The organism is Methylobacterium sp. 17Sr1-1 (assembly GCF_003173775.1).
In the GTDB taxonomy this organism is placed as follows: Bacteria; Pseudomonadota; Alphaproteobacteria; order Rhizobiales; family Beijerinckiaceae; genus Methylobacterium.
Genome location: NZ_CP029552.1, coordinates 1,220,001 through 1,274,303, shown reverse-complemented (window position 1 = coordinate 1,274,303; position 54,303 = coordinate 1,220,001). Strand labels below are relative to the sequence as shown.

General features: G+C 72.1%; 59 protein-coding genes, 1 tRNA gene and 1 pseudogene (2 of these 61 running past the window's edge). 31 read left to right on the top strand and 30 right to left on the bottom strand.

Annotated elements, in window-relative coordinates:
• From DK412_RS05740 to DK412_RS05695, 10 genes are all read right to left on the bottom strand, one after another.
• On the bottom strand, nt 1-289 hold the 5' portion of the coding sequence (locus DK412_RS05740; protein ID WP_109971168.1) for a hydantoinase/oxoprolinase family protein. Its footprint begins 1,778 nt before the window's first position; 289 of the gene's 2,067 nt are visible here — the first part of the coding sequence; it begins with the start codon at nt 287-289; its stop codon lies off the left edge, out of view.
• Nucleotides 286-1,980, bottom strand: coding sequence for a hydantoinase B/oxoprolinase family protein (locus tag DK412_RS05735; protein ID WP_109971167.1), 1,695 nt, complete (start codon nt 1,978-1,980; stop codon nt 286-288). The genes DK412_RS05740 and DK412_RS05735 overlap by 4 nt, the downstream gene beginning before the upstream one ends.
• On the bottom strand, nt 1,977-2,843 hold the full coding sequence (locus DK412_RS05730; protein ID WP_109971166.1) for an isocitrate lyase/PEP mutase family protein: 867 nt from the start codon (nt 2,841-2,843) through the stop codon (nt 1,977-1,979). The genes DK412_RS05735 and DK412_RS05730 overlap by 4 nt, the downstream gene beginning before the upstream one ends.
• Before the next feature lie 363 nt (nt 2,844-3,206).
• A complete protein-coding gene (locus tag DK412_RS05725) occupies nt 3,207-4,601 on the bottom strand; it encodes an MmgE/PrpD family protein (protein WP_109971165.1) in 1,395 nt (464 codons plus the stop codon).
• A 4-nt stretch (nt 4,602-4,605) separates the two neighbouring features.
• Nucleotides 4,606-5,307, bottom strand: coding sequence for an ABC transporter ATP-binding protein (locus DK412_RS05720; RefSeq protein WP_109971164.1), 702 nt, complete (start codon nt 5,305-5,307; stop codon nt 4,606-4,608).
• Nucleotides 5,300-6,061 carry an ABC transporter ATP-binding protein gene (locus tag DK412_RS05715; protein ID WP_109971163.1) on the bottom strand — a complete coding sequence of 254 codons (762 nt, stop codon included), beginning with the start codon at nt 6,059-6,061 and terminating at the stop codon, nt 5,300-5,302. The genes DK412_RS05720 and DK412_RS05715 overlap by 8 nt, the downstream gene beginning before the upstream one ends.
• Before the next feature lie 4 nt (nt 6,062-6,065).
• On the bottom strand, nt 6,066-7,037 hold the full coding sequence (locus DK412_RS05710) for a branched-chain amino acid ABC transporter permease (protein ID WP_109971162.1): 972 nt from the start codon (nt 7,035-7,037) through the stop codon (nt 6,066-6,068).
• Nucleotides 7,034-7,906, bottom strand: coding sequence for a branched-chain amino acid ABC transporter permease (locus DK412_RS05705; protein WP_109971161.1), 873 nt, complete (start codon nt 7,904-7,906; stop codon nt 7,034-7,036). The genes DK412_RS05710 and DK412_RS05705 overlap by 4 nt, the downstream gene beginning before the upstream one ends.
• 2 nt (nt 7,907-7,908) lie before the next feature.
• Nucleotides 7,909-9,117, bottom strand: a complete 1,209-nt coding sequence (locus DK412_RS05700; RefSeq protein WP_245447709.1) for an ABC transporter substrate-binding protein — start codon at nt 9,115-9,117, stop codon at nt 7,909-7,911.
• Between the two features lie 5 nt (nt 9,118-9,122).
• Nucleotides 9,123-9,941, bottom strand: a complete 819-nt coding sequence (locus DK412_RS05695) for a GntR family transcriptional regulator (RefSeq protein ID WP_109971160.1) — start codon at nt 9,939-9,941, stop codon at nt 9,123-9,125.
• Between the two features lie 256 nt (nt 9,942-10,197).
• On the opposite strand from DK412_RS05695, the gene DK412_RS05690 reads away from it, so the two are divergent.
• Both DK412_RS05690 and DK412_RS05685 read left to right on the top strand, forming a co-directional pair.
• Nucleotides 10,198-11,298 (top strand): COX15/CtaA family protein, encoded by a 1,101-nt coding sequence (locus DK412_RS05690; RefSeq protein WP_109971159.1) that lies wholly within the window; start codon nt 10,198-10,200, stop codon nt 11,296-11,298.
• A gap of 91 nt (nt 11,299-11,389) precedes the next feature.
• Nucleotides 11,390-12,112: a hemolysin III family protein gene (locus tag DK412_RS05685; protein ID WP_109971158.1), complete on the top strand. Its 723-nt coding sequence runs from the start codon at nt 11,390-11,392 to the stop codon at nt 12,110-12,112.
• A 245-nt stretch (nt 12,113-12,357) separates the two neighbouring features.
• Here the strand turns inward: DK412_RS05685 and DK412_RS05680 are convergent, their stop codons facing one another.
• The gene (locus DK412_RS05680) at nt 12,358-12,606 is read right to left on the bottom strand and encodes a hypothetical protein (protein WP_109971157.1); all 249 of its coding nucleotides are present in this window, start codon (nt 12,604-12,606) and stop codon (nt 12,358-12,360) included.
• 216 nt (nt 12,607-12,822) lie between these two features.
• Here DK412_RS05680 and DK412_RS05675 point away from each other — a divergent pair, with 216 nt between their 5' ends.
• Complete coding sequence (locus DK412_RS05675; protein WP_109971156.1) at nt 12,823-13,038, top strand: hypothetical protein; 216 nt, start codon at nt 12,823-12,825, stop codon at nt 13,036-13,038.
• A 129-nt stretch (nt 13,039-13,167) separates the two neighbouring features.
• Here DK412_RS05675 and DK412_RS05670 read toward each other — a convergent pair whose 3' ends face one another.
• A complete protein-coding gene (locus DK412_RS05670) occupies nt 13,168-13,662 on the bottom strand; it encodes a DUF192 domain-containing protein (protein ID WP_109971155.1) in 495 nt (164 codons plus the stop codon).
• Between the two features lie 92 nt (nt 13,663-13,754).
• Entirely contained in the window at nt 13,755-14,393 is a 639-nt protein-coding gene (locus tag DK412_RS05665) for a cold-shock protein (protein WP_109971154.1), read from the bottom strand.
• Nucleotides 14,394-14,689: 296 nt separating this feature from the next.
• Here DK412_RS05665 and DK412_RS05660 point away from each other — a divergent pair, with 296 nt between their 5' ends.
• A complete protein-coding gene (locus DK412_RS05660; RefSeq protein WP_280953987.1) occupies nt 14,690-15,673 on the top strand; it encodes a heparan-alpha-glucosaminide N-acetyltransferase in 984 nt (327 codons plus the stop codon).
• A gap of 16 nt (nt 15,674-15,689) precedes the next feature.
• Here the strand turns inward: DK412_RS05660 and efp are convergent, their stop codons facing one another.
• Nucleotides 15,690-16,259: an elongation factor P gene (gene efp, locus DK412_RS05655; RefSeq protein ID WP_048427843.1), complete on the bottom strand. Its 570-nt coding sequence runs from the start codon at nt 16,257-16,259 to the stop codon at nt 15,690-15,692.
• 154 nt (nt 16,260-16,413) lie between these two features.
• Between efp and epmA the strand changes: the two genes are divergently transcribed.
• From epmA to DK412_RS05620, 7 genes are all read left to right on the top strand, one after another.
• Nucleotides 16,414-17,466: an EF-P lysine aminoacylase EpmA gene (epmA, locus tag DK412_RS05650; RefSeq protein ID WP_109971152.1), complete on the top strand. Its 1,053-nt coding sequence runs from the start codon at nt 16,414-16,416 to the stop codon at nt 17,464-17,466.
• A complete protein-coding gene (locus DK412_RS05645) occupies nt 17,463-18,533 on the top strand; it encodes a lysine-2,3-aminomutase-like protein (protein WP_109971151.1) in 1,071 nt (356 codons plus the stop codon). Before epmA ends, DK412_RS05645 begins: the two co-directional genes overlap by 4 nt.
• Nucleotides 18,509-19,126, top strand: a complete 618-nt coding sequence (locus DK412_RS05640; RefSeq protein ID WP_109971150.1) for a glutathione S-transferase family protein — start codon at nt 18,509-18,511, stop codon at nt 19,124-19,126. Before DK412_RS05645 ends, DK412_RS05640 begins: the two co-directional genes overlap by 25 nt.
• 106 nt (nt 19,127-19,232) lie before the next feature.
• Nucleotides 19,233-19,937, top strand: coding sequence for a ribonuclease activity regulator RraA (locus DK412_RS05635; protein ID WP_093566379.1), 705 nt, complete (start codon nt 19,233-19,235; stop codon nt 19,935-19,937).
• Between the two features lie 28 nt (nt 19,938-19,965).
• Entirely contained in the window at nt 19,966-20,754 is a 789-nt protein-coding gene (locus DK412_RS05630) for a YdcF family protein (protein WP_109971149.1), read from the top strand.
• Nucleotides 20,755-20,817: 63 nt separating this feature from the next.
• Entirely contained in the window at nt 20,818-21,114 is a 297-nt protein-coding gene (locus DK412_RS05625; protein WP_109971148.1) for a DUF1778 domain-containing protein, read from the top strand.
• A 20-nt stretch (nt 21,115-21,134) separates the two neighbouring features.
• Nucleotides 21,135-21,614 (top strand): GNAT family N-acetyltransferase, encoded by a 480-nt coding sequence (locus tag DK412_RS05620; RefSeq protein ID WP_245447444.1) that lies wholly within the window; start codon nt 21,135-21,137, stop codon nt 21,612-21,614.
• A gap of 4 nt (nt 21,615-21,618) precedes the next feature.
• Here the strand turns inward: DK412_RS05620 and DK412_RS05615 are convergent, their stop codons facing one another.
• The 4 genes from DK412_RS05615 to DK412_RS05600 form a co-directional block, all read right to left on the bottom strand.
• Entirely contained in the window at nt 21,619-21,882 is a 264-nt protein-coding gene (locus DK412_RS05615; protein ID WP_109971146.1) for a DUF3253 domain-containing protein, read from the bottom strand.
• Nucleotides 21,872-22,576 (bottom strand): DUF599 domain-containing protein, encoded by a 705-nt coding sequence (locus DK412_RS05610; protein WP_109971145.1) that lies wholly within the window; start codon nt 22,574-22,576, stop codon nt 21,872-21,874. Before DK412_RS05610 ends, DK412_RS05615 begins: the two co-directional genes overlap by 11 nt.
• A gap of 10 nt (nt 22,577-22,586) precedes the next feature.
• The gene (locus DK412_RS05605) at nt 22,587-22,898 is read right to left on the bottom strand and encodes an acylphosphatase (RefSeq protein WP_109971144.1); all 312 of its coding nucleotides are present in this window, start codon (nt 22,896-22,898) and stop codon (nt 22,587-22,589) included.
• Nucleotides 22,899-22,988: 90 nt separating this feature from the next.
• Nucleotides 22,989-23,393, bottom strand: a complete 405-nt coding sequence (locus tag DK412_RS05600; protein WP_109971143.1) for a hypothetical protein — start codon at nt 23,391-23,393, stop codon at nt 22,989-22,991.
• Nucleotides 23,394-23,580: 187 nt separating this feature from the next.
• Between DK412_RS05600 and DK412_RS05595 the strand changes: the two genes are divergently transcribed.
• From DK412_RS05595 to DK412_RS05585, 3 genes are read left to right on the top strand one after another with little or no spacing between them, the layout of a single operon-like run.
• On the top strand, nt 23,581-23,940 hold the full coding sequence (locus DK412_RS05595) for a hypothetical protein (RefSeq protein ID WP_245447443.1): 360 nt from the start codon (nt 23,581-23,583) through the stop codon (nt 23,938-23,940).
• Nucleotides 23,941-23,963: 23 nt separating this feature from the next.
• Nucleotides 23,964-25,904 (top strand): ATP-binding protein, encoded by a 1,941-nt coding sequence (locus DK412_RS05590; RefSeq protein WP_109971142.1) that lies wholly within the window; start codon nt 23,964-23,966, stop codon nt 25,902-25,904.
• Entirely contained in the window at nt 25,901-26,902 is a 1,002-nt protein-coding gene (locus tag DK412_RS05585; protein WP_109971141.1) for a hypothetical protein, read from the top strand. The genes DK412_RS05590 and DK412_RS05585 overlap by 4 nt, the downstream gene beginning before the upstream one ends.
• A gap of 662 nt (nt 26,903-27,564) precedes the next feature.
• Here the strand turns inward: DK412_RS05585 and DK412_RS31515 are convergent.
• Nucleotides 27,565-27,720: pseudogene (locus tag DK412_RS31515) on the bottom strand (glyoxalase superfamily protein); the annotation flags it as partial.
• 196 nt (nt 27,721-27,916) lie between these two features.
• On the bottom strand, nt 27,917-28,597 hold the full coding sequence (locus DK412_RS05575; RefSeq protein ID WP_109971139.1) for a hypothetical protein: 681 nt from the start codon (nt 28,595-28,597) through the stop codon (nt 27,917-27,919).
• 338 nt (nt 28,598-28,935) lie between these two features.
• Between DK412_RS05575 and DK412_RS05570 the strand changes: the two genes are divergently transcribed.
• From DK412_RS05570 to DK412_RS05560, 3 genes are all read left to right on the top strand, one after another.
• A complete protein-coding gene (locus tag DK412_RS05570) occupies nt 28,936-29,703 on the top strand; it encodes a trna delta -isopentenylpyrophosphate transferase (protein ID WP_109971138.1) in 768 nt (255 codons plus the stop codon).
• Between the two features lie 182 nt (nt 29,704-29,885).
• Complete coding sequence (locus DK412_RS05565) at nt 29,886-30,776, top strand: dienelactone hydrolase family protein (protein WP_109971137.1); 891 nt, start codon at nt 29,886-29,888, stop codon at nt 30,774-30,776.
• 111 nt (nt 30,777-30,887) lie between these two features.
• The gene (locus DK412_RS05560; protein WP_109971136.1) at nt 30,888-31,298 is read left to right on the top strand and encodes a response regulator; all 411 of its coding nucleotides are present in this window, start codon (nt 30,888-30,890) and stop codon (nt 31,296-31,298) included.
• A 7-nt stretch (nt 31,299-31,305) separates the two neighbouring features.
• On the opposite strand, the gene DK412_RS05555 is transcribed toward DK412_RS05560, so the two are convergent.
• The 3 genes from DK412_RS05555 to DK412_RS05545 form a co-directional block, all read right to left on the bottom strand.
• Nucleotides 31,306-31,782 (bottom strand): RidA family protein, encoded by a 477-nt coding sequence (locus tag DK412_RS05555; RefSeq protein ID WP_109971135.1) that lies wholly within the window; start codon nt 31,780-31,782, stop codon nt 31,306-31,308.
• Nucleotides 31,783-32,042: 260 nt separating this feature from the next.
• A complete protein-coding gene (locus tag DK412_RS05550; RefSeq protein ID WP_162596126.1) occupies nt 32,043-32,441 on the bottom strand; it encodes a hypothetical protein in 399 nt (132 codons plus the stop codon).
• A gap of 41 nt (nt 32,442-32,482) precedes the next feature.
• Entirely contained in the window at nt 32,483-33,610 is a 1,128-nt protein-coding gene (locus tag DK412_RS05545) for an AI-2E family transporter (protein WP_109971133.1), read from the bottom strand.
• 257 nt (nt 33,611-33,867) lie between these two features.
• Here DK412_RS05545 and DK412_RS05540 point away from each other — a divergent pair, with 257 nt between their 5' ends.
• The 11 genes from DK412_RS05540 (at nt 33,868) to DK412_RS05490 (ending at nt 43,787) form a co-directional block, all read left to right on the top strand.
• Nucleotides 33,868-34,155, top strand: coding sequence for an acyl carrier protein (locus DK412_RS05540; protein WP_048443797.1), 288 nt, complete (start codon nt 33,868-33,870; stop codon nt 34,153-34,155).
• 23 nt (nt 34,156-34,178) lie between these two features.
• Complete coding sequence (locus DK412_RS05535; protein WP_109971132.1) at nt 34,179-34,637, top strand: 3-hydroxyacyl-ACP dehydratase FabZ family protein; 459 nt, start codon at nt 34,179-34,181, stop codon at nt 34,635-34,637.
• Between the two features lie 3 nt (nt 34,638-34,640).
• Complete coding sequence (locus tag DK412_RS05530; RefSeq protein ID WP_109971131.1) at nt 34,641-35,780, top strand: beta-ketoacyl-ACP synthase; 1,140 nt, start codon at nt 34,641-34,643, stop codon at nt 35,778-35,780.
• Nucleotides 35,777-37,063, top strand: a complete 1,287-nt coding sequence (locus tag DK412_RS05525; RefSeq protein ID WP_109971130.1) for a beta-ketoacyl-ACP synthase — start codon at nt 35,777-35,779, stop codon at nt 37,061-37,063. The genes DK412_RS05530 and DK412_RS05525 overlap by 4 nt, the downstream gene beginning before the upstream one ends.
• Complete coding sequence (locus DK412_RS05520; RefSeq protein WP_109971129.1) at nt 37,060-37,827, top strand: SDR family oxidoreductase; 768 nt, start codon at nt 37,060-37,062, stop codon at nt 37,825-37,827. Before DK412_RS05525 ends, DK412_RS05520 begins: the two co-directional genes overlap by 4 nt.
• 11 nt (nt 37,828-37,838) lie before the next feature.
• Nucleotides 37,839-38,141, top strand: a complete 303-nt coding sequence (locus tag DK412_RS05515; protein ID WP_109971128.1) for an SH3 domain-containing protein — start codon at nt 37,839-37,841, stop codon at nt 38,139-38,141.
• 28 nt (nt 38,142-38,169) lie between these two features.
• Complete coding sequence (locus tag DK412_RS05510; RefSeq protein WP_109971127.1) at nt 38,170-39,192, top strand: zinc-binding dehydrogenase; 1,023 nt, start codon at nt 38,170-38,172, stop codon at nt 39,190-39,192.
• A gap of 154 nt (nt 39,193-39,346) precedes the next feature.
• Entirely contained in the window at nt 39,347-40,330 is a 984-nt protein-coding gene (locus tag DK412_RS05505) for a lipid A biosynthesis lauroyl acyltransferase (RefSeq protein WP_109971126.1), read from the top strand.
• A 41-nt stretch (nt 40,331-40,371) separates the two neighbouring features.
• Nucleotides 40,372-41,118 carry a DUF1223 domain-containing protein gene (locus tag DK412_RS05500; RefSeq protein ID WP_109971125.1) on the top strand — a complete coding sequence of 249 codons (747 nt, stop codon included), beginning with the start codon at nt 40,372-40,374 and terminating at the stop codon, nt 41,116-41,118.
• A gap of 108 nt (nt 41,119-41,226) precedes the next feature.
• A complete protein-coding gene (locus tag DK412_RS05495) occupies nt 41,227-42,264 on the top strand; it encodes an NADP-dependent oxidoreductase (RefSeq protein WP_204165504.1) in 1,038 nt (345 codons plus the stop codon).
• 500 nt (nt 42,265-42,764) lie between these two features.
• The gene (locus tag DK412_RS05490) at nt 42,765-43,787 is read left to right on the top strand and encodes a PAS domain-containing protein (RefSeq protein WP_162596125.1); all 1,023 of its coding nucleotides are present in this window, start codon (nt 42,765-42,767) and stop codon (nt 43,785-43,787) included.
• A gap of 41 nt (nt 43,788-43,828) precedes the next feature.
• On the opposite strand, the gene DK412_RS05485 is transcribed toward DK412_RS05490, so the two are convergent.
• The 3 genes from DK412_RS05485 to DK412_RS05475 all read right to left on the bottom strand — a co-directional run bounded on the left by DK412_RS05485 (nt 43,829) and on the right by DK412_RS05475 (nt 47,964).
• Nucleotides 43,829-45,073, bottom strand: coding sequence for an aminopeptidase (locus DK412_RS05485; protein ID WP_109971123.1), 1,245 nt, complete (start codon nt 45,071-45,073; stop codon nt 43,829-43,831).
• Nucleotides 45,074-45,298: 225 nt separating this feature from the next.
• Nucleotides 45,299-45,610: a DUF2218 domain-containing protein gene (locus DK412_RS05480; RefSeq protein WP_109971122.1), complete on the bottom strand. Its 312-nt coding sequence runs from the start codon at nt 45,608-45,610 to the stop codon at nt 45,299-45,301.
• Entirely contained in the window at nt 45,607-47,964 is a 2,358-nt protein-coding gene (locus tag DK412_RS05475) for a xanthine dehydrogenase family protein molybdopterin-binding subunit (RefSeq protein ID WP_109971121.1), read from the bottom strand. The genes DK412_RS05480 and DK412_RS05475 overlap by 4 nt, the downstream gene beginning before the upstream one ends.
• A gap of 197 nt (nt 47,965-48,161) precedes the next feature.
• Here DK412_RS05475 and DK412_RS05470 point away from each other — a divergent pair, with 197 nt between their 5' ends.
• From DK412_RS05470 to DK412_RS05460, 3 genes are read left to right on the top strand one after another with little or no spacing between them, the layout of a single operon-like run.
• The gene (locus DK412_RS05470; protein WP_109971120.1) at nt 48,162-48,785 is read left to right on the top strand and encodes a LysE family translocator; all 624 of its coding nucleotides are present in this window, start codon (nt 48,162-48,164) and stop codon (nt 48,783-48,785) included.
• Nucleotides 48,782-49,024 carry an acyl carrier protein gene (locus DK412_RS05465; protein WP_109971119.1) on the top strand — a complete coding sequence of 81 codons (243 nt, stop codon included), beginning with the start codon at nt 48,782-48,784 and terminating at the stop codon, nt 49,022-49,024. The genes DK412_RS05470 and DK412_RS05465 overlap by 4 nt, the downstream gene beginning before the upstream one ends.
• Nucleotides 49,021-50,910 (top strand): HAD-IIIC family phosphatase, encoded by a 1,890-nt coding sequence (locus DK412_RS05460; protein WP_109971118.1) that lies wholly within the window; start codon nt 49,021-49,023, stop codon nt 50,908-50,910. The genes DK412_RS05465 and DK412_RS05460 overlap by 4 nt, the downstream gene beginning before the upstream one ends.
• A gap of 6 nt (nt 50,911-50,916) precedes the next feature.
• Here the strand turns inward: DK412_RS05460 and DK412_RS05455 are convergent, their stop codons facing one another.
• The 4 genes from DK412_RS05455 to DK412_RS05440 all read right to left on the bottom strand — a co-directional run.
• Nucleotides 50,917-52,275, bottom strand: coding sequence for a pentapeptide repeat-containing protein (locus tag DK412_RS05455; protein WP_109971117.1), 1,359 nt, complete (start codon nt 52,273-52,275; stop codon nt 50,917-50,919).
• 195 nt (nt 52,276-52,470) lie between these two features.
• Entirely contained in the window at nt 52,471-53,361 is an 891-nt protein-coding gene (locus tag DK412_RS05450) for a dihydrodipicolinate synthase family protein (protein ID WP_109971116.1), read from the bottom strand.
• Between the two features lie 25 nt (nt 53,362-53,386).
• Nucleotides 53,387-54,034 (bottom strand): LysE family translocator, encoded by a 648-nt coding sequence (locus DK412_RS05445; RefSeq protein ID WP_109971115.1) that lies wholly within the window; start codon nt 54,032-54,034, stop codon nt 53,387-53,389.
• Between the two features lie 218 nt (nt 54,035-54,252).
• Nucleotides 54,253-54,303 (bottom strand) — tRNA-Met (locus tag DK412_RS05440); it runs 26 nt beyond the window's last position.

Here is a 54,303-nt window from a genome sequence, read left to right as displayed (position 1 = left end):
CGCGCCGGCGCATCTCCAGCACGTCGCGGAATCCGCGTGTGGTGATGAGGCCGATCCGGGCCCCTTTCCGCTCCAGCAGCGCGTTGGTGCCCACGGTCGTGCCGTGGACGATCGAGGCGAGGGTCGCGACCGGGCCGAACCCCTTGAGGCCGGCGAGGAAGCCCACCGCCTCGTCGCCGCGGTTCGACGGGACCTTGCCGGTCTGGAAGCGGCCGGCGGCCTCGTCGTAGTAGAAGAGGTCGGTGAAGGTGCCGCCGACATCGACGCCGACGATGGCGCGGGGGGTCATCGGGTCTCTCCCAAACCGGTCTCTTGCAGATCGTAGTCGCGGGCGGCGGCCTCCGGCGTCACGTAGCCGAGGCGCAGGTCGCGGTTGAGGGCGTCGCGGTTGCGCTCGGCCGGGTGGCCGAAGCCGCCGCCGCCGGGGGTCTCGAGCCGGACCCGCTCGCCGGCCCTGATCCGCACATCGGTGACCTTCGACACCATCGGCGGGCTCGCCCAGCCCTCCGGCGTTTGCCAGGCGAAGCGGTTGAGCGCCGCCGGCTGCCCGCCCTCGACGCCGAACGGCGCCACCTTGCCGCGCTCGCCGAGGAGGAACACGTCGGCGTCGGTCAGGGTCTCGATCTCGTAGACGGCGCCCAAACCGCCGCGATGCGCGCCGGCCCCGGCGCTGTCGGGCCTCAGGGACCACTGGGTGAAGACGACCGGGTAGGCGGCCTCCAGAATCTCCACCGGCGGGATCGTCGCGGTCGAGATCGGGTTGTTGGCGTGGCTGAGGCCGTCGGTCTCGGGGTTGCCGCCGAGGCCGCCGCCGAAGAACGAGAACATCACCCAGCGCGAGCCGTCCGGCCGGTGGCCGGCGAGCGAGAGCGCGTTGATGGTGCCGAAGGGCGCGGCGGTCGCCCGCTCCGGGTCGGCCTCGGCCAGGGCGCCCAGCACCACGCCGATCAGCCGCAGGATCGTCTCGGTGTAGCCCGCCATGGGTTTGGGTGCGCCGGCGCCGAGCAACGTCGTCTCCGGCACCGTGAAGGTGATCGGCCGCAGGCAGCCGGCATTGGCCGGGACCTCGGTGAAGACGTGCTTCAGGGCGACGTAGCAGGCGGCCACGGTGGTGGCGTGCGAGATGTTGATCGGCCCCTGTGCCGGCGCCGAGGAGCGCGAGAAGTCGAGGACCATCCGATCGCCGTCGATCGTCAGGTCGAGGGCGATGGTCAGCGGCTCGTCGGTGATGCCGTCATTGTCGAGCACGTCCGAGAAGCTGTAGCGGCCGTCCGGCAGGGCGCGGATCGCGGCGCGCATCAGCGCCTCGGCCCGGTCGGAGAAGGCCGCGAAGGCGGCATCCACGGTGCGGTCGCCGTACTCGTCGAGGAGCGCGGTGAAGCGGCGCTCGCCGAGGTCGAGGGCGTTGAGCTGGCCGTTGAGGTCGCCCCAGTTCGAGGTCGGCACGCGGGTGTTGGCAGCCAGGATGTCGACGATGTCCTGGTTCAGGCGCCCGGCGGAGAAGAGCTTCACCGGCGGGAAGCGCACGCCCTCCTGGAAGCTCTCGGTCGCCTTCGGGTTGTAGCCGCCCGGCACATTGCCGCCGATGTCGAGCCAGTGGCCGACCGAGGCGAGCCAGCAGAACAGCCTTCCGTCGCGAAAGACCGGGCGGACCAGCCGGAAATCGTTGAGGTGGGTGCCGCCGCTATAGGGATCGTTGAACAGGAACGTGTCGCCGGGCTCCAGGCTCCCCTCGCGCTCGACCTTGGCGATCACCGCCTTCACCGCGAAGGCCATGGCGCCGACGAAGATCGGCAGGCCCTTGGTGCCCTGGACCAGGGTGTCGCCGGTGGTGGCGTGGTAGAGGCCGTGGCAGGCGTCGCGGGCCTCGGCGATGATCGGGTTGAAGGCCGAGCGGTAGAGCGTCGCGTCCATCTCGTCGGCGATCTGCTCCAGGCGGCCCTTCAGCACCGCCAGGGTGACGGGATCGATCGCGGTCATCGGGCGCTCCCCTCGTAGGCCCGGCCGCGGGCCAGCATCTCGGGGGTGCCGATCAGGGCGTTCAGCTCGCCGAAATCGAACATCCGCTCGGAGAAGGGGGCGTTGGTGCCGGCCTTGGCGAGCGAGCCGTAATACTCCTTCGCGGTGCGGGCGAGCGCCCGCACGATGCCGCCGGGGAAGATCACCAGGCGAAAGCCCAGAGCGCCGAGATCGGCCGCCGAGGCGAGCGGGGTGTCGCCGCCCTCGACCATGTTGGCGACGAGCGGGCGCTGCGTGCCGAGCGCCTTCGTCACCGCGGCGAGCTGGTTGGCCGAGCGCGGCGCCTCGACGAACAGCACGTCGGCGCCGGCCTCCGCATAGGCCTGGGCCCGCTCGATCGCCCGCTCGAAGCCCTCGACCGCCACCGCGTCGGTGCGGGCGACGATCAGGGTCTCGGCGTTCGCCCGTGCATCGAGCGCGGCGCGGATCTTGCCGACCATGTCGGTCTGGCCGATCAGCGTCTTGTCCTGGAGGTGGCCGCAGCGCTTCGGGTAGCTCTGGTCCTCGAGCTGGATCGCGCTGGCGCCGGCGCGCTCGAACAGCCGCACGGTGCGCTCGACGTTCAGCGCGTTGCCGTAGCCGTTATCGGCATCGACCACGAGGGGCGTCGCCACCCGGTCGCGCACCAGCGCCACGGTCTCGGCGACCTCGCTCATCGAGACGAGGCCGATATCCGGCCGGCCCAGGCGCGTATAGGCGATCGCCGCGCCGGAGAGGTACAGGGCCTCGAAGCCCGCATCCGTGGCGATCGAGGCCGTGAGGGCGTCGTAGACGCCCGGAGCGACGAGGACGCGGTCCTCGGCGAGACGGGACTTCAGGGACATGACGCGGGGTGTTCCTCGTTCGGTTTCATCGCATTGGCTTTGGTGCGCATCTCTCCTCTCCTCGCGGGCGGGGAGAGGGCTGTGTCCCCGTTCAGGGGACGCAGCGAGGCGGCAGCCGAGGGTGAGGGGTGGTGCCGGAAGAGTCTCACTCGTCGAGACCCCCTCACCCTCGCTCCGGCTGCGCCTGCGCTTGTCACGACCCCGACAAGGGGATCGTGACCCTCTCCCCGCCCACGGGGGAGAGGAGGAATCCTGTGCCTTTTTATTGAATGCCTGAGCTCGATCTTCGTGTTGACGGACTCTGCTCTAAGCGTCCGATCTTGCATCATCAGCGTTCATCGGAAGATGTCGTCGGGGCAGATCTCACGATACGAGAGCCAGTAACGCCCCAACCCCCTCCGCCTGATCGATCCCCGCCACCGCCGCGACGATCGCCTCGCTCCGCTCCGCCCCCCAGACCGGCCCGGCGAGCGCCCGGAACTTCTCCCGTACGTCGTCGGCCGAGTACGGGTCCTCGGTGTCGCCGCGGTTGGTGAGCGCCTGGGCGGAGAGCTTGCGGCCGTCGGCCAGCGTCAGCGTGACCTTCGCGGGCCGCAGACCCGGCAGCTGCGCGGTCATGGCGGGATCCTCCTGCACCATCACCCGGCGGGCGAGGGACAGGATGCGGCGGTCGGCCCGCGCCTCGTCGCGGAACGCGTCGGTGTTCGCCTCGCCCCGTACGAGCGCCGCCGCGAGGGCGAAGGGCAGGGAGAACTTCGCCGCCAGCATCGTCTCGGGCGCCGGATGGTCGAGCTGCGCCGCCCAGACATAGGTCGCGACCTCGACCGAGCGCACCGAATCGGGGTCGAGCGGGCCGGCCTCACGGCGGATCTGCGCCAGGGCGTCGAGGGCGCCGTGGGTGTAGCGGCAGGCGGCGTGGCGCTTGAAGTAGTTGCGGGCGATCTCCCAGCGGGTGCCTAAGTCCTCGACCATCGCTTCGGCTGAAAAATCGTCGGCCAGGATGCCGCCATAGACCACGCCGATCCCGTCGCGCTCCGGCAGGAAGCCGCTCGCAGCGAGGTCCCAGGCGGTCAGCCCGAGCTGGTTGGAGAGGCCCGCATAGGTGTTGCGGACCGTCGCCCCCTCCAGCATCGTGCGCCGGCTGGTGCTCAGGCCGAAGGACGAGGCGAGACCGATCGCCCGGCCGATCATCCCGGCGTCGGCGCCGTGGAGCCTGGCGACGGCGAGCGCCGCCCCGACCGTGCCCCAGGTGCCGTGCGGGTGCATCGTCACCCGCAGTTTCGAGGCGATGCCGATGCGCGCGCCGATCTCGTAGCCGAGGACCAGCGCCGCGATCAGGTCGGCGCCGGAGGCGCCCGTCTCCTGCGCGACGGCCAGGATCGCGGGGACGACGTGGATCGCCGGATGGCCGCGGGCGTATTGGTTGCCCTCGTCGAGCTCCAGCGTCGTGCCGGCCGCGCCGTTGACGAGGGCGGCGTCGCGGGGATCGAGCGACAGGCCGCTGCCGATCGCCGGCGCCTCGCCCCGGCGGCGGGCGGCGAGGCGTTCCGCCAGCGCCCGGCATTCCGGCTCGCGCATCCCGGCGGCGATGACCCCGAGGGAATCGAGCAGGACGAGGCGGGCGCGGTCGATCGCCGCCTCGGGCAGGTCGGAGAACGACAGCTCCGCCGCGAAGGCGGTCCAGCGGTCGAGCCAGGCGGGAACGGGCTCGGCGAGGAGCGTGGTCGCCGGGACGATGCCGGGGGTGACGATGCCCATCGCCCTACAGCCCCAGATAGGCCCGGCGCAGGGCCGGGTCGGCGGCGAGGGTCGCGGCGTCGCCCGACAGCGCGACGGTGCCGTTCTCCAGGATGTAGGCGCGGGTCGCGAGATCCAGCGACTGCACCACGTTCTGCTCCACCAGCATGATCGGCAGTCCTTCGCTATTGAGGTTGCGCACGAGGGCGAACATCTCCTCGACGAGGAGCGGCGAGAGCCCGAGCGAGGGTTCGTCGAGGATCAGCAGGCGCGGCTCGGCCATCAGGCCGCGGCCGATGGCGAGCATCTGCTGCTCGCCGCCGGACAAGGTGCCGGCGGCCTGCCCCGCCCGCTCGCGCAGGCGCGGGAAGGTCGAGAAGACCCGCTCGATGTTGTCGGATCGCCGCGCCCGGCCGCGGCGGTAGCTGCCGAGCACCAGGTTCTCGCGCACGCTCAGGTTCGGGAAGATCTTGCGGCCTTCCGGCACGTGGATCAGCCCGGCCTCGACGATTGCGGAGGCCGAGGCCGCGGTGATGGACTTCCCGTCGAAGCGGATCGTGCCGGCGCGCGCCGAGACGACGCCGGACAGGACCTTGTTCAGCGTCGTCTTGCCGACGCCGTTGGCGCCGAGCACCGCGACGATCTCGCCCGGTTGCACCGAGAGATCGAGGCCGCGCAGGACCTCGGTGGCGCCGTAGCCGGCGCGAAGGCTTTCGACCTCAAGCATCGACCGCCTCACCGTTGAGGGATTCCTGGGCCTTCATGCGGGCGGCCGCGCCCTTGCCGAGATAGGCCTCGATCACCCCCGGATCGGCGCAGACCTGGCGGGGCGGACCGGACGCGATCATCTTCCCCTGCGCCAGGACGAACACCTCCTCGCACAGCGTCATCACCGCCTGCATGATGTGCTCGATCATCAGGATGGTGACGCCGCCGTCGCGGATCGACCGTACCACCGGCAGGATGTCGCGGATCTCGGAGGGGTTGAGGCCCGCCAGCACCTCGTCGAGGAGGAGGAGCCGCGGCTCGGTGGCGAGCGCGCGGGCCACCTCCAGGCGCTTGCGCCCGGCCACGGTGAGGTCGGCGGCCGGCTTGTCGAGCTGGTCGCCGAGACCGACCCGGGTCCCGACCTCGCGGGCCTTCGCCACCGCATCAGCCCGGCGCGGATGGCGCAGGTAGGCGCCGACCGCGATGTTCTCGGCGACGGTGAGCCCGGCGAAGGGCTGGACGATCTGGAAGGTGCGGGCGATGCCGCGGCGCGCCCGCAGGTGCGGCGCCTCGGCGGTCACGTCCGTGCCGTCGAAAAGCACCTTCCCCTCGCTGGGGGGAAGGAAGCCCGAGATCATCCCGAACAGCGTGGTCTTGCCGGCGCCGTTCGGGCCGATGAGCCCGGTGATCGAGCCCGCCGGCACGCTGAGCGATGCGTGGTCGACCGCGACGAGGCCCTGGAAGCGCTTGGTGAGGGAAGCGACGGCGAGCATCGGATCAGGCCCCCACCGTGACCGCGCGCTCGGCACGAGCCCGGCGGCGGCGCAGGCCGAGCAGCCCTTGCGGCGCGAAGGCGATGACGGCGATCAGGCAGGCGCCGAACACCACGAGGTCGACCCCCGGGATGCCGCCGGCGAGGTGCTTGGTGACCTCGCCGAGGCCCTGGAGCGCGAGCGCTCCGACGAGCGGCCCGAAGGCGGTGCCGATGCCGCCGACGATCGGCGCGAGCAGCGCTTCGACCGAGATCCAGGTGCCGTAGGCGACGCCGGCATCGAGATAGAGGAAGGACTGCACGTAGAGCCCGCCGGCCGCCGCGGTGATCGCCGCCGAGAGGGCGATGGCGCGCAGCTTCACCGCGAGGGCGTCGACCCCGAGCGCGCGGGCCGCCTCCTCGTTCTCGCGCACGGCGATCAGGTGGGCACCGAAGCGCGAGCGCTCGAGCCAGCGCGACGCCAGCAGCGCCAGGCCGACGAAGGCGAGGACGAGGAGATAGAAGAAGCGGCGATCGGCGAATTGCAGGGTCGCGAGGCCCGGCCGCAGCGGCAGCAGCAGGCCGGCGGCGCCGCCGGTGAAGTCGGCGGAATTCGCCAGGATGCGGAAGACCTCGGCGAAGGCGAGCGTCACCAGGGCGAAGTAGGAGCCGCGCAGGCCCGCCCGGAAGCTCAGGTAGCCGATGGCGAGGCCGGTCAGCGCCCCAAGCCCGATCCCGGCGCCGAGCGCGGCCCAGGCGTTGAAGCCGAGCTTCATCTGGAGGATCGCGGTGGCGTAGGCGCCGGTGCCGAAGAAGGCGGCGTGGCCGAAGGAGTACTGGCCGCCGAAGCCGCCGAGCACGTTCCAGCCGAGGCCCGCGAGCGCGATGATGAGCGTGGTGACCAGGAAGTTGAGCACGCTGCCCGACAGGCCGAGGAAGGGCAGGGCGGCCAGGACCGCGAGGGCGAGGATCACGGGCAGGAGGTCGCGGGCGCTCATGCGCGGGCTCCGAACAGGCCGGTCGGGCGCACCAGCAGCACCAGGATGAAGATCAGGAAGATGCCGATCTGCCCGAGGCTGTCGCCGAGCAGCAGACCGGAAAAGCTCTCGACCACGCCGATGATCAGGCCGCCGACGAGGGCCCCGGCGATCGACCCCATGCCGCCGAGCACCACGATGGTGAAGGCGACGAGCACGAAGGCGGCGCCCGAGCGCGGGTTGACGTAGTAGGTCGGCATCAGGAGGCAGGCGGCGACGGCGAGGCAGGCGCAGCCGATCCCGAAGGTGACGGCGTAGACATGGTCGACCTCGATGCCGACGAGGCGGGCCCCCAGCTTCTCCCGCGCCACCGCCCGAATGGCCCGGCCGGTGTCGGTGCGGTTGAGGACGAGCCAGAGCAGGCCGGTGACGGCGAGCGAGGCGGCGAAGCCGATCAGTCGCGGCGTCGAGAGGAGGAGGGGCCCGAGCTCGATCACCTGGAGCGCGGCGTCGGAATCGAGTGCCCGGGTGTCCGAGCGGAAGAGCGCGAGCAGCGCGTTCTCCAGCACGATCGACAGCCCGAGGGTGACGAGCAGCACGTTGTTGTCGCTGCCGTGGCTTGCCGGGCCGATGACGAAGCGCTGCAAGCCATAGCCGAGCCCGAACATCAGCGGCACGATCCCGATCATCGCGAGATACGGATCGAGGTGGAACAGCGCGAAGGCGCCCCACACCGCGAACATCGCGACCGTGAGGAGCGCGCCATGCGCGAAGTTGATGATGTGCAGCACCCCGTAGACCAGGGTCAGCCCGAGGGCGATGAGGGCGTAGACCGCCCCCGTCATCAGGCCGTTGAGGGCCGCCTCGATCAGGATCTGGGGCGCGTACATCGTCACGCCTTGAGCGGGAAGTTGGCCTTCGCCTCGGCGAAGGCGTCGGGCGCGATCACCTTGACGTCGCCGCCCTGGACCTGGGTGTTGAGCGGGAGCGCGCCGGTGTTCTGGCCGTTCGCGAATTTCGACTGGCCGTAGGGCATCACGCCGCTGGAAAAACTCTGGGTCGACAGGGCCTCGATGATCTTGAGCCGGTCGGGCGCGCCGGCCTTCTCGATCGCCTCGGCCATCAGCCGCACGGCGGAGTAGTTCATCGGCACGTTGTAGGCGAAGGCGCGGCCCGCGGCCTCGGTGCGCTTGCGCAGCTCCGCCGTCAGCGGATTCTTCGGATCGGGCCAGTGGTTGCAATCCATCACGCCCTCGGCCGCCTGCGGGAATTCCTTCACGAAGCGCAACGAGGAGGCGCCGCCGCCGAGGATCGCGTAGATGCCCTTCGGACGGACGCGCTGCTGCTGCATCGTGCGGGCCAGCAGCACGAACTCACCATAGTAGTTCGACGGGATGACGAGGTCCGGCTGGAGCGAGCGGATGCGCAGCACCACGTTCGCCATGTCGCGGGCCGGGCTCGGATGCGACACGGTCTCGAGGATCTGGAAGCCGAGCTTCGGCAGTTCCGCCTGAAGGAGCTTCGCGAGGCCGGAGCCGAACAGCCCGTCCTCGTGCACGATCACCACCGTGCGGGCCGGCTTGCCGGCGGCGTCGTTGAGCGCGACGAGGCGCTCCAGCGCGCTCTTCGTCACCATGCCGAAGCTCGGCGAGAACCGGAAGGTGTTCTTCAGCCCGCGCTGGGTCAGCTGGTCGGCGACGCCGACATCGATCAGGTAGGGCAGGTCGTAGCGCGAGGCGGCCTGGCTCGCGGTCGCGCAGAGCCCGCTGCCGAAGCCGCCGACGATCGCCGCGACGCCCTCGCCGTTCAGGCGCTCGGTCTCCTGGGCCGCCGTCTCGGGGTTCGAGCGGCTGTCGGCGAAGACGATCTCGAGCTTGGCGCCGCCGAGTGCTTTCAGGCCGCCGGCGGCGTTGATGTCCTGCACCGCGAGTTCGGCGCCGAGCTTGCCGAGGTCGCCGTCATTGGCGAGCGCACCGGTCACCGGCTGGATGATACCGAGCTTCACGGACGACCCTTGCGCCCGCAGGATCGCCGGCATCGCCATGAGCGAGGTCGCCGCGAGGCCGGTGCGCAGGACAGCGCGGCGGGACGGAACGAAGATCGAGGTCACGGGGCGGGCCTCCTGTGGGCGGGGCGGGGACGGGTCTCGGGCTTGACCGGACGCGGCGCGGCGGGTGTCCAGCGGCGCTCGCCGGCATCACCCGTGCGCAGGAGGTCCATCTGGAAGGCGTAGCGGTCCGGCCGGTAGAGCGCGTGGAGGTGCTCGACGCCGCGGCCGGAGGGGTCGAACACCACCCGGGTCAGGTCGATCAGCGCCGAGCCGACCTCGAGGTCGAGGGCCTGCGCCACCTCCGGGCCGGCGAGCGTCGCGCCGATCGCCTGCGTCGCCCGGTCGGCGGTGACGCCGGAGCGCTCCATCAGTTCGAGGAGCGGCGTCGCCGCGAGGTCGGCCTCCGAGTAGGACAGGCCGACCCGCTCGGGGACGTGGGTGGTGAGGTAGGAGAAGGGCTGGCCGTCGATCAGCCGCACGCGCACCGAGCGCTGCACCCGCTCGCCGGGTTCCAGCAGCAGCGCCTCGGCGATGGCGGCGGGCGCCGCGACGTACTCGAAGGACAGGAGGCGCACGCCGGTGGCGCGCCCCATGGCGATCAGGCCGGAGAGCAGGTTCGGCAGGTCGCCGACCACCGGCCGGGGGCCCTCGGGCCCCTGCACGAAGGTCCCGGACCCGGGCCTGCGCCGCACCAGCCCCTCGCCGGCGAGGAGATCGAGGGCGCGCCGGACGGTCACCCGGGCCAGGCCATGCTCGGCGGCGAGCGCCGGCTCGCCGGGCAGCCGCGCCCCGGGGGGCAGACGGCCGCTGGTGATCTGGTCGCGCAGCAGCAGGTAGAGCCGGCGCGCCTTGTGCGGTTCGATCGCGGAGGTCACGGGGCCAGCCCTGGCTCGTGGCTTGCTAGGCGTAGGGCCGACGGCGACCCCCGAGGAGTCTGTCAGCGCTTACCTGTCCGATTATGAAGACAGGTAGCTGTCTGTCAATTGGGACAGGTGGTGTGCCGGTACAGGAATTTTTGCGTCCCCGGCGGAGAGGGGACCGGGCCGTGCCGGCGCTTGTAGGATTCCCAAGGCCCGGTGCGGCACCGCAGGACGTTGCGCGGGAGCGCCGGTGCCCGTTAATCGGGCGCGTATGAGCAGCACCTCCTCGATCAGCCTCGCCCCGTCCGCGGCACCCGTCGCCGCGGCGCCCCGGTCCCGCCGCGCCGTGCGGACCTGGCTCTTCGTCATGGCCGCCCTGGTGGTGGCGATGGTGGCGGTCGGGGGCGCGACGCGGCTCACCGGCTCCGGCCTGTCGATCACCGAGTGGAAGCCGGTCACCGGCGCCATCCCGCCGCTCTCGGCCGAGGCCTGGGCCCAGGAATTCGCCAAGTACCAGGCGACGCCGCAATACAAGCTGCTGAACCAGGGCATGAGCCTGTCCGAGTTCCAGTTCATCTATGGTTGGGAATGGGGCCACCGGCTGCTCGGCCGCGTCATCGGCCTCGCCTTCTTCCTGCCGCTGCTCGTCTTCTGGTGGCGCGGGCAGATCGACCGGCGCTTGGGCGCCAGCCTCCTCGGCCTCGGCGTGTTCGGCGGGCTGCAGGGGGCGGTGGGCTGGATCATGGTCGCGTCGGGTCTCCAGCCGGGCATGACGGCCGTGGCGCCGGTCAAGCTCGCCCTGCACCTGACGCTGGCGAGCGCGATCTATGCCGGCCTCGTCTGGATCGCCTCCGGTCTCGACCGCCGCCGCGACGAGGCGGTGCCGGCCCGGCTCTCCCGCACCGCGCTCGCGTTGATGATCCTAGTGCTGGTGCAGATCGCGCTCGGCGGCCTCGTCGCCGGCTCGAAGGCGGGGCTGACCTACAACACCTGGCCGCTGATGGATGGCGGGCTCACCCCCGGGGGTCTGTTTGCCGGCACGCCCTGGATCGAGAATTTCGTGGATAACGTCGCGCTGGTGCAGTTCAACCACCGGTTGACCGCCTACGCGTTGCTGATCCTCGCCTTGCTCCATGCCCTCGACGCGCGGCGCCTGATGCCCGGCACCGGCGCGGCGCGGCGGGCGACGGCCCTCGCCGGCCTCGTCGCCGCGCAGGCGACGCTCGGCATCGTCACGCTGCTCCTGGTGGTGCCGCTCTGGGCGGCGCTCGCCCACCAGGTCGCCGCCATGCTGGTGCTGGGGATGGCGAGCGCGCATGCCCGGCTCTGCCGCGCGCCTGCGCCCGCTCCCGCCGTCGCGCGCGCGGTCTGAGTGTCGCGGGAACGTTCGTCCCACGTTCATGCTTCCGCTTTAACCTCGATCAACCGGGGGCTCTCTCCCGGACCCGAGGCACGGAGGCCCGATGTCTGTGCAGGAGTCTTCACTGGACGCTTCCTCAAGCACCGCCCGCTTCGCCCCGGACGGCCGGCCGTTGAGTCTTGTCTGGACCTACACGCCGCGGGAATTGCTGGCGGACGGCGTGGTCCACGTGGTCGGGGTGAGCCTCGGCGTGATCGGCGCCCTGGCGCTGACCATCAGCGCCGCGCTCACGAGCCTCGCGCCCTCCGAGAAGGTCGCGGTCGCGGTCTACGCCGCCGGCCTCGTGGCGATGCTCGGCACCTCGGCCGCCTACAACATGTGCCCGGTCGGCCGGCTGAAATGGCGCCTGCGCCGGGCCGACCATGCCACCATCTTCCTGATGATCGCCGGCACCTACACGCCGCTCGTGACGCTCGTCGGCACGGACGGCTTCGCCTTCGGGCTGCTCGCCGGGATCTGGCTCGTGGCGGCGGCGGGCGCCGTGGTGAAGCTGACCCTGCCCGGCCGCTTCGACCGCCTGGCGATCGCCCTCTACCTGGCGCTCGGCTGGAGCGGGCTGATGGCGTACGAATCGGTCATCGCCGCCCTGTCTCCGGGCGCCCTGTGGCTGCTCGCCGCCGGCGGCCTGCTCTACTCGCTCGGGGTGATCTTCCACGTCTGGCGGCAATTGCCGTTCCAGAACGCGATCTGGCACGGCTTCGTGCTGGCGGCGGCGGCCTGCCATTACGGCGCGGTGTTCCGCAGCGTGCTCGACGTGGGGGCGTAGGAGCCGTCACGTCGAGCAGGCTACGTCTGATCCGAGCCGCACACGCCAATAGCGCCCTCCGCGTCATCCCGGGGCCGCGCCGCGGAACCCGGGATCCATGACCGCTGACCGTTCAGGATGAAGCGGAGCGATGACCGCCTCTCCCTTCAACGTCAGCGGTTATGGATCCCGGGTTCTCGGCAAGCCTCGCCCCGGGACGACGAAGAGGGTGTACAACGGTCTGTCGATGACGAGGGAAAATCCCTTCAGAACGGCACGTAATCCCCGCCATCCGTGATCGTGTCGAGCGCCCGCTCGATCGACGTGACGGCGTCCAGCACCATCTGCACCGTGCGCTCGGCTTCACCGCGCGGCCGGCCGAGGGCGGCGGCGCGGGCGCCGATATCGTGCAGCTGCTCGGCGATCGTCACCAGGTCGGAGACGACCGACGCGGTGGCGCGGGCGGCGGCATCGGGCGCCGGGCGCGGGCGCAGCAGGGGAACGACGTTGCTCATCGGCCCGGACTCTCGCGCAAAGCCCGGGACTCCGCCAGCCGGAGAATCGCAGCCCTCCACACATTCCGCGGAGCGCGGCCCGGGGGGCACAGGCGAGGGGGTTTGCCGCCGCGGGGACCGTCGGCGCCTTGACGGGCGGGCGGGAGCCGGGCACCCCGGCGGGACGTGAGTGCCGAGAATCCCCCGATTCGAGCGGCCCGGACATCAGGACCCCTCATGCGTCTCCTTCGCGTCGCCGCTTCGCTCGCCCTCGTCGGCCTCGCCGCCGCCTGCACCAGCGCCGGCGATTCGCGCGGCACCGGCCTGTCCGAGAGCTTCGACAGCAAGAACTACGTGCGCTCGAACGACACCAACGGGACCCAGCGCCGGCCCGACGTGAACCGCATGTTCACCCAGCCGTCGATCCCCAGCATCTCGAACCGCGGCTTCTAAGCGACCTCCGGCGGCGCGCCGCCGGATCCGTTCAGAGCGCCATCCGATCGCGTTGCAATCGAATGGTGCTCCAAGATTTTTTGGCGCATTTTCTTCGACGAACCGGTGTCCACTTCGTCGGAAAATGCTCTAGCGCCCGCGGAACAGCGGGTGCTCGACCCTGTCGCCCGGGTGAAGGCCGAGGCGCGCGGCGGTGCCGGCATTGAGCTCGAGCACGCCGAGCACCGGCTCGCCGGACGGGATGGTGCGGGTCGAGAGCGGCTCGGTGTCGGCGGCGATGCGCGCCACCGTGCCGTCGGCGCGGATGAACAGCATGTCGAGCGGCAGGTAGGTGTTCTTCATCCACATCGCGACCGGCTCGGTGCGCTCGAAATCGAACAGCATGCCGCGATCCGGCGCCATGGCGCGGCGGAACATCAGCCCCTGAGCCCGCCCGGCATCGTCGCGCATCACCTCGACCTGGAAGGTGTGGCGACCGGAGCGCGAGGCGATGGTCAGCGGCTCGAACGGGCCGTCGGCGAGGACCGCCGTGGGCAGGAGCAGGAAGACGAGCGCGGCGAGGAGCCGGCGCGGCGGGATGGCCAGGAGACGGGCGGCTCTGGGCCGTGCGAAGCGGAGCGACATGAGGCTGAGCTAGCGTAGTCTGCGGCAAAGGGGATGGGTCGTCGCCGCCGGAAACGCGGGCGAATCGAAAATCTGCGGCGCGCCCGCTCGCCTCAGTGGGAGGAGGGCGGTCCCGATCCCGCGCTCGCCTCGGACAGGAGGCGCACCTCGGCGGCCATCAAACCCTTCGAGCCGTCGCCGTAGCGGACCATGACGTGCTCGCCGGGCTTGAGCTCGGCGATGCCGTAGCGCCGCAGGGTCTCCATGTGGACGAAGATGTCCGGCGTGCCGTCGCCGCGGCTGAGGAAGCCGAAGCCGCGCAGGCGGTTGAACCACTTCACCACCGCGGTCTCGAGCCCGCTGGTCGGCACCACCGTGACGTGGGTGCGCGGCATCGGCAGCTCGGCCGGGTGGGTCGCGGTCGACTGGTCGAGGGACACCACCCGGAAGGCCTGCCAGCCGCGCGGGCGCTCCACCGCCTCGACCACGATCCGGGCGCCCTCGCTGGCGCTCTGGTGGCCGTCGCGGCGCAGGCAGGTGACGTGGAGCAGCACGTCGGGCGCGCCGCTATCCGGCACGATGAAGCCGAAGCCCTTCGCGACGTCGAACCACTTGATGCGGCCGCTGACCTCGACGAGTTCGGTCGGCCGTTCCACCGCCGCGTCGAGCCCAGGCCGGGTGTCGCGCGCGCCCTCTCCGAACGCGCCCACCGGCCGTTCCCAGGCGGGGCCTGAACCGAACTCGTCCGACATCGTAAGCAACCCACTCGAATCGCGTCGCGCGCTTCACCGGCAGATTAACAAAGTCATGACTTCGGGGAAGCCCAAATCGGCCGAGTTGAGACGCCGGAGGGGTGATGTCCTCGCCGGATTCGCCTCGGGCGTGTCCATTCTGCAATCCCGGGAGGCAGGCATCCGGGGACGCGCGCGCGGATTGCGTCTCGAAAGACGGCGCCGTCCCAGATCCTGCGCGTTTTGGCCGCAGGGACGGGCAGGAGCGTCGGGCTCGGCTATGAGGGCATCCGTCCGCCGCCCCGGAGATCGCCGCGATTCAGACCCCACCTCCTTCCGCCGCGCCGCCCCGGCGCCTCGCCGTCATCGATCTCGCCCGCGGCACCGCGCTCCTGGCGATGGCGCTCTACCACCTGACCTGGGACCTCGGCTTCCTGCGGCTGACGCCCGAGAACGCCGCCCTGTCGCCGCCCGGGCGGGCGGCGGCGCACGGCATCGCCGGCAGCTTCCTGGTCCTCGTCGGGGTGAGCCTCGTCCTGGCGCGGGGCCGAAAGGCAGGCTGGTGGCGTCCCTACCTGGCGCGGCTCGGGCGCATCGCCCTGGCGGCGGCCGCGATCTCGCTCGCCACCTTCGTCCTGTTTCCCGGGGCGTGGATCTTCTTCGGCATCCTGCACTGCATCGCCCTGTCGAGCGTGCTGGCGCTGCCGGCGCTGCGCGCGCCGCTGCCCGTCGTCGGGCTCGCCGCCGCCCTCGTCGTCGCCGGACCCGCGCTGGCGGCGCTCGCGGGGTCTCCGCCGCCCCTCGACGCGCCAGCGCTTTATTTTCTCGGGCTCGGCGACACCGTGCCGACGACGAACGACTACGTGCCGTTGTTTCCGTGGTTCGGCTTCGTGCTGGCGGGCGTCGGGCTCGGCCGTCTGGTCCTGCCGCGCCTTGCTGCCTCGCGCATCGGCGCTTGCGAACCGCGGGGCCGGGTCGGGCGGCTCGCCGCCTTCGCCGGGCGGCACAGCCTCGCCGTCTACCTCGTGCACCAGCCCGTGCTGCTCGGGCTGCTCTACGGGGTCGCGGCGCTGACCGGGCCGCATCCGCGGGCGGGAGAGGCGCAGTTCCTGCGCGAGTACCGGGCGAACTGCGCCGAGGCCGGCGGCAGCGGGGCGTCCTGTCGGGTGGCGGCGCGCTGCGTGCTGGTGCGCCTGCGGGCTGAGGGCCTGTGGCGGGCCGGCGGCGAGTACACGGGCGAGGAGCAGGCCCGGGCGATCGCGGTGTCGCGGGCCTGCTTCCGGGAGGCGGGCGGGGGTTGAGCCCCCGCCGCGTCCATCAGTCCTTGGCGCGCTCGACGTAGGAGCCGTCGGCCGTCATGACGACGATGCGGGTGCCGGTGCCGATATGCGGCGGCACCAGGGTGCGCACGCCGTTCGAGAGCGTGGCGGGCTTGTAGGACGAGGAGGCGGTCTGGCCCTTGGTCACCGGCTCGGTATCCGTCACCTCGAGGGTGACGCGCTGGGGCAGCTCGAGCGCCAGCGGCACGCCGTTATGGGTCGAGAGCATCACCGCCATGCCCTCCTGCAGATAGGGGGCCATGTCGCCGATCACGTCCTCCGGCACGGCGAGCTGCTCGTAGGATTCCGGGTTCATGAAGTGGAACCCCTCGCCGTCGCTGTACAGGAAGGTGTGCTCCCGGTCCTCGACATAGGCGCGCTCGACCTGCTCGGTGGTGCGGTAGCGCTCCGAGACCTTCACGCCGTCGGTGATCCGGCGCATGTCGAGCTGGGTGACCGGGGTGCCCTTGCCGGGATGGATGTTCTCGGCGGAGAGAATCACGTAGAGCCGGCCGTCCTTGTCGACGACGTTGCCTTTGCGGAGAGAGCTGGCGATGACCTTCGGCACGGGGCGAATCCTGGACTGGAAGCGTTGACAGAGAGCGGCGGCGTCCGCCAAGCCGCGGGCGTCGCGCGCCGCGCCGGCAGAGGATGCCTTCGGCCCGCCCTATCGCATCTCAGGCGCGACCGCCAGTCGCCCGCCACCCGATGATACCGACCCGATGACCTCCGCCTCGCCCTGGTGGGCCCCCCACGTCCATGCCGACCGCCGGCCGCGGCTCCTCGCCCGCAACCGCATCGCCGCGTCCTTGCGGGCGTGGTTCTCGGCCCGGGACTTCGTCGAGGTCGACGCCGCGATCCTCCAGGTCTCGCCCGGCAACGAGGCGCATCTCTCGGCCTTCGCCACCACGGCGATCGGGCCGGACGGGGCGACGCACCCGCTCTATCTCCACACCTCGCCGGAATTCGCCTGCAAGAAGCTGCTGGCGGCGGGCGAGGCGCGGCTGTTCAGCCTGGGGCCCGTCTACCGCAACCGCGAGCGCGGCGCGCTGCACCACCCGGAATTCACCATGCTCGAATGGTACCGGGCCGGGGAGACCTACGACAGCCTGATGCGCGACTGCGCCGCCGCCCTGAGCCTCGCCGCCGAGACGGCCGGGGCAAACGTCTTCACGTGGCGCGGGATCGAGGCCGACCCGTTCGCCGAGCCGGAGCGGCTCACCGTGGCGGAGGCCTTCCGGCGCTTTGCCGGCATCGACCTCCTGGCGACGGTGGCCCCGGATGCGGGCACCGACCGGGCCGGGTTCGCCGCCGCCCTGGCCGGGGCCGGCATCCGCACCGCGCCCGACGACACCTGGGCCGACCTGTTCAGCCGGGTCATGGTCGAGCGGGTCGAGCCGGCCCTCGGCCGCGGCCGGGCGACGATCCTGTGCGAATACCCGATCCCCGAGGCGGCCCTCGCCCGGCCGAGCCCCGCCGATCCGCGGGTGGCGGAGCGGTTCGAGCTCTATTGCTGCGGCGTCGAGCTCGCCAACGCCTTCGGCGAGTTGACGGACGCCGACGAGCAGCGCCGGCGCTTCGCCGCCGAGATGGACGAGAAGGAGCGCGTCTACGGCGAGCGCTATCCCCTCGACGAGGACTTCTTGAGCGCCCTCGCGCAGATGCCGGAGGCGAGCGGCATCGCGCTCGGCTTCGACCGGCTCGTCATGCTGGCGACCGGGGCGCGGCGGATCGAGGATGTGCTCTGGACTCCCGTTGCCGAGTATTCCCGGTGAGCCGGCCGATCCGCACCGCGGGCGATCTCGTAAGCCGCGGCCTGGTGCCGGCGCAGCGGCTGCCGGTCCTCGAACGGGTGGCGGCGCGCTACGCGGTCTCGATCACCCCGGAGGTGGCCGAGCTGATCGCCGACGCGGAGGACGGCATCGGCCGCCAGTTCGTCCCGCGGGAGGAGGAGCTGGTCACCGCTCCCGAGGAGCGGGCGGACCCGATCGGCGACGAGGCCCATGCGCCCGTCCCCGGCATCGTCCACCGCTATCCCGACCGGGTGCTCCTGAAGCCGCTCCATGTCTGCCCGGTCTATTGCCGCTTCTGCTTCCGCCGCGAGGTGGTGGGACCGGAAGGGCAGGGCAGCCTCACGGAATCCGAGCTCGACGCCGCTCTGGCCTACATCGCCGGCCACCCGGAGATCTGGGAGGTGGTGGTCACCGGGGGCGATCCGCTGGTGCTCTCGCCCCGGCGTCTCGGCCGCATCGCCGCCGCCTTGCAGAAAATCCCGCACGTGCGGGTGCTGCGCCTGCACACCCGCGTGCCGGTGGTCGATCCGGCCAGGGTCGACGCGGATCTGGTCGCGGCGCTGAAGCGCTTCGAGGGCGCGGTGTTCGTGGCGCTCCACGCCAACCACCCGCGCGAATTCTCCGAGGCCGCCCGGGCCGCCATCGCGCGGCTCGTCGATGCCGGGATCCCGATGGTGAGCCAGTCGGTGCTGCTGGCCGGGATCAACGACGACCCCGAGACGCTGGCGGCCTTGATGCGGGCCTTCGTCGAGAACCGGATCAAGCCCTACTACCTGCATCACGGCGACCTCGCCCCGGGCACCGGCCACCTGCGCACCACCCTCGATCACGGCCAGGACCTGATGCGCTCGTTGCGCGGCCGGGTCTCGGGGCTGGCGCAGCCGACCTACGTCCTCGACATCCCGGGCGGATACGGCAAGGTGCCGGTGGGCCCGGGCTACCTGGCGGGGGGACCCGCGGGCTGGACCGTCACGGACCCGGAGGGCGGAACACACGCCTACCCACCCAAGGAGGAGGACACGCCATGCGCAGGCTCTGGGGACGGTTGAGCTCCGTCAACGTGCAGAAGGCGGTGTGGGGACTGGAGGAGCTGGGGCTCCCCTACGAGCGGGTCGAGGCCGGCGGCGCCTTCGGGCGGGTGCGCGAGCCGGACTATCTGGCGCTCAACCCCAACGGCCTCGTGCCGGTGATGGAGGAGGACGGCTTCGTCCTGTGGGAATCGAACGCGATCCTGCGCTATCTCGCCAGCACGCAGGGTCTCGGCACCCTGTGGCCGGAGGATCCGCGGGCGGCCGCCCTCGCCGACCAATGGCTCGACTGGCAGGCGACGCGCTTCACGCCCTCGACCCGGGACGCGTTCTGGCAGACCGTGCGCACCCCGCCGGAGCAGCGCGACCAGTCGGTCATCGACCGCTCGGTCGCGGCCTCCGAGGAATGCGCGGCGATCCTCGACGCGCACCTGATGGGCCGTCCTTACGCGGTCGGGGACCGGTTCACCGCGGCCGACATCGCGCTCGGCGCAGCCACCCATCGCTGGCTCCATCTCGACGTGCCGCGCGTCGAGCGGCCGGCGCTGCGGTCCTGGTACGAGCGCATCCGCGTCCGGCCCGCCGCGGCGGCGGCGCTGCCGCCGTTGAGCTGAGCCGGTAAGCTTGGCGCAGTTCGGGCCATGCGCTGACGGCGTGGCCGCCTCGCCCCGGATCGGCTAGGTCTCGATCCGTCCGACACTTCACGCTCCCGAAGGCCCGATGCCGCTCGACAAGACGCTCCTCGACGCCCTGCAGGCCGTCACCACCGCCACCCTCACCACGGTGCTCCTGAAGAAGGGCATCCGCCGCTGCTACATGCGCGGACCGATGCCGCGCTTCGCCGCCGGGCAGCGGGTGGTCGGCCCGGCCTTCACGCTCCGCTTCGTGCCGGCCCGCGAGGACCTGGCGACCCCCGAATCCTGGTCTAGCCCGACCTCGACCCGCGCGGCGATCGAGGCGATGCCCGAGGGCTGCATCGCGGTGGTCGACGCGATGGGGGTGCAGGATGCCGGCATCTTCGGCGACATCCTGTGCGCCCGGATGAAGAAGCGCGGCGTCGCGGCGCTGATCACCGACGGCGTCGTGCGCGACGGCGAGGGCGTCGAGGGCACCGGCCTGCCGGTCTGGTGCTCCGGCGTCGCGGCCCCGGCCTCGGTGGCCGGCCTGACCTTCGTCGGCTGGGGCGAGCCGGTCGGCTGCGGCGGTGTCGCGGTCTATCCCGACGATATCGTGGTGGCGGACGGCGACGGCGCGGTGCTGATCCCGGCGGCGCTCGCCGAGGAGGTGGCGCTCGCCGCCGTCGAGCAGGAGCGCCTCGAGCTCTGGATCATGCGCGAGGTCGACAAGGGCCTGGCCCTGCCGGGCCTCTACCCGCCGAACGCCGAGACCAAGGCCCGCTACGAGGCGGAGACCGGCAAGGCCTGATCCCGACACAGACGACCGGATCTCGCCGGTGTTCTTCGTGCTCTCGAAGGTGCTGTGGTTCCTCACGGCGCCTTCGAACCTGCTCCTGCTCCTGGTTCTGGCCGGGGCAGGCTTGGCCCTGCGCTGGCGGCGCCTCGGCCTTTGCCTCGTGGCCGCCGCCGGCCTCGCCCTCCTGGTCGGCGGCCTCTCCCCGCTGGGCTCCTTCGCCTTCCGGCCGCTCGAGGAGCGGTTCCCGGCGTTCCGCGACGACGGCGCGCCGGTCGCCGGCATCGTGGTGCTCGGCGGCGGCATCGAGACCGGGCTGTCGGCGACCCGCGGCCAGATGCTGCTCAACGAGGCCGGCGAGCGCCTGGTCGCGCTCGGCGACCTCGCCCGGCGCTACCCGCAGGCCACGCTCGTCTTCGCCGGCGGGTCCGGCCGCCTCACCGGCGACGGCGGCGTGTCCGAATCGCGGATCCTGCGCCGTCACGCCGCCTCCCTCGGCGTGGCGCCGGAGCGGATCACCTACGACGAGAAGTCCCGCAACACCCACGAGAACGCCGTTTTCAGCGCCGAACTGGCGAAGCCCAAGCCCGGCGAGCGCTGGCTCCTCGTCACCTCGGCCTGGCACATGCCGCGGGCGATGGGCTGCTTCCGCCGCGCCGGCTACACGGTCACGGCCTATCCGGTCGATTATCGGACCGCACCCCGAAGGAACTCGATCCACGCCACGGCGGGGGACGGCCTGTTCGAGGTCGACATCGCGGTGCGCGAGTGGCTCGGCCTCGTGGCGTACTGGGCGTCCGGGTATACGGAGGCGGTGTTCCCGGCGCCGTGACGCTCGTAAGATTGTCGTGACAATGTCGGGCATCGCGCGATATCCTTGAATCAGGAGTGCGCGATGGCCCAAAGAGCTGCTCAGAGTGAGAAGCTTGACCTTCGTCTGACGTCGGCCGCGAAGCGGACGCTTCAGGCCGCGGCCGAGGCTGCACATAAAAGCGTGAGCGAGTTCGTTCTAGACTCGGCTTTGCGGGAGGCAGAGGAGCGTTTGGCCGATCGCCGCGTTTTCACGCTCGAAGACGCGGATTGGCACCGTTTCGTGGAAGCTCTCGATGCGCCGCCCCGCACGCTCGAACGGCTTCAGCGCCTGTTTCGCGAGCCCACGATGTTCGATCGCGGCACTGACGACGAACCGTGACGGGCTTCCGGATAGAACCGTTGCGACGTGACCACATCGTCGACGGCTTCACCTGCGGTCATCCAGCCCTGGACCGTTTCCTGATACGGCATGCTCTTCAAGCGCAGGCGGCGAACTCCGCGCGGACCTATGTCGCGCTGGAGAGTGCGGAGGTGGTCGGCTTCCACACACTGATCGCCGGCGAGGTTCAGCACGCGAACGCGCCGGACCGTATCGTGAAAGGCATGCCGCGGCATCCGATCCCGCTGCTGATCCTGGCCCGGTTGGCCGTTCATACCCGGCTGCAAGGCAAGGGGCTCGGCGCGAGCTTGCTGCGAGATGCTCTCGACCGCGCTCTACAGGCTATCGACCTGATTGGTGCCCGGGCATTGGCCGTTCACGCGAAGGACGAAGCGGCGGCATCCTTCTATCGACATTTCGGCTTCGTGCCGTCGCCGACGGATCCGCGGCACCTCTTCCTGCTGGTCAAGGATATTCGCGGAGCCCGCAGCCACCGTTGATCCGCTACCGCGGCAGCGACAACCGGTAGATCCCGCGAAAATGGTCCGGATCCGCCACCACCTTGCCCTTGCGCAGGATGGCGATCCGCCCCGCCTTCATCAGCCGCACCGCCTGGCGGCGGACCGGCTGCATCAGGGGGCCCCAGCCGTCCGGGTGGGGCCCGCCGAGCGCGCGGGCGACCTCGGAGGGGCAGACGGTCTTGTCGGCCCCGCGATCGGTGACGAGGCGCACCAGGGTGAGTTCGATCTCGTAATCGTCAGGGATCATCGTATTCCTGCAAGGCCCGACGGGCGTCGGAGGCGAACTGGCGCTGCCACATCACGGTGAGCACCATCGCGGTGGTGGCGAACAGCACGTAAGCGCTGACGAACCATCCGAGATAGGCCAGCGCGAAGAAGAACGCACGCTGCCCGCGGTTGAAGTGGCCGCCCGCCACCACGTTCATGGCGGCGGCCCGCCGCGCCGCCCGCTCGATCAGGGCCCGGTCGCCGTCGCGCGGCGGCACGGCGCCGATGAGGATCGCGCCGTAATTGAACAGCCGGTAGGCCCAGGCGAACTTGAAGAAGGCGTAGACGAAGATCAGCGCGAGGCCCGCCACCTTGATCTCCCATACCGCCCGGGTCATCGGCGCGCCGAAGGGCAGGGTGGAGAACAGCGTCAGGGCGTCGTCGGACGAGCGCGACAGGGTGAGCGCGCTCCCGAGCGCGATCAGCGCCGTCGAGGCGAAGAAGGCGGTGCCGTTCTGCAGCGAGGCGTTGATGGTGGTGTCGACCACCCGGTTCTCGCGCACGATCTGCTGGTCGGCCCAGGCGTGGCGGTAGCGGTTCATCATGCCGTTGAGGCTGCGCTTGCCCCCGGACAGGTGCTCGACCGCGTAGGAATAGCCCCACCACGCCGTGAGGAAGCAGAGGAGGGCCGCGAGGTCGAGGAGCGAGAAGCTGCTCCCGAGATCCGGATTCATGCCGGCCCCGTCAGGCGGTCGGCAGGATCTGCACGCCGCGCGGGGCGGCCTGCGTCTCGCTCCCGGCGAGGTCCTCGATCGAGAGATCGGTGACGGAGAGGTCCTGGACCCGCGCCCCGGGCGGGCCCTGGCGGCAGGCCTCGATCATCGCCGCGACGGCCTCCGCCGGCCCGGCGAGGCGGGCCTCGACGCTGCCGTCGTGCCGGTTGCGCACGGTGCCGGCGAGGCCGCGCGCCTCCGCGACGCCCTTGGTCCAGGCCCGGTAGCCGACGCCCTGGACACGGCCCCGGACGATGATCTCCACGCTGCGGTGCCCGCTCACGCCCGCCCACTCCCCGCACGTTGTCGCTGCGGTGGGCTCTAGAGCATTTCCCGGCGCCGGGGGAGGGTGTTCGGGTGCAAAGGAGAGCGCTCAGGCGCTCGCGGCCACCAGCGGGCGGGCCGTCACGCGCGGCGCCGGCGCCCGCATGCGCACCAGATCGGCGAGGGGCACGAAGGCGTCCGGCGCGGCCCCTCCGACCCGGGTGCCGAAGCCGAGCGCGAAGGACAAAGTGAGCTTGCGGTCGGGCGCGATGCCGAAGGCGTCGAGGGCGGCGGTGAAGGCCTCGCGGAAGCTGCGCACGCCGCACCAGCTCTTCTCCGAGAGATGCAGCGGCCATTCCCAGTGGCCGTCCGGCCGTTTGGCGCCCACCGTGTCGCGGTCGATGAAGTAGCCGGTATCCCGGTGCTCCAGCCCGTCCGCGTGGAGGCGCCAGTCCCGGTTCTCGAACAGCGGGGCAGCCTCGGCCGCTTCGTCGTCCAGGCGGGTGGTCTCCATGCGGGTCTCCCAAGCTTCCACTGCGGAGGTTCCGCCGCGACGCCGCGCCGCCTCCCGGACCGGCTCGTCGTGTGGAACATTTCCGGAACACTGGGCTGATTTGCACAGGTCGTCAACAGGGATCGACGGACATTTCTCGAGGGCCGGCGCCGTTGCCAAAGCCCGGCCCGGATGCCACCTCCTGCCGATGAACACGAGGAGCCAGATGGAGCGCAGCCGCAAGGGCCACGAATCCGGTATGCGAGAGCCGGGTGGGCGGGAACCGGGTCCCGACGTCGAGGCCCTGCGTCGCCTCGAGGCGCTGCAGCCGGCCTACGAGCGCCTGCGCGCCGACCGGATCCGGGCGGAGAGCGACGTCGAGCGCCTGACCGCCGAGCTCGCCGCAGCCCGGACCCAGGCCCGCGAGGAGCTGGGCACCGACGACGAGGCCGAGATCCGCCGCATGATCGAGGAGGCCAGGGCCGAGAATGCCCGCCGGGTCGAGGCCTTCGCCCAGTCCCTGCGCGCGGTCCAGGACCGCCTCGACGCCCTCGACCAGGGCCGCTGAGGCGCCCGCGACGTGAGACACCCGTGACGCCTGCCGACATCCAGGACGCGCTGACCCGCGCCGGCCGCCTGCTCGCCCGCCTGGAGGCGGCCCGCGACGGCGACCAGAAAACCCTCGCCGAGCGCACGCGGCTCGTCGCCGCCGCCAAAGGCCGGCTGGCGCAGCGCGACGCCGTCGACACCTACCTGCGCGAGCTGCAGCAGGACGCCAACCGGCGCAGCGTCGCGACCTTCGAGACCCTGCTCACCGCGCTCGTCCAGGAGGTCCTGCCCGGCGAGAAGCCGGTGCGCCTGGACCTGACCACCGAGCGCGGCCTGCCTGCCCTCGATATCGGGGTCGAGCGCCCGGATGGCGGGCGCGAGGACGTGCTGGAGGACAATGGCGGCGCGATGACCAACGTCGTCGGCATGGCGCTGCGCCTGATCGCGGTGGTCAAGGCCGGCGTCGGCCGCTTCCTCGCCCTCGACGAGGCCGATTGCTGGATCGCGCCCGAGCGGGTGCCGGCCTTCTACCGCGTGCTCGACGACGGCGCCGCCCGGCTCGGGGTGCAATGCCTGGCGATCTCGCACCACGACGTCGCGGGGTTCGAGGCCGGCCTCACCGTCAGCCGCATCGCCGGGCGGCCCGAGACCGGGGTCGCGATCGAAGGCCCGGCCGGTCTTTGCGCGGCGCAATGGACGCCCGACAGGCCGGGCTTCCGGTTCATCCGCCTGATCGACGTCCAGGGCTTCTGCGATGCGACCCTGCCGCTCTCGCCCGGCGTCAACGCCCTCGTCGGGCCCAACAACCACGGCAAGTCGACGGTGATCCGGGCCCTGCGGGCAGTGTTCTACGGCGAGGTGCGCGACAGCCTGGTGCGGGCCGGCCGCAGCGCGGCGTGGGTCGAGATCGGCGTCGCCGGGGGCCGCGTGCTCCGCTACGTCCGCCAGCCGAAGCGCACCCCGGTCAACCTGTGGTCGCTGCACGAGGCCGACGGATCGCTGGTGCAGGAGGCCGGCACCACCTTCGAGACCGGCGGGCGCGACGTGCCCCCTTGGGTCGAGCGGCTCTACGGCATCACCCGGGTCGAGGAGCTCGACGTGCACGTCGCGCACCAGAAATTCCCGGTCTTCCTGCTCGGCGAGAAGCCGGCCCGGCGCTCGGCGGTGCTGTCGATCGGTCGCGAGGCCGGGCTGATCCGCGACATGCAGGCGCTCCAGCGCGAGCGCGTCACCGAGGACCAGCGCACGATCCGCGAGGGCGAGCGCGAGATCACCCGCCTGCACGAGCGCCTCGCGGCCCTCGACGGGCTCGACGCCCTGGCGGAGACGCTGCACGGGCTGCACGACGACGCCGGCGCCCTGGCGGCAGCCGCCGCGCGCCTGCGCGCCCGCGCGGACCTGGCCGAGCGCCTCGCCCGCGCCGAGCGCCTGGCGACGGGCGCCGCCGCCCGGGCGCGGGCGCTCGCCGGCCTGCCGGGTCCGGAGGTCGGGGCGGAACTCGGCCGGGCGCTGGCCGAGGCGCGCAACCGCGAGGCGCTCGGCCGCCGCGTCCTCGCCGCCGCCGCCGATCTCGCGGGGGCGCAGGGCAGGGTCGCGGCCCTGGCGGACCTGCCGCCGGAGGCGCCGCTGCCGCGCGACACCGCCCAGGCCGCGGCGCACGCCGCCCGGCTGCGCCGGCTGCGGGCGGGCCTCGCCGACGCGGAAGCGCGGGTTCGGGCTCTGCACGATCTTCCGGCGCCGCCCGTGCCGGTGCTCCGGCCGGACGCCGCGGCGACCGCCCGGCGCCTCGCCGAGATCGGCCGCCGCCTCGCCGAGGCGCAGGGCCGGGAGGCGGCCTCCCGCGACGGGCTCGCGGCGGCGGAGGCCGAGATGGCGGAGGTTCTGGCCTCGACCGGCGGGCGCTGCCCGGCCTGCGGCACGCCGGCCGCGCCCGCGTCTCTCCTCGCCGGCCACCGCCACGCCCCGGCGGGGGAGGCGGCATGATCCTCGGCCGCGAGCGGCTCGACGCCGCGCCGGTCGCGTGCGCCGGCCTCCTCGTCGTCGGCGACCCGCACGTCTCGTCGCGCCGGCCGGGCCGGCGCAAGGATCCGGACTGGCCGGCGCCGGTCCTGGCCAAGCTCGAGCATTGCGTGGCGCTCGCCAACGACCGCGACCTCGCGCCCGTGCTCCTCGGCGACCTGTTCGAGCGGCCGGTCGAGCCGGACGAGAGCCTGAAGTCGCGCCTGATCCGGGTCCTCAAGGGGTTCCGCCATCGCCCGCTCGCCAATGTCGGCAACCACGACATCCGCCACACCCGCCTGTCGGACGGCGACAGCCTGGCGATGCTGGCGGTGAGCGACGTCCTCGACGCGGTGCCGGAATCCGGTCCGGCGGCGCAGTACCGGGTGGGGGAACGCCTGATCGGCCTCGGCGCCACGCCCTTCGGGCAGGCGATCCCGTCGGACGCGCGCGGGCTCTTCCCAGGGGCCGACGCGGTCGTCTGGCTCACCCATCACGACCTCGCCTTCGGGGCGGGCTATCCGGGTGCGGTGCCGCCGGAGGCGATCCGGGGCTGTGCGCTGGCGCTCAACGGCCACGTCCACAAGCGCCACGCCCCGGTGCGGATCGGCGACACGCTGTGGTTCAACCCGGGCAACATCACCCGCGGCTCGATCGACCTGATCGCCCACGTCCCGGCCGTCTTCGTGCTCTCGGGCGACCTGTCGCTCCGCGAGGAGCGGCTGCCCTTCGCGGCGGACGTGTTCGACCTCACCGGCCGCCAGGTCGCGGCCGACGCCTCGCCGGAGGCGATCGGCCGGGTCGAGAGCGCGTTCGTCTCCCTCCTCCAGGCCGAGACCACCACCGACCTCGCGCGCAGCGACGACGGCGCCCTGATCCGCGAGGAGATCGAGGCGAAATTCTCTCGCGATGAGACCCCGGAGCCGGTGCGGGCGGCGATCCGCTCGCTGGTCGAGGCGGCGGTGGCGAAGCGGGGCACTTGAGAGCGTGGGCAGGCCCGGCCGACTTCGGCGACCGGGCCTGCCTTCCAGATGACGAATGGAGAGGAACCGGTTCAGCCCGCCATCGCCTACGCCGGCATGGCGAAATCGAGGTTGGTCGGCTCCGGACGGACGCGGGCGAGCAGCGTGGCCTCATCCTCCGGAGAAGCCTCGCGGAGCGCGAAGCCGCCGGCCCAGGCCCGGCCGCTGCCCCGGAGGTAGAAGCCGAAATGCAGGGTCTCGGCCTCCTCCGGCACGTCGAGCACGATGCGCCGGGCGGTCCAGCCCTGCGTGCCGGCGAGCGGCCCGTTGACCGCCCGCTCCTCCATGTTGTCGAAGGCGACGCTGCGGCCGATGGCGGCGTCGGCCCGCAGCCACAGGGTGGCGGCGCCGACGACGTCCTGCACCCGCAACTCGGCGCTGAGGCAGACCCGGCGGCCGCGGAACGGCGCGGCGGCGACGCTCTGCATCAGCGTGGCGAACCCCTTCTCCATCGCCGCGTAGGCGGGATCGTCCTCGGCGTAGCGGCAGCGGATCAGGGCCGCCCGGCCGTCGCCGTAGGACGTGGTGGGATCGACGCCGACCTCGTAGAGATGCGGCTTCGACCCGGAGACGAGCCAGCCCACCGGCGGCACCAGAGCGGCCTCCCGTGCCGCCTCGGCTGGCGCGGTCAGGCGGGCCGACAGGATGTTCCAGTTGTCGAGGCCGAAAAGCCGGGCGACGATCTCCAGGCACTCGCCGTGGGACAGGGCCGTGCCCCGCCGGCCCAGTTCCTCGCGAAGGGCTTTCGCCATCGCCTTGGCGTCGCGATAGGTGCGCATGATCCAATCCCTGCTCGCGGGCGAACCAGCGGGATCAGTGCCTGCCTTGCTGACCGGTTCGCCCGACGGACGGGTAAGAACGGGTGCGCCTCGCGAACGATGCATTCACCGAACCCCGGACGGGGCGCAGGCGGCGGGCAGCATCGGCCCGACGGCGATGAAACGGCGAGTCGGGCCGCAGCGTCAAGACGGGATCTCAGAAACCGAACGGATCCGGATACGGCAGCGCCCGCCGCCGCACCGGCGTCTCCGGCAGGATCGGGCGGCTGATATCCACTGCCACCAGCCCCTCGACCGCGAGCGCCAGCACCGCCGCGACGCCGTCCTGGGCGTTGATCGCCATGGCGGCGCATTCGACGAGGCGGCCGGTGCCGCACTCGTCGAGGTGGTGCAGGATCCGCACCCGGTCGCCGGCCGAGACGTAGGTGCGGCGGCAGGCCATGATCAGGCGCACGGTGGAGATCCGCGGCTCGGCCCGCAGGGTCGCGGCGCTCTCGATGACGAAGCGGCGGCCGTCCTCGGCCACCACCGGCTCCCCCGCCACGTAGGCGGTGCGGAAGGGGTGCCGCCCGAGATCGCCCTCCGCCACCACGTCGACGAGCAGGCCCGGCTCGTCGGTGCGCACCTGCTCGAAATCGGCGGCGTGCTCGACCACCGTGTCGCCGAGCGTCAGGCGGACCGGATTGGGCGCGGCGCGCAGCCGCTCCACCACCGGATCGAGCGCCGCAATGGCGAGGAAATCCGCGACGAGGGCGGGACGCGGCACCGCCGGCGCCAGCGCGGTCCCGCGACGGGGAGCCGTGCCGCGCACGGCGCTGCGGCGCTGGCCCGGGCGGTCGAGCAGGGTCGAGGAGTCGAGGAGGGCGGGGGTGCTCATGCGGGGCTCCGGGGGCCGGGACCGGCGCCGATCCGCCGTCCTGCCGAAGTTCTAGGGGCGTGACTCTTCAGGAACATTTAGCGAACATGCCTGCCACGGGCAACGCCGCCGCAATCGTCGCCGTGACAGCGCAGCCGTTCCATGCGGAGGATCGTCTGCGATGGGCGAAGCGGCCGCGCGAGGGCGCGACAAAACATCGTCCGCCGACGGCATTTCTTCTGGCATCGGGATCGCGAAAACGCTCGCGCATCACCATATGCCATGGTAGAGAACAAATGTGGAACCGGCCGCTTCCCCCGCCCGTCCGGAGCCGCTGTCAGCAGGTGAGATCGATCGAGATGAGCGCAACCACGGACAAGCAGATCGCGGACATCCTCGCCACCTACGGCGAGCCCCTGGCCGGCAACGTCTGGCGCGTGCAGGGCACCGCCGTGATCTACCACAAGGCCCTGGAGCGGATCGCCGTGCAGGCCCGCATCCGCTTCGACGCCCCGGTGATCGTGCGGGCCGAGCGGGACGAGGCGGTGATCCTGGTGACCGGGCACATGCCGGGCCCGAACGGCGACCGCACCGAGTGGTCGATCGGCGAAGCGTTGATCGGCGTGAACTACCGCGTCTCCGGCAAGCAGGCGGCCTACGTCTTCGCCATGGCGGAGAAGCGGGCCAAGGACCGGGTGATCCTCAAGCTCGCCGGCCTGCACGGCCTGCTCTATTCCGAGGACGAGGCCGACGAGTTCAAGGCGAGCCGGCCCGATCTTGTCGCCGCGAACCAGTCGCGCCGGCCTGAGCCTGCGCGCGAGCCGCAGGAGGCGGAAGAGAGCGACCGGGAGAGCGGGGCCGCGAACGACGCCGACCTCCGCGCCGGCGAGGAGACGGGCCGGACCGAGGCCGGTTCGTCGGAGGCGGATCTCACCGCCCGCATCGACCAGGCGCAGTCGATCAACGCGGTGACCGACCTGATGCTCGCTCCCGAGACGCAAGCCGCGCTCGCCGCGATGCCGCCGGGCGTGCGCGACGAGGTGCGCGAGCATGCCAAGGCCCGGCTCGTCGCACTCGGCTGGCCGGCCCGCAGCAACGCCAAGTCGCGCAAGGCCGCGGTGGCGTGATCGCCGGACCGGTGTTGATCCTGCAGGGGCCGTCCGCTCGCGCGGGCGGCCCTTTCTCTCGTCGACCGCGCTCCTGACCGGATCGTGACCGCGGACGACCCGCGTTCGCGCTTGCCCCCGCGGCCCCCGTACGCAAGATCGCGCGCCGGCGCGAACGGGCGCCTGGGACGGGAGGATACCGGATGGCGACGAGCGACGACGCGCGGACGAACGACCTCGAGCAGCTCGACGGTCTGGTGATCCCGCCCTTCTCCCGGCGCGGCTTCGTGATGACGAGCCTGATGACCGGGCTGACGCTCGCCACAACCCGGGTCGAGGCGCAGGCCATCCGCACCGACGAGGCCGGCATCGTCGCCGGCGAGGTGCGGATCCCGGTCGGCGACGGGCCGATGCCGGCCTACCGGGCGATGCCTGAAGGAGCCGGGCCGTTCCCGATCGTGCTCGTGGTCGAGGAGATCTTCGGGGTTCACGACTACATCAAGGATATCTGCCGGCGGCTGGCCAAGGCCGGCTACACCGCGGTGGCGCCGGAGCTCTTCGCCCGCCAGGGCGACGTCTCGAAGATGACCGACGTGCAGGAGATCGTCCGCGAGGTGGTCTCGAAGACCCCCGACGCGCAGGTGATGGGCGACCTCGACGCCACCGCCGCCTGGGCCGCCGCCGAGGCCAAGGGCGACCAGGCCAAGCTCGGCATCACCGGCTGGTGCCGCGGCGGGCGCACGGTGTGGCTCTATGCCGCCCACAGCGCCAACCTGAAGGCCGGCGTCGCCTGGTACGGCAATTTCGGCGGCAACCGCACCGGCATCCAGCCGAAGACCGCCGCCGACGTGATCCCGGACATCCGCGCGCCGATCCTCGGCCTCTACGGCGCCGCCGACACCGGCATCCCGGTCGCCGACGTCGAGAAGGCGCGCGAAGCCGCGAAGGCCGCTGCCAAGACCGTCGACATCGTGATCTTCCCGGACGCGCCGCACGGCTTCCACGCCGATTATCGCCCGAGCTACCGCAAGGGGCCGGCGGAGGAGGGCTGGGGGCGGATGCTGGCGTGGTTCCGCGACCACGGCGTCGCCTGATTCCCGTCCCGGCGCGGGACTCGGTCTTGCATTGCCGCAACACCTCGGGAAGGATGCGCGCAGGGTCCCGGGAGCTATGCAACCAGTGGGCCGCAAGCTCGTTCCCTGCACATGACCGAGTCCAGCGCCGCCGCGAAGACCCAGCCCGTGATCCTGGTCGTCGAGGACGAACCGGAGGAGCGTTTCCTCGCGGCCACGCTGCTGGAGGAAACGGGCTTCCGCGTCATCGAGGCAGAGACCGCCGAGAAGGCGCTCGCGATCCTGCGCGAGCGCGGCGACGAGGTGAACGTCGTGTTCTCGGACGTGCGGACCCCGGGCCAGATCGGCGGCTTCGAGCTGGCGCGGATCATCGGCGTCACCTGGCCGCGGGTCCACGTGCTGCTCACCTCGGGCGATGCCGGCGACCAGCCGAGCGACCTGCGGATGTCGGCGACCTTCATCCCCAAGCCCTGGCGCGCCCTCGACATCCTGACCCTGGTCGAGCAGGCCGCCGGCTACCACTCCGGCGGCGACGCGCACTGAGCGTCGATCACCGCACCTCGAAGATCCCGTCGACCTCGACGCTGGCATTGGCCGGCAGGCTGGCGACGCCGATCGCCGTGCGGGCGTGGCGCCCGGCCTCGCCGAACAGCTCCGCCATCAGGTCCGAGGCGCCGTTGACCGCCTTCGGTACGTCGGGCCAGCCCTGCTCCACCTGCACGAAGCCGCCGAGGCGGTGGCAGCGCACCACCCGGTCGAGGTCGCCGTCGAGGGCGAGGCTCAACGACGCCAGCAGGTTCAGCGCGCAGATCCGCGCCGCCTCCTGACCCGTCGCGATGTCGGTCACCGGCCCGGTGAAGCGCACCTCGCCCTCCCACTCGCAGATCTGGCCGGCGAGCCACAGGGTCGCGCCGATGCGCGAGAACGGCAGGAAGGCGCCGCGGGGCGCGGGCACGCGCGGCAGCGCGAGGCCGAGGGCGGCGAGGCGGCGGGCGGGCTCGCCGCGCAGGGTGGGGCCTTGGGACATGGAGCCTCGTAGGAATGTTGGGATTTCTGGTTTCCGTATAATCAGTCCTAGCAAGGTGAAGCACATCTCCCCTCTCCCGTGTGGGAGAAGGGTTGGGGGTGAGGGTGACACGCTTCAGTGCTAAGCTGTGACCGTGGTGCTGGCAGCGGAAAAGTCTGAGTTCGACTCAGGGCCGTAGCGCCCTCACCCCTATCCCTCTCCCACACGGGAGAGCGGATCCCGCGCTTACCTTTATCGACGTCGATCAAGCGGAGACCGGATCAGTAGCTCCGTGCCCCCGGAATCGGCGGCGGGACGACGAAGACGCCGCCGGGGGCGGCAGGCGGTGCGATACCCGGCCCGTAGGGTGGGGGGCCGTAGCGATCATAGCGGTCGTAACGGTCCGCCCGGGAGCGGTCGTCCCAACCGCGGTCCGCGTCGCGGCGGCCGCGGTCGTCCCAGTCGCGGCGGCGATCGACATCGCGATCCCGGTCGCGGCGCCGGGGCATGATCTCGTCCGGATCGCGGCCGCCGAAAACCCGCCGGTCGCGGTCGCGCGGGCCGTCATCGTCGTCGGCGCTGAAGCGCGGGCCGTCCGCGTCGCGCGGGGAACCGCCGCGGTCCCACTGCGCCGCGGCGGGAGAGGCGAGGAAGCCGGCGAGCAGGGTCGCGGCGAGCACGAATCTCATCGGGAAGGAGCCGTCCTTTGGAAGAAGGCGAATCAGGCGACGGGCTGGTCGTCGCCCGCCGTATATTCGCGCCACAGCAGCACCAGGGCCGCCATCACCGCCGGCCCCAGAAACAGGCCGAGCAGCCCGAAGCTCTCGACCCCGCCGAGGATGCCGAGCAGCACCCACAGGAAGGGCAGGCGGGTGGCGCCGCCGATCAGGACCGGTCGCACGAAGTGGTCGGCCACGAAGGTGACGACGAGGCCGGCGACGGCCACGACGATCGCCGCCGTGACGCCTCCTTGTGCGGCGGCGAGCAGGGCGGCGAGGCCGAAGGCGACGGGCGCCCCGAACGGAATCATCGCGGCGAGCGCCGTGAAGGCGCCGAGCAGCACCGGATGCGGCACGCCGGCGAAGAAGTAGACCACGCCGAGCAGAAAACCCTCGCCGAGACCGACCAGCACCAGACCGTCGACGGTGCCGTGGACCGAAGCGGCCATCTGGCGCGCCACCCGCTCGCCGCGCGGACCGAACAGGCGACGGGCCGCCGAGAGCCCCTGCGCGGCGAGCCCTGGGCCGTCGCGAAAGAGGAAGAACAGGGTCAGCAGGGTGAACCCGAACAGCATCGCCCGGTGGACGATCTGGCTGCCGAAGGTGCGCCCGAAGCCGACGAGCGACGAGTGGTTGATCGACTGGTCGACGCGCTTCAACACCTCGGACGAGCCCTGCGGGTGGCTCAGGTTCTCCTGCCACCAGGCCGACGCCTGCGCGGCGCCGAAGGGCAGGCGGGCGACGAAGTCCGGCACCGGCCAGCCCTGCTCCTCGATCTGGCGCCAGAACGCCACCGCGTCGTGCGCCTCCCGCGCCGCCTGGATCGCGACGACGATCAGCGGCACCAGGATCACCAGGGCGACCGCGAGCGTGAGGAGCGCCGGCCACAGGATGTTGTGCTTGCCCGGCGGCTTGATCCGCACCAGCCGCTCGCGCAGCGGCCACAGGGCGATCGCCAGGATCACCGCCCAGACCAGCGCCGGCAGGAACGGATGCAGCACCCAGATCCCGAGGGCGCCGAGCGCGATGACCAGGGCCGCGCGCGCGAAAGCGGAGGTGCCGGTCGCGGGGGGCGCCGGCGGCGGCGTGGGTCCGGGCCTCGGGCCGGTCGGGGGCTTCACGTGTTCCATGCCGGACTAATCCTCGCCGCCGCTCTGCGGACGCGTCATCCGACCTGACCTAGGGCAGGGCGCGCCTTGGTGCAGGTCACGCCTGGGAAACGCCGCGCGGTTGCCGGCCCGGCCCCCCTCGTGTATGCGGGCCCCTCGGCCGGGTGCGACCCGGCGGGCTCTTTTTTTGGGTCGGTGGTTTCGTGGCCGGGGCGCGGGCGGCGCCCGAAGGTCGCGCCGTTCGAGCCAGACCTCAGCAGGAAGACGGCTGCACGTCCATGTCCGACACTTTCGACCGCGTCGCCACCATCATCGCCGACGTTGCCGACATCCCGCGCGAGAAGATCACGCCGGAGAGCCACGCCATCGACGATCTCGGCATCGACAGCCTGGCCTTCCTCGACATCGCGTTCGAGATCGACAAGACCTTCGGCATCAAGCTGCCGCTCGAGCAGTGGACCCAGGAAGTCAACGAGGGCAAGGTGCCGGCCGAGCAGTACTTCGTGCTGAAGAACCTCTGCGAGCGCATCGACGGCCTGGTGGCCGAGAAGGCCGCCAAGGTCTGATCCGGCTTTAGGCGGTCGCGGGGATGCGCCTCGAATACTTCGACATGATCGACCGGGTCGTGAGCTTCGACCGCGAGGGCGGGCGCCTCGCGGCGCTCGCCACGGTGCCGATGGAAAGCCCGGTCTTCGAGGGGCATTTCCCCGGCCACCCCCTGGTGCCGGGCGTGCTCCTTACCGAGACGATGGCGCAGGCCTCCGGCTACCTGCTGCTCGCCCGGGCCTCGTTCAGCCACATGCCGTTCCTGATGGGCGTCGACAAGGCGCGCTTCCGCTCCTTCGTCGGCCCCGGGGCCGTGCTGGAGGTCGAGGCGAGCCTGGAGCATGACGGTTCGGGCTATGCCGTGACCAAGGCGGCGATCCGGGCGGAGGGCAAGCCGCTCTGCAGCGCCGATCTGCGGTTCAAGACCATGCCGTTCCCGGACGGGCTCGACGCGCCGATGCGCGAGCGCGCCGCCCGCATCGGCCTCCTCGACGGAGTGTGAGTCGTGACACGACCAGTCGTCGTCACGGGCCTGGGGCTCGTGTCCTGCGCCGGCGAGGGCGTCGAGGCGCACCTTTCGGCCTACCGGGCCGGACACGCGCCGCGCACCGATGCCGAGACCTTCGCGCCGTACCCGGTGCATCCGGTCGCGCCTCTGACCCTCGACGGGCAGATCCCCAAAAAATCCGACCAGCGGCAGATGGAGCCGTGGCAGCGCCTCGGCGTCTACGCGGCCGGCCTTGCGCTCGATTCCGCCGGCGTCAAGGCGGATGCGGCGCTCAAGAACGCCATGCACCTCGTCGTGGCGGCGGGCGGCGGCGAGCGCGACTACGCGGTCGACGGCCAGATCCTGACCGGGCTTCGCAGTGCGGCCGATCCCGGCCCCTACCTCAACGAGCGCCTGCAGAACGACCTGCGGCCGACGCTGTTCCTCGCCCAGCTCTCGAACCTGCTCGCCGGCAACATCGCCATCGTGCACGGGGTCACGGGCGCCTCGCGCACCTTCATGGGTGAGGAATCGAGCGGCGTCGATGCCCTGCGCATCGCGCAGAGCCGCATCGCGGCGGGCCAGCTCGACATCGTGCTGGTCGGCGGCTCGTACAATGCCGAGCGGGCCGACGTGCTGCTGATCCACGAGATGGGCGGCTACTTGCGCAAACCCGATTACCGCCCGGTCTTCGCGCGCGGCGACGCGCCCGGCTTCATCCTCGGCTCCGGCGCCGCCTTCCTGGTGCTGGAGGCCGAGGAGCACGCGAGAAGCCGCGGCGCACGGGCGCTCGCCCGGCTCGACGCGGTGGCGAGCGACCGCACCCGGCGTCGCGACGGCAGCATCAGTGAGAGCCTGACGCATCTCTGGGGCCAGGCCGGCTTGGCCTCGCCGGACGCCGTGATCTCGGCCGCCACCGGCTGCGCCGGCATCACGGGCGAGGAGCAGGCCGCCCTGACAACCCTCGCGCCGCAGGCGCCGGTCCGGGCGCTCGGCGACCTCACCGGCCACACGCTGGAGGCCGCCGCGCCCTTCGGCGCCGCTCTCGCCGCCGCCCTGGTGGCGGGGGGCGAGGCGCGCGAGGTCGCCGTCACGGCGGTCGGCCATCGCCGGGGCGAGGGCGTGCTGCGCCTCACCAGCACAGGGGAGACCGCATGAGCCGCGACCGCGACGCGATGGGCCGCCCACTGGTGGCGGTCACCGGCATCGGCGTGGTGACCTCCCTCGGCCAGGGCACTGCCGACAACTGGGCCGCCCTCACCGCGGGGCGCTCGGGCATCCACGCCATCACCCGCTTCCCCACGGAGGGCCTGCGCACCCGCATCGCCGGCACGGTCGATTTCATCGCCGCCGATCCGATGGTGGCGCCGATGCTCTCCCAGCGTTTCGCCGAAGCGGCCGCCGACGAGGCGGTGGCGCAGGCAGGCCTGTCTGGCGACTTCCCGGGCGCGCTGTTCATGGCGGTGCCGCCGGTCGAGATCGAGTGGCCGCAGCGCCAGGCGCTCGCCGCGGCATCGGGGACGACCGGCGACGTCACCTATGCCGACCTGCTGCGGGCGGCGGGCAGCCGGCGCTTCGACGACTGGCACGACCTGTTCATCTTCGGCACCGTCGCCGACCGCATCGCCGACCGCTTCGGCACCAGGGGTTCGCCGATCTCGCTCTCGACCGCCTGCTCGTCGGGCGCGACCGCGATCCAGCTCGGCGTCGAGGCGATCCGACGCGGCGAGGTCGAGGCGGCGCTCTGCATCGGCACCGACGGCTCGGTGAACCCGGAATCGCTGATCCGGTTCTCGCTGCTCTCCGCCCTCTCGACCCTGAACGACCCGCCGGAGGCGGCCTCGAAGCCCTTCGCCAAGAACCGCGACGGCTTCGTGATGGGCGAGGGCGCCGCCGCCCTGGTGCTGGAGGACGCCGCCCGGGCGCGGGCCCGCGGCGCCCGCATCCTCGGCTATGTCCTCGGCTGCGGCGAGAAGGGCGACGGCTTCCACCGCACCCGCTCGAGCCCCGACGGCGCGCCGGTCGTGGCGGCGATCCGCGCGGCCCTCGACGATGCCGGCCTGCACCCGGACCGGATCGACACGGTGAACGCCCACGGCACCGGCACGCCGGAGAACGACAAGATGGAGGCGATGGGCTGCCTCGCGGTGTTCGGCGAGCGCATGCGCTCGGTGCCGATCTCGTCGAACAAGTCGATGATCGGCCACACGCTGACCGCCGCCGGCGCGGTCGAGGCGGCGTTCTCGCTCCTCACCATCGCCCACGGCCGGGTGCCCCCGACCCTGAACTACGCCGTGCCCGATCCGGCCATCCCCCTCGACGTCGTCACGACGGCGCGGGACGTGCCGGTGACGACGGTCCTGTCGAACTCCTTCGGCTTCGGCGGGCAGAACACCTGCCTGGTGTTTGGGGCGGAGCCCGCAGGAAGCTCCACGCGATGAGCACACCGATCCACAACAGGCGCGTCCTCGTCACCGGGGGCGGGCGGGGCCTCGGCGCCGAGATCGTGCGGGCTCTGGCGGCCTCCGGCCACGACGTCGACTTCACCTATCGCGGCTCGAAGGACTCGGCTGAGGCGCTGGCGCTGGAGCTCACCGCGCTCCACCCCGCGCAGCGGATGCGGCCCCACCCCCTCGACCTGTCGGACAAGGCGGCCCTCGAGGATTTCTGCGGCGTGATGGAGGGCGAGGCGATCTTCGGCTTCGTCCACAATGCCGGCCAGCCCTGCGACAGCCTCGCGGCGGTGCTCGACCAGGACCGCGCCGAGGCGGCGATGCAGGTCAATTTCTGGTCGCTCACCCGCCTCGCCAAGGCGCTGGTGCGGCCGATGACCCGGGCGCGTGCCGGGCGCATCGTCGCCATCGGCTCGGTGGCGGCCTTGCAGGCCAATCCGGGCAACGCGGCCTACGCGGCGAGCAAGGGCGCGCTGATCGCCTATTGCCGGACGCTCGCGATCGAGTCGGCACGCCGAGGCGTCACCGTCAACGTGGTGGCACCGGGCTTCATCGACACCGACATGATGGCGCCCTATGCCGCCCATCGCGCCGGGATGGAGAAGCAGATTCCGGCCGGGCGCTTCGCCGCACCGGCGGAGGTGGCCGATCTCGTCGCATTCCTGCTGAGCCCGGGGGCGGGCTACATCACCGGTGCGGTGCTGCCGGTGGATGGCGGGCTCACCGCGATGATGGGCATCCACCGCAGCTGACGAAACGGACCATGCGGCACCCTCTCGCGCGCGCCGCCGCCGTGGCGGCCTTCCTTCTTGGTCCGGCCTGCGCCCAGGCGCAGGATTTCGGCCGGCTGGACTTCTTTCGGGTCGAGGGACTGCCGCCCGGCGACACGCTCAGCATCCGCGAGGCCCCCGACGCCGATTCCCCGGCCATCGGCCAGGCCCCGCCCCGGGGCCGCCTGCGCGGCTTCGGTTGCACCAACGACACCCCGAGCGGCCTGACCTGGTGCCGGGTGAAGCTCGGGCCGATCGTGGGGTGGGCGCGGCGGCGGTATCTGACGCCGGAGTGAGGCGCGTTCGAGACACGATAGGACCCTGATGAAAGCCCTCCAGCTCTTCGGCGACCGCGACCTGCGCCTGACCGAGGTCTCCGACCCGGATGCTCCCGGCCCCGGCGAGGTGCAGATCCGGGTCCGCGCCGTCGGCCTCAACTTCATCGACGTGTGGGGCTTCCGCGGCATGGCCTTCGCCAAGCGCAAGCTGCCGCTCACCGTGGGCGCCGAGGCCGCCGGCGAGGTCGCGGCGCTCGGCGAGGGGGTCGAGGGGCTCGAGGTCGGCGACAAGGTCGCGCCCTACGGCGCGCTCACCTGCGGGCAATGCCGCGCCTGCCGCGAGGGCCGCGACAACCTCTGCGAGGATGTCGGCGGCGTGCTCGGCTTCCACGTCGACGGCTTCGCCCGCGAACTCGTCAACCTGCCGGCCCGCCTCGTCGTGCGGGTGCCGGACACCGTGAGCTTCACCGATGCCGCCTGCGCGCCGATCGCCTTCGGCACGGTGCAGCACATGCTGTTCGACAATGCCAGGTTGGAGCCCGGCGAGACGATCCTGGTCCATGCCGGCGGATCGGGGATCGGCACGACGGCGATCAAGATGGCGAAGGCGATCGGCTGCACGGTGTTCACCACCGTCGGCGACGACGCCAAGGGCGAGAAAGCGCGGGCGCTCGGCGCCGACCACGTCATCAACTACCGCACCGAGCGCTTCGAGGGCGAGGTGCGCAAGGCGACCAGGCGCAAGGGCGTCGACGTGGTGTTCGAGCATGTCGGGCCGGAGACCTGGAACGGCTCGCTGCTCTGCCTGAAGCGCGGCGGGCGGCTCGTCACCTGCGGGTCGACGTCGGGCGTCTCCACCACCATGAACCTGATGCAGCTGTTCCAGCAGCAATACCGCATCACCGGCTCCTTCGGCTGCCGCATCGCCAACATCCGCGACGCGCTCGCCAAGATGGCGGACGGGATGAATCCGGTGATCGATACCGTGCTGCCCCTCGCCGACTTCGCGCAAGGGCTGGAGCGGCTCGAGTCGCGCAAGGTGTTCGGCAAGATCCTCGTCACGCTCTGAAGGCCACGGTCGCGCAGGAAGTGCGCGGGGACCACCCGCACACCCTTGCGCAAACCGGTCGGGCGGGAGAAGAGGCGACGTGCAGGGCGTGACAATCCTGCGCGATCCCGCCCGTTTGCCCGTTGTCCTGACCGGATTGCTTCGTGAGATCATCGTGCTGCGCCTGAAGCTGAGGCTCTACCGCGCCCTGTCCCGCCTCGCCGGCCTGCCGATGGTCTTCGTGATCCGCGCCCTCTTCGCGCTCGCCCGCCGGCTCGGCCCCGCCCGCGCCGCGGCCGCCGGGGCGGCGATCGCCCGGGCGATCGGGCCGCGGCTGCCCTCGCACCGCACCGCGCTCAAGAACCTGCGCCAGTCCTTCCCGGGGAAGACCGAGGCCGCGATCGCCGCGATCGCGCTGGGCTCCTGGGACAATCTCGGCCGCACCGGGGCCGAGTACGCCCACCTCGCCGAGATCTTCGACTACGACCCGGACGCAGCAGAGCCGGGGCGGATCGAGGTCGAGGGCATCGAGCACTTCTTCAGCTTGCGCGACGACGGCAAGCCGGGGCTGATCTTCTCGGCCCATCTGGGCAACTGGGAGCTGCCGGCGATCTGCGCCGCCCGCTTCGGCCTGGAGGCGAGCGCGGTCTTTCGCCCGCCGAACAGCCCGGCGGCGGCGCAGCTGGTGCAGGAGGTGCGCCGCGCCACGATGGGCGGCCTGACGGCGGCCGGGCCCGGCGCCGCCTTCAAGATGCAAGGCGTGATCGAGCGCGGCGGCCATCTCGGCATGCTGGTCGACCAGCACTTCACCCGCGGCGTGGTGGTGGATTTCCTCGGGCACCCGGCCCTGGTGAACCCGCTCCTGGCCAAGCTCGCCCGGCACTACGACTGCCCGGTCCACGGGGTGCGGGTGATCCGGATGCCGGGCGACCGGTTCCGCCTGGAGCTGACCCCGGCGCTGACCCTGCCGCGGGACGCGAGCGGCGCGGTCGACGTGCAGGGCGCCATGCAGGCGATGACCGACGTGATCGCCGCCTGGGTGCGCGAGTACCCCGAGCAATGGCTGTGGATGCATCGGCGCTGGCGCCCGGCGATGCTGCCCCGGGCGAGCGCTCCGGGGCCGGCCTCTCCCGTCACTCAGTCTCAAGCCTCAAGCTAACGTGACTTCTCTCCGCCCGCCGCCCGGGTGTTGATTGACGCATGATGCGTGCCCCCCTCCACCGCCTGCTCGCCGGCCTGATCCCGGCCTGCCTCGGCCTCCTCGGTCCGGCGCGCGCCGAGGACGCGGTCCCGCGGGCGGTGGTCGAGCTGTTCACGAGCCAGGGCTGCTCGGCCTGCCCGCCGGCGGACCGGCTGGTGAGCGAGCTGGCGCGCGATCCCGGCGTGATCGCCCTCACCCTGCCGGTGACCTACTGGGACTATCTCGGCTGGAAGGACACGCTCGCCAGCACCTCGTTCACCGCGCGCCAGCGCGCTTATGCGGGGATGCGCGGCGACCGGCAGGTCTTCACCCCGCAGGCGGTGGTGAACGGCGCCGCCACGGTGGTCGGCTCCGACCGGGCGGCGTTGGAGCGCAGCATCCGCGATCCCGGCACCAGTGCGAGCCTGCCGGTGCCGGTTCACAGCGAGGCCGCCCCCGACCGCATCGTGATCGATGTCGGTCCGGCTCGGGAGCCCGGCCGCAGCGCGGAAGTGTGGCTGCTGCCGGTCGCCCGCGCCCGCGAGGTCGCGATCGGGCGCGGCGAGAATAGGGGGCGCACCGTCACCTACCGCAACGTGGTGCGGGGCATGCACCATGTCGGCTCGTGGCGCGGGACGCCGGCCCATTACGAGGTGCCCCGCACCGCCGTGGCGGTGGCCGATGCCGATTCCTACGTCGTGGTGCTCCAGGCCGAGAATAACGGGCCGGGGCGGATCCTGGGGGCTGCCAAGGGGCCGGGCTTGTGAGAGCCTGTTCGACAATGACAGACCCAGGGTCCGTCCATCGCCTCATCGTGAGGTCGTGAAGGGGACGAGTGCGGCGCCGAGAGAACGCGTCGACAGGAGGAGACGCCCGTGACCGGTCCGACCGACATTCCCGCCCACACCCTGCCCGAGCGCAACCGCCGGGTGCTGCTCGCCCGCCGGCCGGCCGGGATCCCGCAAGCCGGGGATTTCAGCCTCGACGTCGTCCCGGTGCCCGAGCCGGGCCCGGGCGAGATCCTGGTGCGCAACCTCTACCTCTCGGTCGATCCGGCGCAGCGCGGCTGGGCCAGCGCCGAGGCCAACTACTCGCAGCCCGTGCCCCTCGGCGGGCCGATGCGGGCGCTGGCGGTCGGTGTGGTGGTGCGCTCCAACAGCCCCGACGTCGCCGAGGGCGAGTTCCTGTACGGCTGGTTCGGCTGGCAGGATTACGCTGCCGTGCCGGTCTCGGCGATCTTCCGGCGCTGCGCCGAGGCGGTGCCGCTCTCGGCCCATGCGGGCCTGCTCGGCCTGAACGGGCTCACCGCCTATCTCGGGCTGATCGCGCTCGGCCGGCCGCAGCCGGGCGAGACGGTGCTGGTCTCGACGGCTGCCGGTGCCGTCGGCTCGCTCGTCGGCCAGATCGCCCGCAATCTCGGCTGCCGCCCGATCGGGCTCACCGGCGACGATGCCAAGGTCGCCCGCTGCCGCGAGGCGTTCGGGTATGCGGCCGCCTACAACTACCGCAGCGAGGACTGGGCCACCGCGCTGGCGCGCGAGGCGCCGGATGGGGTGAACGTGTATTTCGACAATGTCGGCGGGCCGATCCTCGACGCGGCCTTGCGCCGGATGGCGGTCGGCGGGCGGATCGTCCAGTGCGGCACCGCCTCGGTCGCGAGCTGGACCGAGACGCCGACCGGTCCCCGGGTCGAGCGCGAGATCCTGACCCGGCGCCTGGTCTGGAGCGGCTTCGTGGTGCTCGACCACAAGGCCCGGTTCGAGGAGGCGGTGGCCGCGCTGGCGGGCTGGCACGCGGAGGGCCGTATCGTCCTCGACGAGGACGTCTCCGAGGGTATCGAAGCCGCCCCCGGTGCGATCGCCGCGCTCTACCGCGGCGAGAACCGCGGCAAGAAGCTCATCTTCGTCGGATAGACGCCGGGTTCGTCGTTTCCCCTTGGCGCAGCTTTGGTCGCATACGCGATCCGCGGGCCTGGACGAAGCTCGTTGGGAGCGGGCCTGCCAGGCCGCAGCGCCTGCCCGTCCCCTCCGAGTTCTACGCCAGCGCTGCACGGCTGGCGCCAGGAGCGCGAGGCCGTGAGCGCCGGATGCCCAATCGTCCGTCCCGCGGCACGCAACCCGCTCGCCCGCCGGATCACCCTGATCGCTCCAGGTCCGCCACGCAGGTCCGCCACGAAGGTCCGCCGCATCAATGCTGGCGGGGCGTCTCGCGCGTCGTGGTCGACCGAGAAGCAGACGCAGATTTGCAGGCCGCCGGTGGGGCGCAATTTACGACGAATGACTGAATATAGTCCTAAGTACCGAATCGATACCTTATCCGGCGGCGGGAACAGTTCGCGAGATTGACGCGCCCTGGGGACGCGTGCAGATGCGCGCGATCAAGACTGATTTCGATGTCCCGGTCACCGGCCCCCATGAACGCCAGCGATCTCACCTTCACATCCAGCGATTTCCTGCGCCTCCTCGACGCGCGAGGCCTGACCGGCTCCTGGTGCTGGGTGTTCGCGACGAACACCCAAGTCTGGTCGCCCGGGCTGTTCCACCTGCTCGGATTGCAGCCGCACCTGTCCTCGCCGGGCTACGACCTGCTGCGCGGGATGCTGCATCCCGAGGACAGGGACATGATCGAGACCGCCGCGCAGGTATTGCAGGGCGATCTGCGCCGCGAACGCGTCGTCCGGGTCATCCGGCCGGACGGCACGATGCGGATCCTGTCCGCCAACAGCGAGGTCCGCTACGCGCCGGACGGGCGCCCCCGTTCGGCGATGGGGACGTTCCTTGACGTCACGGATCGCGAGAGCCTGCGACTGACGCAGACGGCTCGGCAGCGCCAGTACCTCGCACTCGTCGAGCAGTCACGGACACTCGTCTTCTCCCACCGCATCGGCTGGGAGACGCAGGCTTATCCGAGCTTCAGCGCGCTGCTGGCGCCCGACGACGAGGAGCTGGCCGCCGACAACCTCGCGGCCATCGTGAAGGAGCAGCGCGAGACGACGCGGGAGATCCGCCTGCACGCCTTGGCGCATGGGCTGGTGCACCAGGGCACGACGCAGTTCCGGATGGCCGGGGGCATCCGGGAGCCGTTCCGGAGCGTGATCGTCCCGGTCCGCAATCTCGCGGGCGAGATCGTCGAGTGGGCCGGCGTCACGGGCCCCGCCGGCCAGTCTTCCGGCCAGGCGGTGTCGGACGGCGTGCGGCAGGGGCTCGAGCAGATGGTGCGGGGCCGTCACCTGCGCGCCGCGCGCGGCCTGCTCGACTGGTCGATGTCGGCGCTCGCGGAAGCGAGCGGCCTGTCCCTCTCCACCGTCCGGCGTCTCGAGGAGGATGCCGAGGCTCAGGCGGACCGGTCGCGCCACAAGGCGGTCGCGGCCCTGCGCGGCGCCGGCATCCGCTTCCTCTCGCTGGACGACGGCACCCTCGCGGTCGCCCGGTTCTGATCCGCGCGAAGGCCGGAGCGCGACGGCTCCGGCCAGGAGGGTCAGTCGACCCACTCGCCCCGCCGCATCAGCGGCTCGGACCGGCCTTCGGGCGTCACCCCGTCGACGTCGACCTCGGCCGAGCCGATCATCCAGTCGATGTGGATCAGGCTGCGGTTGGCCCCGCGGGCGGCCAGGTCCTGCTCGCTCAAGCCGGCTCCGCCGTTGAGGAAGCACTTGCTGTAGGCCTGGCCGAGCGCGATGTGGCTCGCCGCGTTCTCGTCGTAGAGGGTGTTGCAGAACAGGAGCCCCGAGGCCGAGATCGGCGAGGAGGCCGGCACCAGCGCGACCTCGCCGAGGCGGCGCGCGCCCTCGTCGGTGTCGATCACCTTGGCCAGCACGTCGGCCCCGGTGCGGGCGCGCGATTCCACGATGCGGCCCTCCTCGAAGCGCACGGCGATCCCGTCGATCAGGGTGCCCTGGTAGGAGAGGGGCTTCGTCGCGCTGACATGGCCTTGCACCCGCATCTTGTGCGGGGTGGTGAAGACCTCCTCGGTCGGGATGTTGGCGTTGCAGGTGATGCCGCTCTTCGCCGTGGTGGCGCCGCCGCACCATTCGTGGTCGTCGGCGAGGCCCACGGTCAGGTCGGTGCCGGGGCCGCGGAAGTGCAGGGCGGCATAGCGGCGCGCGTTGAGGGAGTGGGTGCGGTCGCTGAGCGCCCGGTTATGCGCCTCCCAGGCGCCGACCGGGTCCGGCCCGTCGACCCGCGAGGCGGAGAAGATCGCGTCCCACAGCCGGGCGACCGCCTCGTCCTCGGGCAGTTCCGGAAACACCGTGCGGGCCCAGGCCGGCGTCGCCGCCGAGACGATGGTCCAGTTGGTGGCGAAATTGGCGATCTGTTCGAGCGCCGGCATATAGGCCTTGGACCGGGCACGGTTGGCCCGCGCCACCTTGTCCGTGTCCTGGCCGGCGAGCAGCGAGGGATCGTCGCCCGCGATGGCGAGCCGCGCCGCGCCGCTGCGATAGGCGTTCGCCATGCCCTCGTAGAGCCAGCCGGCCGCCTTGTCGAAGGCGTCGTCGTGGCCGTGCTCGAAGCGCGCCAGCGTCGCCTGGTCGTCGGCGAGCAGGGTCGTCACCACCGAGGCGCCGGCCTTGTAGGCCTGGGCCGTGATGCGGCGGGCGAGCGGCAGCGCGTCGAGGGGCGCCGTCATCACCAGTTCCTGCCCGGGCCGGAGCCCGAGCCCGACCCTCACGGCGACCTCGGCGAGCCGGTCGAGGCGGGCGTCGAAGTCGGGGGTATTCGTCATGGTGGGAGTACTTTCGGTTGGAACGGACGCGATCTGTCGCACCACCTCCCATCCACGACCTCATCCTGAGGTGCCGGCCGATCTTCGATCGGCTGGCCTCGAAGGAGGCCTCCAGCACACGCAGCGACGTCTGGAACCCTCCTTCGAGGCCTCCGCTTCGCTGCGGCACCTCAGGATGAGGTCGCGGGTGGGACGGATCGATTTGCGCGGCCAGATAGTGGGGTCTTACCCCACCCGCGTCCAGGCGATCCCGCCCAGATCCTCCCGGAAGGCGAAGCGGGCGAGGTGCTCGGCCACCACGCTCTGCATCCGGGTCAGCGCGTCGAGATCGGGCGCCTCGACCCGCAGGGTCAGGCCCTCCGGGTCGGCTTCGGCCGTGAAGCGACGGCCTTCCCCGAACGGCACCACGCCGCGCTCCGGCGTGAAGGTGGTCTCGGGGAACTTGTGGCTCCAGTGCTTGCACAGCTGGGTCAGGTAGCGGCTCCCGCTCTCCGTATCGACGCGGGCCTGCGCCGCCAGGGTGACGGGCTCGCTCATGCGGCGCTCCCCGCATCCTGCAGCGCCGACCAGATCGCCTGCGGCGTCGCCGGCATGTTGATGTGGCGGATGCCGCGGGGGCGCAGGGCGTCGACGAGGGCGTTCATCACCGACGGCAGCGAGCCGGCGCAGCCCGCCTCGCCGCAACCCTTCACCCCGAGCGGGTTGGTGGTGGCGGGCACGGCATGGCTCTCGAAGCCCATGAACGGCGCGTCGGAGGCGCGCGGCAGGCAGTAATCCATGAACGAGCCGGTCACGAGCTGGCCCTGCTCGTCATAGGCCGTGCGCTCCATGAGCGCCTGGCCGATGCCCTGGACCACGCCGCCATGGAGCTGGCCCTCGACCAGCATCGGGTTCACCAGCGTGCCGAAATCGTTGACGGTGGTGTAGCGGACCACGGTCGCCACGCCGGTCTCGGGATCGACCTCGACCTCGGCGACGTGGCAGCCGTTCGGGAAGGCCGAGGGCGATTCCTTGTGGGTGTGGGCGACGTCGAGGCTCTTCGGCGCTGCCGGGTCGGGCAGGCCGGCCCGCACCTTGGCGGCGAGGTCGAGCAGGCCGATGCCCCGGTCGGTCCCGGCGATGGTGAAGCGGCCCTCGCGGAACTCGATGTCGGCGGGGCCGGCCTCGAGCACGGACGCCGCGGCCTCGCGGCCCTTGGCGATCACGAGGTCGCCGGCCTCGACCAGGGCCGTGCCGCTCGCCATCAGCGATTTCGAGCCGCCGGTGCCGCCGCCGGCGATGAGCTGGTCGCTGTCGCCCTGGAGCAGCCGGATGCGGTCGAGGGGGATGCCGAGGCGGTCGTGCAGCACCTGGGCGAAGGGCGTCAGGTGACCCTGCCCGTAATCGAGGGTGCCGGTGACGATCGTCACCGTCCCGTCGGCCTCGAAGCGGATACCGCCCATCTCGTTCTGCGGCGGCGCCGTGATCTCGAGATAGTCGCCGATGCCGATGCCCCGGAGCTTGCCGTTCGCCTCGCTCTCGGCGCGCCGCGCGGCGAAACCGTCCCAGTCGGCGGCGGCGAGCGCCCGGTCGAGCACCGCCGGGAAGTCGCCGCTGTCGTAGGTGAGGCCGGACGGGGCCTTGTAGGGCATGTCCGCCGGGCGGATGTGGTTGCGACGCCGCAACTCGACCCGGTCGAGGTTCATCTCGGCGGCGGCGGTATCGATCAGGCGCTCGATGAAGTAGTTGCCCTCCGGCCGCCCGGCGCCGCGGTAGGCGCCGATCGGCGTGGTGTTGGTGAACAGGCAGGCGACCTCCACGTCGAAGACGGGGGTGCGGTACACGCCGACCATGTTGCGGGCGATGTTCACGGTCTGGAACAGCGGCGCCAGCGGGTTGAGGTAGCCGCCCATATTGGCGCGGCCCTTCACCCGGAAGGCGAGGAAGTTGCCTTGCGGATCCAGCGCCAGATCGGCCGTCACCGCGACGTCGCGGCCGTGGTGGTCGGATAGGAAGCTCTCGGAGCGCAGGTCGGTCCACTTCACCGGCCGGCCGAGGCGCTTGGCGGCCTCGAGCAGCGGCAGGTATTCCGGATAGACCGGCGCCTTCATGCCGAAGGAGCCGCCGACATTGCCGGTGAGCACCCGCACCTTGTCGCGCGGCTGCTTCAGGACGCCGTCGGCGAGGTTGTTGCGCAGGCCGAACACGCCCTGCGAGCCGACATGCAGGGTGAAGCGCCCGTCTTGCGGCTCGTAGACGCCGATCGCGGAGCGCGGCTCCATCGGGTTGATGACGAGGCGGTTGTTGAGGAGGTCGAGGGAAGTGACGTGAGCCGCCTTGGCAAAGGCCGCCTCGGTCGCCGCCTGGTCGCCGGTGCGGAAGTCGAGGGCGAGGTTGCCGGGCGCGTCGTCGTGGAGGAGGGGGGCGCCCTCGGCCGCCGCCTCGTCGGGCGTCGTCACGACGGGCAGGTCCTCGATGTCGAGCACCACGGCCTCCGCGGCGTCGCGGGCCTCGGCCAGGGTCTCGGCCACCACCAGGGCGACCGGCTCGCCGACGTAGCGCACCCGGTCGAGGCTGAGGGACGGGTGGGCCGGCTTGCGCATCGGCGTGCCGTCCTGATTCTTGAACGGCAGGGCGTTGCCGATCGTGCCGTAGCCGTCGAGGTCGGCGGCGGTGATCACCGCGAGCACGCCCGGCATGGCGAGCGCCGCCTCGGCGTCGATCCCCCGCAGGTGGCCGTGGGCGATCGGACTGCGCACGAACACGCCGTAGGCCTGGCCGTCGAGGGCGAGGTCGTCGGTGTAGCGCCCCTCGCCCCGCACCAGCACCGGGTCCTCGGCCCGCGGCACCGGCTGCCCGATGCCGAATTTCTGCGGAGTGGCGAAGTCGCGGGCGTCGGGACGGGCGTTCATGCCGGGGCTCTCCGGAATTCTTGTCAGCGTGAGCTAGCAACTTGCGCCGGTCATGCAAGACGCGGGCTGACAGCCCACCCCGGCGCGCAGGGCACGGCTCGCGCGAGGGGCGCGAACCGGCCCTTGCGGAAGGACGGTCGAGCACGGCACCCTCCCGCCGACGCTACCCCGCGGCGCATCACCGACAGGCCGGCCCGATGTCCCTCTCGATCAACCTGCCGCTGATCCTCGCGGCGGCCTTCGTCTCCACCGCCAGTCCCGGCCCCGCGACGGTGGCGATCGCCGACACGGCGATGCAGGCCGGGCGCCGCGCCGGCCTGACCCTGGCGCTCGGCGTCGTGACCGGATCGCTGATGTGGTCGATCGCCGCGGCGCTCGGACTCGCGGCGGTGATGGCCTCGAGCGCCTGGGCCCTCGAATTCCTGCGCTACGCCGGCGGCGCCTACCTGATGCTGCTCGCGCTCAAATCCGCCCGCAGCGCGATCGAGGGACCGCCGGAGGCGTCCCTGAGCCGGGCCTCGACCTCGCGGAACTACATCAAGGGGCTCGCTCTGCACCTGACCAACCCGAAGGCGATCCTGTTCTTCGGCTCGCTCTACACGCTCGGCCTCTCGGCCGAGACCTCCCGCGCCGAACTGGCGCTGGTGATCGCGGCGGTCGGCCTGCAGAGCACGCTGATCTTCACCGGCTATGCCTGGGCGTTCTCGAACCGGCGCCTCGCCCACGGCTACCGGCGCCTGCGGCGCTGGTTCGACGGCATCTTCGCCGTGCTGTTCACTGGCGCGAGCCTGAAGCTCCTTACCGCGCGGCTGACGCCGTGACCGAAGCGGAGGCGCTGGCGGCCCTCGCCCCGCTCTTCGAGGAGGTTTTCGGCGAGCCGGTCAGGCTCACGCCGGACCTGACCGCGGAGGATGTCGAGGGCTGGGACTCGACCCGGATGATCGAGCTCGTCATTGCGGTCGAAGCGCATTTTCGCATCAAGCTCACGACCCGGGAGGTCGACGGCCTGTCGCGCGTCGGCGATCTCGCGGCGCTCGTCGCCCGCAAGGCTCAGGCGTGACGGCCGACCTGTCCTGGCTGCCCGAGCCGCCGCGGGATTTCGCCGCCCGCCTCGCCGCGGCGGAGGCGCTGCCCGACCCGCAAGCCTGGGACGCGCTCGCGGCGCTCTCCCGCACCCGCCTCGACCCGGCGCGGACCAACCGGCTCGACCGGGTCGTGCAGCGGCGCTTCCTTGAGCCGCGGCGCTTGCCCGAAGAATCTCCGGCCGGCCCGGCCGTGCGGCTCGCGCTCCTCGGTTCCTCGACGCTGTCGCATCTCGCGGCCGGGATCCGGGTCGGGGCGTTGCGCCGCGACCTCCGACTGACGGTGTGGGAGGGCGCCTACGGCCAGTACCATCGGGACATCGACGGCGAATCGCTGCGCGCCGCCCGGCCCGACATCGTGCTCCTCGCCCTCGATGCCGTCGATCTCCTAGGGCCCGGCGATCCGGCCGCCGGGCCGGAGGCGGCCGGCATCGCCGGTGCGCTCGACCGGCTGCGCGCCCTCTGGGCGCGGGCGAAGGCCGCGCATGGCTGCACGGTGATCCAGCAGGCGCTGCTGCCGACGGCGCTCCCCCTGCTGGGCGCCAACGAGCACCGGATGCCGGGCTCGCTCGCCGCCCGCACCGCCCGCCTCAACGCCGCCTTGCGGGACGCGGCGGTGGAGGAGGGCGTCGACCTCCTCGCCCTCGACGACGCCGTCTCGCGCGACGGCCTCGATTCGTGGCACGATCCGGCCCTGTGGCTGCGGGCCCGCCAGGCGGTGACGCCGGCCGCCGGGCCGCTCTACGGCGACCTCGTCGCCCGGCTGGTCGGGGCCCGGCTCGGCCGCTCGGCGAAGGCCCTGGTGCTCGACCTCGACGACACGCTCTGGGGCGGGACGGTCGGTGAGGACGGCCTCGACGGAATCGTGGTCGGGCAGGGCAGCGCGCTGGGCGAATCCTTCCTCGCTCTCCAATCCTACGCCCGCGACCTGACGCGCCGCGGCGTCGTGCTGGCCGTCTGCTCGAAGAACGACCCCGCGCTGGCGCGACGGCCCTTCGCCGAGCATCCCGACATGCTCCTGCGCCTGCCCGACTTCGCCGCCTTCGTGGCGAACTGGGACGACAAGGCGACGAACCTCCGGCGCATCGCGCAGGACCTCCGCCTCGGCCTCGACGCGCTGGTCTTCGTCGACGACAACCCGTTCGAGCGCGCCCTGGTGCGTGCGCATCTGCCGATGGTGGCGGTGCCGGAGGTGCCCGACGAGCCGGCGCTCGTCGCCCGCCGCTTGGCGGATGCGGGCTACTTCGAGGCCGTGACCCTGACCGAGGAGGATCGCGGGCGCGCGACAGCCTACGCGCCGGACCGCCTTCGCCCGGCCCCGGCCGGCACCGATCTCGCCGCGACCCTGGCGGGGCTCGGCATGCGGCTCGTCTGGCGCCCGTTCGACGCGATCGGGCTCCCGCGCATCGTCCAGCTCGTCAACAAGACCAATCAGTTCAACCTCACCACCCGGCGCCTGCGCGAGGCCGAGGCCGCCGCGCTGATCGGGGATCCCGCCGCCCTCACGCTGCAATGTCGCCTCACCGACCGGCTCGGCGACAACGGCGTGATCGCCGTCGCGATCGGCCGGTTCGCCGGCGACGACCTCGTCGTCGAGACCTGGCTGATGAGCTGCCGCGTCATCGGGCGGCGGGTGGAGGAGGGGATTCTGGCTATCCTGGCGGCGGAGGCCGCGCGCCGGGGCGCCCGGCGCCTCGTCGGCCTCTACCGCCCGAGCGGGCGCAACGGGATGGTGGCGGATCTCTATCCACGCCTCGGCTTCACGGCCGACGCGCCCGGGCCGGACGGGGAGGGACGGTGGGTGCTCGATCTCGCAGGTTACGCGCCGCCCGCGGATCTGCCGATGGTGGTCGCGCCGGGTTGAGCGGGATCACCGCCGCAGCCGGTTCCCCAGCACGAAGCCGAACAGCCCCATCAGCACGATGCCGGTCCCGCCCTGCACCCCGACCAGCAGGTTGGTGACCCGTCCGACCGGCTTGATGCCGATCTCCGGCGGGTTCGCCGTCATCATGTTCAGGGCGCTGTAGCTCAGGAGATCGAGGGCGTTGTAGGTCGGCGCGCCGCTGCCCTCCGGGATCAGGCCGCCGGTGAGGCCGAACAGCCCGGCGAAGACCACGATCAGCACCGCGAAGGCGCGAAACAGCCGCGACAGGCTCTCGCCGTAATCGCACAGCCACTCGACGAAGCGGTCGGCGAGCCAGCGGTAGCCGTGGCGCAGGAGGCCGTTGCGCTCGCGCTCCCGCCACGCGGCCCGGAACAGCGCTCCGGCATGCAACCGGCCCATGCGCCGGCGCCGGCGATAGGCCCAGCCGGCCTCGTCGCGGCTGCCGATGCTCTCGAAATTCTGCTCCAGCGCCAGGTAGCTCGCCTTCGCCGCCTCGTACTCGCCGGCGACCTCCTCGCCCACCGCCTCGCCGATCTGCGCGGCGCGAAACCGGGTGCCGTTGAGCCAGGCGCCGGCGAAGCGCGCGTGGCGCAGGGCGCAGGAGGAGAGATCGAGCCGCACCAGCATCGCGGCCGACAGGTCGGCGCCCGAGAGATCCGCTCCGTCGAGCTTGGCGCCGCTCAGCTTGGCGCTGCGCAGGCGCGAGCCGACGAGCCGCGCCTTGGTCAGGCTCGCGCCCTCGAAATCGGCGTGGGTCAGGTTGGTGTCGGAGAGGTTCACCTCGTCGAGGCGCGCGCCGCGAAACCGGGTGTAGTCGGCGTCGGCCCCCGTGAAGTCGGCCCCCCACAGGTCGGCGCCGGAGAAATCCGCGCCATCGAGCAGGCTGCGCGGCAGGCGTGCGAAGCGCAAGGAGGCGTCCCGGAAGCTCGCATCCTCCAGCATCGCCTCGGTGAAGTCCGCCTGCCCGCCCGCCACGCCGGTGAAGCGGGCGCCGCTGAGGTCGGCCTTGCCGAAATCCGCCTCCTCGATCAGCGCTCCCGAAAAATTCGCCGAGCGGGCCAGCGCCCCGCCGAGCCGGGCGCGCTTCAGGGTGGCACCGGTGAGGTCGGCCTGCTCCAGGTCGCTGCCGGGCATCGCGGCGCCTGCGAGGTTCAGGCCCTGGCGGTCCGCATCCCACCACGCCGCCTCCCCGGCGAGCGGCGCGAGGTGCTGGCGGCTCAGATCCGCGGCGCGCAGGTCGAGGGGCCGGCCGTCCCGGTCCAGGGCCGCGCCGTTCCCCGCCGCGATCTCGGCGAGGAGGGTGCCGACACGCGGATCGAGCGGGGCTTGCGGGCGGGTATTCACCGCTCAGACCCGCCGGTCGCGTGAGGCGAGCCTGTCGATGCCATGGCGCACGCGCGTTCCTTCGGAAAGGGGTCGATCCCGCCGGTATCAGCCACCGGCCGTCAGGGAAAGCAACGGCCGGGCCAGTCGCGACGGCGGCGCCTTCCGACGCAGGGCACCTTAATCGACCTGGGGAGGGTGCTGCGCGCGCCCGGCCTACCCGAGATCGAGTGCGCGGATCACCTCGGCCACGCGCCGCCGCGCCGCCTCGCCGAGCGGCAGGATCGGCCGCGGCGGCGCGGCGTGACAGAGGTCGAGGAGATCGGCGCAGGCGAACATCACCCGCAGGCTCGAATACTCCCGGAACAGGGTCCAGAGGGGCGCGAGCCGGGCATCGAGCCGCCGCGCCTCCGCCGCATCGCCGCGCTGCGCGGCGCGGACGATGCCGAGGGCTGCCTGGGGAAACAGCCCGGCGACGACGCTGTACCAGGCATCCGCGCCGGCGATGAGCGCCTCGGTGGTGGTCCAGTCGCCGCTATAGCCGAGGGAGACGTCCGGCGCGACGACGGCCCGAAGCCCCGCCAGATGCCCGGCCACCGCCTGCGGCTCCTGGCCCGGGCTCTTCACCGCGACGATGCCGGGCAGCCGGCTCACGCGGCCGATCAGCTCGGTGCCGAACCGGAAATGCGTGGTCGAGGGATTGTCGTAGAGGCAGAGCGGCAATCCGCTCTGCCGCGCCACCGCCGAAAAATGCTCGAACACCTCGTCGTCGGTGAGCGGCGTGTAGGACACCGCCGCCAGCAGCCCGGCCGCGGCGCCCGCCGACCTCGCGTCCTGCGCCAGCCGCACGGCCTCGTCCGTCCGCAGCGCGCCGACGCCGACCATGACCGGCACCCGTCCCCCGGCCTCGTCGAGCGCCGCATCGAGCGCCCGGCGACGCTCCTCGCGCGTGAGGTAGGGGTAGGAGCCGGTGCTGCCGAGAAGACCGATCGAATCGACGCCCGCCCCGCACAGGCGGGCGACGAGCCGGCGCAGGGCCGGGAGGTCGACGCGGCCCTCGGGCGCGGCGGGCGTGATCGGAAAGGCGGAGAGGCCGGTGAAGCGCATGGGATCGGTCCTTTCGAGGTCGGGGTCAGGCAGCGGGCCGCCGCGCCAGGGCGAGGCCGAGGCCGAGCGCGATCATCGCGGCACCGGAGGCTTCGCGCAGGCGGCGGACCAGCCCGGGGCGGGACGCGGCCCCTCGGCGCAGGCGGCCGGCCGCGACGGCGACCGCGAGGTCGGCCAGGGTGTTGAGGGCGACCGACACCGAGCCCAGGACCACGAATTGCAGCACGATCGGCCCGGCGGACGGGTCGATGAATTGCGGCAGGAAGGCCAGGAAGAACGCTGCCGTCTTGGGGTTCAGGGCTTCCACCAGCACGCCCTCGCGAAAGGCGCGTGCGGAGCCACGGGCAAGCGCGGCTTCGGCCGGCATTGCGGCTTCTCCCTCCCGGCGGGCCGCGCGCAGCGTGCGGTAGCCGATCCAGATCAGGTAGGCCGCCCCCACGAGCTTCAGGGCGGCGAACAGCTCCGCGCTGGCGAGCACCAGGGCGGAGACGCCGAGCCCACCCGCCACGACGTGGACCATGCCGCCGAGCCCCGTGCCGAGGCTGGACGCCACGCCTTCGGCCCGGCCCCCGGCGAGGCTTCGCGCCGCGACGTAGAACAGCCCCGGGCCGGGCGTGACGGCCAGCACGAGAGCCGCCGCGACGAAAAGGGCGAGGGAGGTCGGATCGGGCATGGAGGTCTCGGACGGAAGCGAGGTGCCGCCCCGCGGGCACCGATGTGTCGGGCAAGCGGAGCCCATACCGGCGATCCGGTCCGGCCCCTACGGCCAGTTCCGTGCGTTCGCGCTGGTCCAGTTCGCGACCGGCACTGGCCTGGTCTTTCCCGACGCGTCGCGCAGGGATCCGAACGCGAAAAACCCCGCGGGGCTCGCGCCACGCGGGGTTTATTGTTTGGTTGCGGGGACAGGATTTGAACCTGTGACCTTCAGGTTATGAGCCTGAC

What these genes read in the sequence shown, in the direction of transcription:
- DK412_RS05730 (WP_109971166.1), bottom strand. Translation starts at nt 2,843, where the DNA reads ATGTCCCTGAAGTCCCGTCTCGCCGAGGACCGCGTCCTCGTCGCTCCG.
- DK412_RS05560 (WP_109971136.1), top strand. Translation starts at nt 30,888, where the DNA reads ATGACCGAGTCCAGCGCCGCCGCGAAGACCCAGCCCGTGATCCTGGTC.
- DK412_RS05575 (WP_109971139.1), bottom strand. Translation starts at nt 28,597, where the DNA reads ATGAGCACCCCCGCCCTCCTCGACTCCTCGACCCTGCTCGACCGCCCG.
- DK412_RS05635 (WP_093566379.1), top strand. Translation starts at nt 19,233, where the DNA reads ATGCCGCTCGACAAGACGCTCCTCGACGCCCTGCAGGCCGTCACCACC.
- DK412_RS05535 (WP_109971132.1), top strand. Translation starts at nt 34,179, where the DNA reads ATGCGCCTCGAATACTTCGACATGATCGACCGGGTCGTGAGCTTCGAC.
- DK412_RS05610 (WP_109971145.1), bottom strand. Translation starts at nt 22,576, where the DNA reads ATGAATCCGGATCTCGGGAGCAGCTTCTCGCTCCTCGACCTCGCGGCC.
- DK412_RS05595 (WP_245447443.1), top strand. Translation starts at nt 23,581, where the DNA reads ATGAACACGAGGAGCCAGATGGAGCGCAGCCGCAAGGGCCACGAATCC.
- DK412_RS05600 (WP_109971143.1), bottom strand. Translation starts at nt 23,393, where the DNA reads ATGGAGACCACCCGCCTGGACGACGAAGCGGCCGAGGCTGCCCCGCTG.
- DK412_RS05715 (WP_109971163.1), bottom strand. Translation starts at nt 6,061, where the DNA reads ATGCTCGCCGTCGCTTCCCTCACCAAGCGCTTCCAGGGCCTCGTCGCG.
- DK412_RS05615 (WP_109971146.1), bottom strand. Translation starts at nt 21,882, where the DNA reads ATGATCCCTGACGATTACGAGATCGAACTCACCCTGGTGCGCCTCGTC.
- DK412_RS05515 (WP_109971128.1), top strand. Translation starts at nt 37,839, where the DNA reads ATGCGGCACCCTCTCGCGCGCGCCGCCGCCGTGGCGGCCTTCCTTCTT.
- DK412_RS05710 (WP_109971162.1), bottom strand. Translation starts at nt 7,037, where the DNA reads ATGAGCGCCCGCGACCTCCTGCCCGTGATCCTCGCCCTCGCGGTCCTG.
- DK412_RS05445 (WP_109971115.1), bottom strand. Translation starts at nt 54,034, where the DNA reads ATGCCCGATCCGACCTCCCTCGCCCTTTTCGTCGCGGCGGCTCTCGTG.
- epmA (WP_109971152.1), top strand. Translation starts at nt 16,414, where the DNA reads ATGACCTCCGCCTCGCCCTGGTGGGCCCCCCACGTCCATGCCGACCGC.
- DK412_RS05485 (WP_109971123.1), bottom strand. Translation starts at nt 45,073, where the DNA reads ATGACGAATACCCCCGACTTCGACGCCCGCCTCGACCGGCTCGCCGAG.
- DK412_RS05690 (WP_109971159.1), top strand. Translation starts at nt 10,198, where the DNA reads ATGAGCAGCACCTCCTCGATCAGCCTCGCCCCGTCCGCGGCACCCGTC.
- DK412_RS05525 (WP_109971130.1), top strand. Translation starts at nt 35,777, where the DNA reads ATGAGCCGCGACCGCGACGCGATGGGCCGCCCACTGGTGGCGGTCACC.
- DK412_RS05705 (WP_109971161.1), bottom strand. Translation starts at nt 7,906, where the DNA reads ATGTACGCGCCCCAGATCCTGATCGAGGCGGCCCTCAACGGCCTGATG.
- DK412_RS05555 (WP_109971135.1), bottom strand. Translation starts at nt 31,782, where the DNA reads ATGTCCCAAGGCCCCACCCTGCGCGGCGAGCCCGCCCGCCGCCTCGCC.
- DK412_RS05625 (WP_109971148.1), top strand. Translation starts at nt 20,818, where the DNA reads ATGGCCCAAAGAGCTGCTCAGAGTGAGAAGCTTGACCTTCGTCTGACG.
- DK412_RS05670 (WP_109971155.1), bottom strand. Translation starts at nt 13,662, where the DNA reads ATGTCGCTCCGCTTCGCACGGCCCAGAGCCGCCCGTCTCCTGGCCATC.
- DK412_RS05490 (WP_162596125.1), top strand. Translation starts at nt 42,765, where the DNA reads ATGAACGCCAGCGATCTCACCTTCACATCCAGCGATTTCCTGCGCCTC.
- DK412_RS05565 (WP_109971137.1), top strand. Translation starts at nt 29,886, where the DNA reads ATGGCGACGAGCGACGACGCGCGGACGAACGACCTCGAGCAGCTCGAC.
- DK412_RS05480 (WP_109971122.1), bottom strand. Translation starts at nt 45,610, where the DNA reads ATGAGCGAGCCCGTCACCCTGGCGGCGCAGGCCCGCGTCGATACGGAG.
- DK412_RS05725 (WP_109971165.1), bottom strand. Translation starts at nt 4,601, where the DNA reads ATGGGCATCGTCACCCCCGGCATCGTCCCGGCGACCACGCTCCTCGCC.
- DK412_RS05665 (WP_109971154.1), bottom strand. Translation starts at nt 14,393, where the DNA reads ATGTCGGACGAGTTCGGTTCAGGCCCCGCCTGGGAACGGCCGGTGGGC.
- DK412_RS05585 (WP_109971141.1), top strand. Translation starts at nt 25,901, where the DNA reads ATGATCCTCGGCCGCGAGCGGCTCGACGCCGCGCCGGTCGCGTGCGCC.
- DK412_RS05675 (WP_109971156.1), top strand. Translation starts at nt 12,823, where the DNA reads ATGCGTCTCCTTCGCGTCGCCGCTTCGCTCGCCCTCGTCGGCCTCGCC.
- DK412_RS05500 (WP_109971125.1), top strand. Translation starts at nt 40,372, where the DNA reads ATGATGCGTGCCCCCCTCCACCGCCTGCTCGCCGGCCTGATCCCGGCC.
- DK412_RS05545 (WP_109971133.1), bottom strand. Translation starts at nt 33,610, where the DNA reads ATGGAACACGTGAAGCCCCCGACCGGCCCGAGGCCCGGACCCACGCCG.
- DK412_RS05720 (WP_109971164.1), bottom strand. Translation starts at nt 5,307, where the DNA reads ATGCTTGAGGTCGAAAGCCTTCGCGCCGGCTACGGCGCCACCGAGGTC.
- DK412_RS05685 (WP_109971158.1), top strand. Translation starts at nt 11,390, where the DNA reads ATGTCTGTGCAGGAGTCTTCACTGGACGCTTCCTCAAGCACCGCCCGC.
- DK412_RS05540 (WP_048443797.1), top strand. Translation starts at nt 33,868, where the DNA reads ATGTCCGACACTTTCGACCGCGTCGCCACCATCATCGCCGACGTTGCC.
- DK412_RS05475 (WP_109971121.1), bottom strand. Translation starts at nt 47,964, where the DNA reads ATGAACGCCCGTCCCGACGCCCGCGACTTCGCCACTCCGCAGAAATTC.
- DK412_RS05450 (WP_109971116.1), bottom strand. Translation starts at nt 53,361, where the DNA reads ATGCGCTTCACCGGCCTCTCCGCCTTTCCGATCACGCCCGCCGCGCCC.
- DK412_RS05735 (WP_109971167.1), bottom strand. Translation starts at nt 1,980, where the DNA reads ATGACCGCGATCGATCCCGTCACCCTGGCGGTGCTGAAGGGCCGCCTG.
- DK412_RS05510 (WP_109971127.1), top strand. Translation starts at nt 38,170, where the DNA reads ATGAAAGCCCTCCAGCTCTTCGGCGACCGCGACCTGCGCCTGACCGAG.
- DK412_RS05520 (WP_109971129.1), top strand. Translation starts at nt 37,060, where the DNA reads ATGAGCACACCGATCCACAACAGGCGCGTCCTCGTCACCGGGGGCGGG.
- DK412_RS05470 (WP_109971120.1), top strand. Translation starts at nt 48,162, where the DNA reads ATGTCCCTCTCGATCAACCTGCCGCTGATCCTCGCGGCGGCCTTCGTC.
- DK412_RS05570 (WP_109971138.1), top strand. Translation starts at nt 28,936, where the DNA reads ATGAGCGCAACCACGGACAAGCAGATCGCGGACATCCTCGCCACCTAC.
- DK412_RS05680 (WP_109971157.1), bottom strand. Translation starts at nt 12,606, where the DNA reads ATGAGCAACGTCGTTCCCCTGCTGCGCCCGCGCCCGGCGCCCGATGCC.
- DK412_RS05640 (WP_109971150.1), top strand. Translation starts at nt 18,509, where the DNA reads ATGCGCAGGCTCTGGGGACGGTTGAGCTCCGTCAACGTGCAGAAGGCG.